Origin of the sequence: Imbroritus primus (assembly GCF_964332355.1) — a bacterium.
Taxonomy (GTDB): domain Bacteria; phylum Pseudomonadota; class Gammaproteobacteria; order Burkholderiales; family Burkholderiaceae; genus Imbroritus; species Imbroritus primus.
Genome location: NZ_OZ201293.1, coordinates 1,082,457 through 1,140,127, shown reverse-complemented (window position 1 = coordinate 1,140,127; position 57,671 = coordinate 1,082,457). Strand labels below are relative to the sequence as shown.

53 protein-coding genes (2 of these 53 cut by a window edge) are annotated in these 57,671 nt (G+C 62.5%); 31 read left to right on the top strand and 22 right to left on the bottom strand.

Annotated features, from left to right (window positions below; genetic code table 11):
• The 4 genes from ACQ3C8_RS05240 to ACQ3C8_RS05225 form a co-directional block, all read left to right on the top strand.
• Positions 1-567, top strand: the 3' end of a protein-coding gene (locus ACQ3C8_RS05240; protein ID WP_428853035.1) for an acetolactate synthase catalytic subunit. The gene continues 1,134 nt to the left of window position 1, outside the view; only the last 567 of its 1,701 coding nucleotides appear in the window; its start codon lies beyond the left edge, outside the window; it ends in the stop codon at positions 565-567.
• Entirely contained in the window at positions 564-1,316 is a 753-nt protein-coding gene (locus ACQ3C8_RS05235) for an SDR family NAD(P)-dependent oxidoreductase (RefSeq protein WP_009521311.1), read from the top strand. Before ACQ3C8_RS05240 ends, ACQ3C8_RS05235 begins: the two co-directional genes overlap by 4 nt.
• Before the next feature lie 38 nt (positions 1,317-1,354).
• A complete protein-coding gene (locus tag ACQ3C8_RS05230) occupies positions 1,355-2,305 on the top strand; it encodes a Bug family tripartite tricarboxylate transporter substrate binding protein (protein ID WP_428852709.1) in 951 nt (316 codons plus the stop codon).
• Between the two features lie 94 nt (positions 2,306-2,399).
• Positions 2,400-3,095, top strand: coding sequence for a GntR family transcriptional regulator (locus ACQ3C8_RS05225; RefSeq protein ID WP_009521313.1), 696 nt, complete (start codon positions 2,400-2,402; stop codon positions 3,093-3,095).
• Positions 3,096-3,134: 39 nt separating this feature from the next.
• On the opposite strand, the gene ACQ3C8_RS05220 is transcribed toward ACQ3C8_RS05225, so the two are convergent.
• Positions 3,135-4,031, bottom strand: a complete 897-nt coding sequence (locus ACQ3C8_RS05220; RefSeq protein WP_428852708.1) for an NAD(P)/FAD-dependent oxidoreductase — start codon at positions 4,029-4,031, stop codon at positions 3,135-3,137.
• Positions 4,021-4,482, bottom strand: coding sequence for an Rrf2 family transcriptional regulator (locus ACQ3C8_RS05215; protein WP_009521315.1), 462 nt, complete (start codon positions 4,480-4,482; stop codon positions 4,021-4,023). Before ACQ3C8_RS05215 ends, ACQ3C8_RS05220 begins: the two co-directional genes overlap by 11 nt.
• Positions 4,483-4,765: 283 nt before the next feature.
• Here ACQ3C8_RS05215 and sugE point away from each other — a divergent pair, with 283 nt between their 5' ends.
• The 8 genes from sugE to ACQ3C8_RS05175 all read left to right on the top strand — a co-directional run bounded on the left by sugE (position 4,766) and on the right by ACQ3C8_RS05175 (position 11,427).
• On the top strand, positions 4,766-5,086 hold the full coding sequence (sugE, locus tag ACQ3C8_RS05210) for a quaternary ammonium compound efflux SMR transporter SugE (protein WP_428852707.1): 321 nt from the start codon (positions 4,766-4,768) through the stop codon (positions 5,084-5,086).
• A 266-nt stretch (positions 5,087-5,352) separates the two neighbouring features.
• Positions 5,353-6,186, top strand: a complete 834-nt coding sequence (locus tag ACQ3C8_RS05205) for an IclR family transcriptional regulator (RefSeq protein ID WP_009521317.1) — start codon at positions 5,353-5,355, stop codon at positions 6,184-6,186.
• A gap of 282 nt (positions 6,187-6,468) precedes the next feature.
• Positions 6,469-7,152, top strand: a complete 684-nt coding sequence (locus tag ACQ3C8_RS05200; RefSeq protein WP_428852706.1) for a 3-oxoacid CoA-transferase subunit A — start codon at positions 6,469-6,471, stop codon at positions 7,150-7,152.
• Positions 7,149-7,793: a 3-oxoacid CoA-transferase subunit B gene (locus tag ACQ3C8_RS05195; protein ID WP_009521319.1), complete on the top strand. Its 645-nt coding sequence runs from the start codon at positions 7,149-7,151 to the stop codon at positions 7,791-7,793. Before ACQ3C8_RS05200 ends, ACQ3C8_RS05195 begins: the two co-directional genes overlap by 4 nt.
• A gap of 52 nt (positions 7,794-7,845) precedes the next feature.
• A complete protein-coding gene (gene pcaF / locus ACQ3C8_RS05190; RefSeq protein WP_009521320.1) occupies positions 7,846-9,048 on the top strand; it encodes a 3-oxoadipyl-CoA thiolase in 1,203 nt (400 codons plus the stop codon).
• 97 nt (positions 9,049-9,145) lie between these two features.
• Positions 9,146-9,874, top strand: coding sequence for an SDR family NAD(P)-dependent oxidoreductase (locus tag ACQ3C8_RS05185; protein WP_428852705.1), 729 nt, complete (start codon positions 9,146-9,148; stop codon positions 9,872-9,874).
• A gap of 40 nt (positions 9,875-9,914) precedes the next feature.
• Positions 9,915-10,916 carry a Bug family tripartite tricarboxylate transporter substrate binding protein gene (locus ACQ3C8_RS05180; protein WP_428852704.1) on the top strand — a complete coding sequence of 334 codons (1,002 nt, stop codon included), beginning with the start codon at positions 9,915-9,917 and terminating at the stop codon, positions 10,914-10,916.
• Between the two features lie 217 nt (positions 10,917-11,133).
• Positions 11,134-11,427, top strand: a complete 294-nt coding sequence (locus ACQ3C8_RS05175; protein WP_009521323.1) for a YkvA family protein — start codon at positions 11,134-11,136, stop codon at positions 11,425-11,427.
• Between the two features lie 53 nt (positions 11,428-11,480).
• Here ACQ3C8_RS05175 and ACQ3C8_RS05170 read toward each other — a convergent pair whose 3' ends face one another.
• Positions 11,481-12,413, bottom strand: coding sequence for a DMT family transporter (locus ACQ3C8_RS05170; protein ID WP_428849584.1), 933 nt, complete (start codon positions 12,411-12,413; stop codon positions 11,481-11,483).
• Positions 12,414-12,685: 272 nt separating this feature from the next.
• Between ACQ3C8_RS05170 and ACQ3C8_RS05165 the strand changes: the two genes are divergently transcribed.
• Positions 12,686-14,161 carry an NCS1 family nucleobase:cation symporter-1 gene (locus tag ACQ3C8_RS05165; protein WP_428852703.1) on the top strand — a complete coding sequence of 492 codons (1,476 nt, stop codon included), beginning with the start codon at positions 12,686-12,688 and terminating at the stop codon, positions 14,159-14,161.
• A 2-nt stretch (positions 14,162-14,163) separates the two neighbouring features.
• Positions 14,164-14,820 (top strand): uracil phosphoribosyltransferase, encoded by a 657-nt coding sequence (gene upp / locus ACQ3C8_RS05160; protein ID WP_009521326.1) that lies wholly within the window; start codon positions 14,164-14,166, stop codon positions 14,818-14,820.
• A gap of 129 nt (positions 14,821-14,949) precedes the next feature.
• Here upp and ACQ3C8_RS05155 read toward each other — a convergent pair whose 3' ends face one another.
• The 5 genes from ACQ3C8_RS05155 to ACQ3C8_RS05135 are packed head-to-tail and all read right to left on the bottom strand — an operon-like array spanning position 14,950 to position 20,846.
• Positions 14,950-15,984 (bottom strand): response regulator, encoded by a 1,035-nt coding sequence (locus ACQ3C8_RS05155; protein WP_009521327.1) that lies wholly within the window; start codon positions 15,982-15,984, stop codon positions 14,950-14,952.
• A 15-nt stretch (positions 15,985-15,999) separates the two neighbouring features.
• Positions 16,000-16,965, bottom strand: coding sequence for a response regulator (locus tag ACQ3C8_RS05150; RefSeq protein ID WP_428852702.1), 966 nt, complete (start codon positions 16,963-16,965; stop codon positions 16,000-16,002).
• A gap of 30 nt (positions 16,966-16,995) precedes the next feature.
• Positions 16,996-18,102, bottom strand: coding sequence for a hybrid sensor histidine kinase/response regulator (locus ACQ3C8_RS05145; protein ID WP_428852701.1), 1,107 nt, complete (start codon positions 18,100-18,102; stop codon positions 16,996-16,998).
• Positions 18,095-19,429, bottom strand: coding sequence for a sensor histidine kinase (locus ACQ3C8_RS05140; protein ID WP_428853034.1), 1,335 nt, complete (start codon positions 19,427-19,429; stop codon positions 18,095-18,097). The genes ACQ3C8_RS05145 and ACQ3C8_RS05140 overlap by 8 nt, the downstream gene beginning before the upstream one ends.
• 19 nt (positions 19,430-19,448) lie before the next feature.
• On the bottom strand, positions 19,449-20,846 hold the full coding sequence (locus ACQ3C8_RS05135; protein ID WP_428852700.1) for a class I SAM-dependent methyltransferase: 1,398 nt from the start codon (positions 20,844-20,846) through the stop codon (positions 19,449-19,451).
• A gap of 513 nt (positions 20,847-21,359) precedes the next feature.
• On the opposite strand from ACQ3C8_RS05135, the gene ACQ3C8_RS05130 reads away from it, so the two are divergent.
• Both ACQ3C8_RS05130 and ACQ3C8_RS05125 read left to right on the top strand, forming a co-directional pair.
• Complete coding sequence (locus tag ACQ3C8_RS05130) at positions 21,360-22,061, top strand: hypothetical protein (protein ID WP_428852699.1); 702 nt, start codon at positions 21,360-21,362, stop codon at positions 22,059-22,061.
• A 60-nt stretch (positions 22,062-22,121) separates the two neighbouring features.
• Positions 22,122-22,652, top strand: coding sequence for a PAAR domain-containing protein (locus tag ACQ3C8_RS05125; RefSeq protein ID WP_428852698.1), 531 nt, complete (start codon positions 22,122-22,124; stop codon positions 22,650-22,652).
• 118 nt (positions 22,653-22,770) lie between these two features.
• Here ACQ3C8_RS05125 and metE read toward each other — a convergent pair whose 3' ends face one another.
• Positions 22,771-25,122 carry a 5-methyltetrahydropteroyltriglutamate--homocysteine S-methyltransferase gene (gene metE, locus ACQ3C8_RS05120; RefSeq protein ID WP_428852697.1) on the bottom strand — a complete coding sequence of 784 codons (2,352 nt, stop codon included), beginning with the start codon at positions 25,120-25,122 and terminating at the stop codon, positions 22,771-22,773.
• Positions 25,123-25,230: 108 nt separating this feature from the next.
• Here metE and ACQ3C8_RS05115 point away from each other — a divergent pair, with 108 nt between their 5' ends.
• Positions 25,231-26,139, top strand: a complete 909-nt coding sequence (locus ACQ3C8_RS05115) for a LysR family transcriptional regulator (RefSeq protein ID WP_428852696.1) — start codon at positions 25,231-25,233, stop codon at positions 26,137-26,139.
• Between the two features lie 36 nt (positions 26,140-26,175).
• On the opposite strand, the gene ACQ3C8_RS05110 is transcribed toward ACQ3C8_RS05115, so the two are convergent.
• Complete coding sequence (locus tag ACQ3C8_RS05110) at positions 26,176-28,512, bottom strand: ankyrin repeat domain-containing protein (protein ID WP_428852695.1); 2,337 nt, start codon at positions 28,510-28,512, stop codon at positions 26,176-26,178.
• Positions 28,513-28,873: 361 nt separating this feature from the next.
• Here ACQ3C8_RS05110 and ACQ3C8_RS05105 point away from each other — a divergent pair, with 361 nt between their 5' ends.
• From ACQ3C8_RS05105 to ACQ3C8_RS05065, 9 genes are all read left to right on the top strand, one after another.
• Positions 28,874-29,947, top strand: a complete 1,074-nt coding sequence (locus ACQ3C8_RS05105) for an NAD(P)H-dependent flavin oxidoreductase (protein WP_428852694.1) — start codon at positions 28,874-28,876, stop codon at positions 29,945-29,947.
• Positions 29,948-30,323: 376 nt separating this feature from the next.
• Entirely contained in the window at positions 30,324-31,499 is a 1,176-nt protein-coding gene (locus ACQ3C8_RS05100) for a branched-chain amino acid ABC transporter substrate-binding protein (RefSeq protein WP_009521337.1), read from the top strand.
• Between the two features lie 60 nt (positions 31,500-31,559).
• Positions 31,560-32,489 (top strand): branched-chain amino acid ABC transporter permease, encoded by a 930-nt coding sequence (locus ACQ3C8_RS05095; protein WP_009521338.1) that lies wholly within the window; start codon positions 31,560-31,562, stop codon positions 32,487-32,489.
• A 34-nt stretch (positions 32,490-32,523) separates the two neighbouring features.
• Positions 32,524-33,654 (top strand): branched-chain amino acid ABC transporter permease, encoded by a 1,131-nt coding sequence (locus tag ACQ3C8_RS05090; protein WP_009521339.1) that lies wholly within the window; start codon positions 32,524-32,526, stop codon positions 33,652-33,654.
• On the top strand, positions 33,651-34,439 hold the full coding sequence (locus ACQ3C8_RS05085; RefSeq protein WP_009521340.1) for an ABC transporter ATP-binding protein: 789 nt from the start codon (positions 33,651-33,653) through the stop codon (positions 34,437-34,439). Before ACQ3C8_RS05090 ends, ACQ3C8_RS05085 begins: the two co-directional genes overlap by 4 nt.
• On the top strand, positions 34,436-35,143 hold the full coding sequence (locus ACQ3C8_RS05080) for an ABC transporter ATP-binding protein (RefSeq protein ID WP_009521341.1): 708 nt from the start codon (positions 34,436-34,438) through the stop codon (positions 35,141-35,143). The genes ACQ3C8_RS05085 and ACQ3C8_RS05080 overlap by 4 nt, the downstream gene beginning before the upstream one ends.
• Before the next feature lie 36 nt (positions 35,144-35,179).
• Positions 35,180-36,469, top strand: coding sequence for an amidase (locus tag ACQ3C8_RS05075; RefSeq protein ID WP_009521342.1), 1,290 nt, complete (start codon positions 35,180-35,182; stop codon positions 36,467-36,469).
• Between the two features lie 9 nt (positions 36,470-36,478).
• Positions 36,479-37,771, top strand: coding sequence for a M20 family metallo-hydrolase (locus ACQ3C8_RS05070; protein WP_428852693.1), 1,293 nt, complete (start codon positions 36,479-36,481; stop codon positions 37,769-37,771).
• A 25-nt stretch (positions 37,772-37,796) separates the two neighbouring features.
• Positions 37,797-38,393, top strand: coding sequence for a helix-turn-helix domain-containing protein (locus ACQ3C8_RS05065; protein WP_428852692.1), 597 nt, complete (start codon positions 37,797-37,799; stop codon positions 38,391-38,393).
• A 133-nt stretch (positions 38,394-38,526) separates the two neighbouring features.
• On the opposite strand, the gene ACQ3C8_RS05060 is transcribed toward ACQ3C8_RS05065, so the two are convergent.
• On the bottom strand, positions 38,527-40,587 hold the full coding sequence (locus tag ACQ3C8_RS05060; RefSeq protein WP_428852691.1) for an ankyrin repeat domain-containing protein: 2,061 nt from the start codon (positions 40,585-40,587) through the stop codon (positions 38,527-38,529).
• 144 nt (positions 40,588-40,731) lie between these two features.
• Here ACQ3C8_RS05060 and ACQ3C8_RS05055 point away from each other — a divergent pair, with 144 nt between their 5' ends.
• The gene (locus tag ACQ3C8_RS05055; protein WP_428852690.1) at positions 40,732-42,507 is read left to right on the top strand and encodes a monovalent cation:proton antiporter-2 (CPA2) family protein; all 1,776 of its coding nucleotides are present in this window, start codon (positions 40,732-40,734) and stop codon (positions 42,505-42,507) included.
• A 36-nt stretch (positions 42,508-42,543) separates the two neighbouring features.
• Here ACQ3C8_RS05055 and ACQ3C8_RS05050 read toward each other — a convergent pair whose 3' ends face one another.
• Genes ACQ3C8_RS05050 through ACQ3C8_RS05005 form a run of 10 tightly spaced genes read right to left on the bottom strand, consistent with a single transcriptional unit; the run spans position 42,544 to position 51,193 of the window.
• The gene (locus tag ACQ3C8_RS05050; protein ID WP_428852689.1) at positions 42,544-42,987 is read right to left on the bottom strand and encodes a nuclear transport factor 2 family protein; all 444 of its coding nucleotides are present in this window, start codon (positions 42,985-42,987) and stop codon (positions 42,544-42,546) included.
• Positions 42,984-43,778 carry an SDR family NAD(P)-dependent oxidoreductase gene (locus ACQ3C8_RS05045; protein ID WP_428852688.1) on the bottom strand — a complete coding sequence of 265 codons (795 nt, stop codon included), beginning with the start codon at positions 43,776-43,778 and terminating at the stop codon, positions 42,984-42,986. The genes ACQ3C8_RS05050 and ACQ3C8_RS05045 overlap by 4 nt, the downstream gene beginning before the upstream one ends.
• The gene (locus ACQ3C8_RS05040) at positions 43,775-44,338 is read right to left on the bottom strand and encodes a DUF3833 domain-containing protein (RefSeq protein WP_428852687.1); all 564 of its coding nucleotides are present in this window, start codon (positions 44,336-44,338) and stop codon (positions 43,775-43,777) included. Before ACQ3C8_RS05040 ends, ACQ3C8_RS05045 begins: the two co-directional genes overlap by 4 nt.
• Before the next feature lies 1 nt (position 44,339).
• Positions 44,340-45,617: an MFS transporter gene (locus ACQ3C8_RS05035; RefSeq protein WP_428852686.1), complete on the bottom strand. Its 1,278-nt coding sequence runs from the start codon at positions 45,615-45,617 to the stop codon at positions 44,340-44,342.
• Between the two features lie 57 nt (positions 45,618-45,674).
• The gene (locus tag ACQ3C8_RS05030; RefSeq protein ID WP_428852685.1) at positions 45,675-46,250 is read right to left on the bottom strand and encodes a chalcone isomerase family protein; all 576 of its coding nucleotides are present in this window, start codon (positions 46,248-46,250) and stop codon (positions 45,675-45,677) included.
• 7 nt (positions 46,251-46,257) lie between these two features.
• Positions 46,258-47,538, bottom strand: a complete 1,281-nt coding sequence (locus ACQ3C8_RS05025; RefSeq protein ID WP_428852684.1) for a class I SAM-dependent methyltransferase — start codon at positions 47,536-47,538, stop codon at positions 46,258-46,260.
• Positions 47,535-48,377: a DUF1365 domain-containing protein gene (locus ACQ3C8_RS05020; protein ID WP_428852683.1), complete on the bottom strand. Its 843-nt coding sequence runs from the start codon at positions 48,375-48,377 to the stop codon at positions 47,535-47,537. The genes ACQ3C8_RS05025 and ACQ3C8_RS05020 overlap by 4 nt, the downstream gene beginning before the upstream one ends.
• A 1-nt stretch (position 48,378) precedes the next feature.
• A complete protein-coding gene (locus tag ACQ3C8_RS05015; protein WP_428852682.1) occupies positions 48,379-49,740 on the bottom strand; it encodes an NAD(P)/FAD-dependent oxidoreductase in 1,362 nt (453 codons plus the stop codon).
• On the bottom strand, positions 49,737-50,549 hold the full coding sequence (folE2, locus tag ACQ3C8_RS05010) for a GTP cyclohydrolase FolE2 (RefSeq protein WP_428852681.1): 813 nt from the start codon (positions 50,547-50,549) through the stop codon (positions 49,737-49,739). Before folE2 ends, ACQ3C8_RS05015 begins: the two co-directional genes overlap by 4 nt.
• A gap of 29 nt (positions 50,550-50,578) precedes the next feature.
• Positions 50,579-51,193, bottom strand: coding sequence for a glutathione peroxidase (locus ACQ3C8_RS05005; protein ID WP_428852680.1), 615 nt, complete (start codon positions 51,191-51,193; stop codon positions 50,579-50,581).
• A 205-nt stretch (positions 51,194-51,398) separates the two neighbouring features.
• Here ACQ3C8_RS05005 and ACQ3C8_RS05000 point away from each other — a divergent pair, with 205 nt between their 5' ends.
• From ACQ3C8_RS05000 to ACQ3C8_RS04985, 4 genes are all read left to right on the top strand, one after another.
• Positions 51,399-52,352, top strand: a complete 954-nt coding sequence (locus tag ACQ3C8_RS05000; RefSeq protein WP_428852679.1) for a MerR family transcriptional regulator — start codon at positions 51,399-51,401, stop codon at positions 52,350-52,352.
• 188 nt (positions 52,353-52,540) lie between these two features.
• Positions 52,541-52,744, top strand: coding sequence for a DUF1059 domain-containing protein (locus ACQ3C8_RS04995; RefSeq protein ID WP_009521357.1), 204 nt, complete (start codon positions 52,541-52,543; stop codon positions 52,742-52,744).
• A gap of 339 nt (positions 52,745-53,083) precedes the next feature.
• On the top strand, positions 53,084-54,064 hold the full coding sequence (locus ACQ3C8_RS04990; protein WP_428852678.1) for an AAA family ATPase: 981 nt from the start codon (positions 53,084-53,086) through the stop codon (positions 54,062-54,064).
• Positions 54,061-55,791, top strand: coding sequence for a cobaltochelatase CobT-related protein (locus ACQ3C8_RS04985; protein ID WP_428852677.1), 1,731 nt, complete (start codon positions 54,061-54,063; stop codon positions 55,789-55,791). The genes ACQ3C8_RS04990 and ACQ3C8_RS04985 overlap by 4 nt, the downstream gene beginning before the upstream one ends.
• 118 nt (positions 55,792-55,909) lie before the next feature.
• On the opposite strand, the gene xsc is transcribed toward ACQ3C8_RS04985, so the two are convergent.
• On the bottom strand, positions 55,910-57,671 hold the 3' portion of the coding sequence (gene xsc / locus ACQ3C8_RS04980; protein ID WP_009521360.1) for a sulfoacetaldehyde acetyltransferase. It continues 38 nt past the right edge of the window; the window shows 1,762 of its 1,800 coding nt (coding positions 39-1,800); its start codon lies off the right edge, out of view; it ends in the stop codon at positions 55,910-55,912.

Genomic DNA, 57,671 nt, shown 5'->3' with positions numbered 1-57,671 from the left:
GAGCGGCTCATGACCGAGCTGGACGCGGTGCTCGACCCACACGACATCGTGGTGGCTGACGCCAGTTATTCGTCGTTCTGGACCGTCAACTATCTGACGTCGCAGCGTGCTGGCCAGCGTTTCCTGACGCCGCGCGGCATGGCGGGTCTTGGCTGGGGATTGCCGATGGCCATGGGCGCCAGCATCGCGGCGCCCGACAGCACGGTGTACTGCCTGAGCGGCGACGGCGGCTTCGGCCATGTGTGGTCGGAACTGGAAACCGCGCGCCGCATGAACATCAAGGTGGTGCTGATGGTGCTCAACAACAGCATCCTCGGCTTTTCCAAGCACAACGACAACGCGCGCTTCGGCATGCACAACACGGCAGTCAACTTCACGGCGGTCGATCATTGCTCGGTAGCGCGCGGCGCCGGCTGCGAGGCAATCCTCGTTTCCGACCCGTCGCAGATCGCCGATGCCCTGCGCCAGGCCAAGGCCAACGCCGTGACCACGCTGATCGAGATCCGCTGCGATCCGAATGCCTTCCCGCCGTTCACCCACTACGCCGACATGGATCTGCACGTATGAAGCCACACACTGCCCTCATCACCGGCGCCGCCAGCGGCATCGGTCTCGCACTCGCACAACGCATGGCCCAGGCAGGCCACCCCCTGTACCTCACCGATCGCAGCGAAGAGATCTTCAAGGTGGCCGATGCATTATCGGCCCACGGTACCCAGGTCTGGGCGGGCACCGCAGATCTGGCCATCGAAGCCGATCTCAAGCGCGTGGCACGCGATGCGCTCGACAAGCTGCAAGGTTGTGCCATCCTGGTGAATTGCGCCGGCATGACGCTGAAAGTGAATGGCGGCCCGATTCCGCTCGAGGATCTCGACATCGATGCATGGGAGCGGCTGCACCGCGTCAACCTCGTTGCCCCGATGGTGATGTGCCGCGAAATCGTGCCGCAGATGGCCAAGGCCGGCTACGGCCGGGTCGTCAACGTGGCATCGCGAGCCGGACGCATGCATGTGCCGCCGGCCGGGCTCGAATACCATGCGTCCAAGGCGGGGCTGATCGGCGCCAGCCGCGCGCTGGCCGGCATCTACGCCAAGCACGGCGTGACCGTCAATTGCGTTGCGCCGGGGCGCGTCGATACGCCGATGTGTGCAGCCACCAATGCCGACCTGCTGGCGCAGGCCAAGGCCGCCATTCCGGCTGGCCGGTTTGCCTCGGCGGACGAGATTGCAGCATCCATCGAGTTTCTGGTATCACCCGGCGCGTCGTACATCACGGGCAGCTGCCTGGATGTCACGGGCGGCGTCTACATGAACTGACCTGCACTACCACGACACACTATAAGAGGAGACAACGCATGAAATCCAAGCTGCTGCCCCTGAGTCTGATTGCCCTGTTTGCCGGTCCCGCCATAGCCTCCGATTTCCCCAAGAAGGAACTCACCATGACGGTCAACTATGGCGCCGGCTCCAATACCGACGTCGCGTCGCGCATCATCGCCAGTGCTATGGAAAAGGAGCTCGGCAAGTCGATCGTGGTAGAAAACCGTGCCGGTGCGCTGGGCACCATGGCGGTGTCGTGGCTGGCCAAGCAGGCGCCAGACCCGCACCGCGTAGGCGTGGTCACCTACGCAACCCAGGCCATTTCGCCGCACCTGATGAAGGTCGGCTACACCATGGATGACTTCCAGTGGGTCTGTGGTTTTGGCCGCTACCTGTACGGCGTGGCAGTGCGTTCGGATTCGCCGCACAAGACCATCAACGACCTGATTGCGGCGGCCAAGAAGGACAAGGGGGTGTCGTTCGGCGGTGCGTCCACGCCCAACCTGATCGCCCTGCTCGAACTGGGCCGCATCACCGGCGCGAAGTTCGTGCAGATCCCGTACAACTCGGGCGCCGACGTGCGCGCCGCCCTGCTGGGCGGACACATCGAATCGATGGTGCAAAACCCCGGTGATATCCTGCCGCACGTGGCCACCGGCGAAATGCGCATGCTGGCATCGGCCAGTCCGATCCGCTGGCCGATGGCACCGGATGTGCCTACCCTGAAGGACGCCGGCTACCCTGTCGAGGTCGATTCCTGGATTGGCCTGGGCGTACGCGCCGGGGCACCGGCGGATGCCGTCAAGCGCCTGGAGGATGCCTGCCTGAAAGGCGTCAAGCATCCGGATGCTGCCGAAAAGCTCACCAACATCGGCATCGTCCCCGTGGGGCTGACCGGAGCGCAATATCGCGATGCGCTAAAATCTGGCTATCAGAAGATGGGGGCGGCCATCAAGGCAGCCAACATTCCGCGTATCTCGAATTGACCGCAGCAAGGCCGTAGTGATGATGCACGCTCTGATATAGTCAGAGCGTGTATTTTTATTTGTGCCGCGCACAGCGTACCTGCAAGGTATTCCGATGAATCAACCGCTCAATCGCATCGATGGGCAACCCAGCCTGTCCGAACGGGCCTACCAGCAAATACGCGATGCGATCATGCAAGGCCGGCTGGAATCCGGACGTCGACTGGTCTACCGGACCCTTGCCGAAGAACTTGGCATCAGCCCCACGCCCGTGCGTGACGCCATCCAGCGGCTGGTCTCCGATGGCGCACTGCAGCTCGACGATCGTGGCGTGGCCTATGTGCCGGTCCTCACCGCCGAAACCTATATCGAGACGATTAACCTGCGGCTCACGCTGGAAAGCATGGCTGCCGCGGCCGTCGCCGCCATGCCCGACGGCCGCGAGGCAATCGCCGACCAGCTGGCGGAAATCCATGAGCGGGTTGCTCGTGCGCAGCGCGAAGGCCGCCCTGTGGATGCGTTGTTCGGCAACGAGCAGTTCCACTTTGTCTACCTGCGTGCAGCAGGCATGCCCATCCTCGAGGGCCTGGTCCGCTCGCTGTGGCTGCGTTGTGGCCCATCGCTACGCCTGGTCTACAACAAGGGTTTCAAACCGCTGTCCGTACATCCGCATGTGCGGCTGATCGAGGCCATCCGCAAGGGTGATGCGGCCAGTGCACGCCACGCCGTCGAAGCAGACCTCAAGTACGCCGGCAAGCATATCCTCGCCCAGCTCGACCCGCACGCACGCAGCCCCGAGAACTGGGACTGACCTGCCGACACAGCTGCCGACCCCTAACCCGCGTACATCTCAGAACACCAGCGCCCGGTGCACGGCCACGCCCGCCGTCACGCCATCGGCGCTCGCCCACGTGACGCTGTGCGCGCCGCGCGTGATGTCACCCGCGGCATAAACACCCGGGACGGTCGTCAGCTTCCAGTCATCCGTACGGATAACACTGCCAAGCGGATGCTCGTCCACCGCACATCCCAGCTCGGTAGCAATAGTGCTGTTGAAGCGCGTGCGAGGCCCCAGGAACATGGCGTCGACAGGCATGCTGCGTCCATCCTCCAGCACGACGGCTGTCAGGTCCTGGCCATCGCCCCGCACCTCCCGCAGCCGCGCCGGCTCGATTCTCACGCCACGCCGGCGCAGCTCATCGGCAACGTCCGGTTCCGGTGCGGGCGCGCCATTCAGGTAGTAGACCGTCGGCCCCCACTCGGCAATCAGCATGGCCTGATGGGCTGACATGGGCATGGTGTGCAGCACGCCGAGTTGCCGTCCGGTGAATTCGTAGCCATGGCAATACGGGCAATGCAGCACCGTACGTCCCCAGTGCTCGGCCAGCCCGTCAATCGGCGGCAGCTCATCCGACAGTCCGTAGGCCAGTACCAGCTTGCGGGCATCGACGTTGGTGCCGTCCGCCAGCGTGGCCACGAACAGGCCTGTCTCGTCGCGACTCACGTGCGACACCTGGGCGTGCATCAGATACGTACTCGGATAGGCCAGCACCTGCGCCCGCGCCGTCTCCAGCATAGCCTGCGGCGAGCTGCCGTCCTGCCCGAAGAAACCGTGTGACTGCACAGCAAACCGGTTGCGCGGCTGACCACTATCGATCACGCACACCGTGCGGCGTGCACGCGCGAGGTACATGGCAGCGGATAACCCCGCGAAACTGCCCCCAACGATGATGGCATCAAATGGCATGCATATGCTCCGGATCATGGCCGCCGCGCGCAGCAAGCCGGGTATGGAAATCGGCGCTCAGGGCAGCCAGCGTGACCTCGCCGAAACGCTTCAGCAACAGTGTTTCGGCTTCCTGCATGGACGCATCCAGCGCGGCGTTGACTGCCTGCTCGACAAGACAGGCAGGCGTTTCGGTACGATGCCCGATGGCCAGCAGGCCAGGACAGCCGATGCCGTTGTAGACATCGCGCAGGGTCACCTGCGACAGATCGCATGCAAGCGTCCAGCCGCCGCCATGCCCCTTGCCCGATTGCACGTAGCCTTGTTCGCGCAAGCCCGCCATGATGCGGCGGATCACTACGGGGTGCGTGTCCATGGCCCGTGCCAGTACGTCGGAGGTAACGGGCCCCGTGTGCTCGGCCATATGCAGCAGCACGTGCAGCACGCCGGAAAGTCGACTGTCTTTTTTCATGTAACTTATTTTGTTACGTAAACAGAGGCATGTCAAGATTGCCCTGTTACCCGGCGGGATACGGCTGTCGACCAGCGGAAATGTCCAGAGGAAGCATTGCCTCGCCGCCCTTGCGTCTGCCCTCCCGGCGGTGCAGAGCTGCCGGAATACGGGACCGGTCAATGCGCTCCGTACGCTTGACGACCCGTGTGCGCGCAGCCACAATGCCACCTTGCGAGGACGACCTCCCCCAACTCTGGGTTGCATGTCCGGGACGGCCCGGCTCTTTCACAAGGAGCCGAAAATGGCTTGGATCATGTTGTTGATTGCAGGACTGCTTGAGGTGGTGTGGGCGTTTTCCATGAAGCAGTCGCATGGCTTTACGCGCCTCGTACCCACCATCGTCACACTCGTGACAATGGTCGCCAGCTTTGCCCTCCTTTCCTTTTCCATGCGTAGCTTGCCGCTGGGTACGGCCTATACCATCTGGACCGGCATTGGCGCGGTTGGCGCATTCCTCGTCGGCATTCTCGTGCTTGATGAACAGGTCAGCGCGATGCGGGTGCTGGCAGCCATTCTCATCGTAGCGGGCCTGGCGTTGATGAAACTATCGAGCGCGCACTGAGCATAGCCCTCGATAACGCGGCGCAGCTGCATGGCGTGCGACAAGGTCTTCGTGATCGCCGTCCTGCCGACATTCGCGCCGTTTGACCTCAAGGTGCGGCGGGATATACTGGTTGCCCCGTGAGTGCTTTGCCCGGACATGACGCGATGTGCAACGTCGACCAAGGTGTCGGCCTTCGCCCCACCGCCTGATACCGGCAGACACCCGGGCAAGCTATAATCGCGCCCCGATGCGTCTGCGGCTGTCGTGCCGGGCGCGCCAACCCGATGCCTGTACCGCACTACCCTGACACTGCCGTGGCCACCAACGTCCTTCCGCTCCCCGATGCCGACCAGCCCAAGCCTGGCGACAGCTATGTGCAGTCGTTCGCGCGCGGGCTCTCGGTCATCCGCGCCTTCGGCGAGCGCCATCCGCAGATGACGCTGAGCGAGGTCGCCGCCGCAACGGGCCTGACGCGCGCCGGTGCACGCCGCATCCTGCTCACACTCGAACACCTGGGCTACGTCGATACGGACGGCCGCAAGTTTCGCCTCACCCCCAAGATCCTCGACCTCGGTTACGCCTATTTGTCGGCGAGTCCGCTGTGGGCACTGGCGCAGCCAGAAATGGAGGCACTTGCCGAACATACCGGCGAGTCCTGCTCCATCTCTGTGCTGGAAGGCACCGATATCGTCTACATCCTGCGGGTCGCCACGCACAAGATCATGCGCGTGAACCTGTCGGTGGGCAGCCGACTACCCGCCTGGGCCACCTCGATGGGACGCGTGCTGCTGGGCGGCCTGCCGCAGGCGGAGTGCGACGCCATCCTCGCTGCGAGCGACATCCAGCCGCTCGCAGCACTGACGGTGACCGACATCCCCACACTGCGGCAGATCATCGCGCGCGACCGCGTGCGCGGCTACTCGTACACCACGCAGGAACTTGAAGACAGCCTGCGCTCCATCGCCGCGCCCATCATCGACCGCAGTGGCACTGTCATCGCCGCCATCAACATCAGCGGCATGGTGAACCGCAACAGCGAAAGCCAGATGCTCGACACCTTCCTGCCTCTGCTGCTCAAGGCTGCGCAGAATATCAGCGGCATGCTGCAGCACCGCTGACACTCGCTCAAGAACTGGCGCACGAATCGCGCCATCCCTGGCATTGATCGGTCCAAAGATCGACAGCGCCCAGCACACGCGCCCAAAAGTGCTTGAGCGTTCCCTCCAATATTGCCCATCGTCTGGAAACGCACAGCCCGTGCGGATCTTCCTTTCACCGTGCACTCGAACCGGGCGCACGTGCACCATACGCGGCTTGACGCTCCCCGGTTGGGTGCCTAGAATCGTGTTCTTATAGCAAACATTTGTTCATATTAAGAACATTTTTGAGTGCATAGGCCCGTGATCAATAAAATCGTAGATTCGTATGCAGCCGCCCTGGCTGACGTTCATGATGGCGCGACCATCATGATTGGCGGCTTTGGCGCTGCCGGCATGGCATCGGAACTGATCGACGCCCTCATCGCCCAGGGCGCCCGCGACCTGACCATCGTCAACAACAACGCGGGCAATGGCGAAACCGGTCTGGCCGCGCTGCTGAAGGCCGGGCGCGTGCGCAAGATCATTTGCTCCTTCCCGCGCCAATCCGATTCCTACGTGTTCGACGGCCTGTACCGCGCCGGCAAGATCGAGCTGGAACTGGTGCCGCAGGGCAACCTCGCCGAGCGCATCCGTGCTGCCGGCGCCGGCATCGGCGGCTTCTTCACGCGCACGGGCGCGGGCACCCTGCTCGCCGAAGGCAAGGAAACACGCGTGATCGACGGCCAGACCTACGTTTTCGAAACCCCCATCCATGCTGACTTCGGCCTGATCCGGGCACACAAGGGCGACCGCTGGGGCAACCTGGTGTACCGCAAGACGGCCCGCAATTTCGGCCCGGTCATCGCCATGGCTGCCAAGTGCACCATCGCCCAGGTCAGCGAGATCGTCGAACTTGGCGAACTCGATCCCGAACATATCGTCACCCCGGGCATCTTCGTGAAGCGCGTGGTCGCCACCTCGGCCCAGCAAGGAGGTCAGCAATGAAGCGTCTTACCCGTGACCAGATGGCCGCACGCGTGGCGCAGGACATTCCCGATGGCGCCGTCGTCAATCTCGGCATCGGCATGCCGACCATGGTCGGGGCGCATCTTCCAGCCGGCCGCGAGATCGTGCTGCATACCGAAAACGGCCTGCTCGGCATGGGCCCGCCGCCCGCTGCCGGCGAAGAGGATCCTGACCTGATCAACGCCGGCAAGCAACCGGTAACCACGCTCGATGGCGCATCGTTCTTCCATCATGCAGATTCGTTCGCGATGATGCGCGGCGGCCATCTCGACTATTGCGTGCTGGGCGGCTTCCAGGTCGCGCAGAACGGCGACCTGGCGAACTGGCATACCGGCGAACCGGACGCCATCCCTGCTGTGGGCGGCGCCATGGACCTGGCCATCGGCGCGAAGAAGGTGTTCGTGATGATGGAACACCTGACCAAGGCCGGCGTCAGCAAGCTGGTGGAAAAATGTACCTATCCGCTCACCGGCCTGGCCTGCGTGAGCCGCGTCTACACCGACCTGGCGGTGGTCGACATCGGCCCGTCGGGCTTCGTGGTACGCGAGATGGTTGAAGGCCTGAGCCTCGAAGAGCTGACTCGACTATCCGGCGTACCGCTCACCTACCAAGCACTCTAATCAAAACACGGATGGCGGCGCAGACCCGCCATTCGACCAACCTGGAGACACCATGACCGAAGCCTTTATCTGCGACGCTATCCGCACTCCTATCGGCCGCTACGGCGGCAGCCTCTCGGCCGTGCGGGCAGACGATCTCGGCGCCGTGCCGCTGCGTGCCCTCATGGCGCGCAACCCGGAGCTCGACTGGAGCGCCGTAGCCGATATCATTTTCGGCTGCGCCAACCAGGCAGGTGAAGACAACCGTAACGTCGCCCGCATGTCGGCCCTGCTGGCCGGCCTGCCGGAAACGCTGCCGGGCGCGACCATCAATCGCCTGTGCGGTTCGGGCATGGATGCGACGGGCACCGCGGCACGCGCCATCAAGTCGGGCGAAACCAGCCTGATGATCGCCGGCGGCGTGGAAAGCATGAGCCGCGCTCCGTTCGTCATGGGCAAGGCGACCAGCGCGTTTTCGCGCAGCGCGGAGATCTTCGATACCACCATCGGCTGGCGTTTCGTCAATCCGCTGATGAAGGCGCAGTACGGCGTGGATTCGATGCCCGAGACCGCCGAGAATGTCGCCACCGACTACAAGGTCAGCCGCGAAGACCAGGACCTGTTTGCCGTGCGTAGCCAAGAGAAAGCCGCGCGCGCCCAGCAGGACGGCACGCTGGCGCAGGAAATCTGCCCGGTGACGATTCCGCAGCGCAAGGGTGACGCGATTGTCGTGGATCGCGACGAGCATCCGCGCGCCACCAGCATGGAAGCACTGGCCAAGCTCAAGGGCGTGGTCCGCCCGGACGGCACGGTCACTGCCGGCAACGCCTCGGGCGTGAACGACGGCGCCTGCGCGCTGATCCTCGCCAGCGAAGCCGCCGCCAAGACCCACGGCCTGACGCCGAAGGCACGCATCGTCGGCACCGCTACCGCCGGCGTGGCACCGCGCGTGATGGGCATCGGCCCTGCACCGGCCTCGCAGAAGCTACTGCAGCAACTCGGCATGACTATCGACCAGATGGATGTGATCGAACTGAACGAAGCGTTTGCCGCGCAAGGCCTGGCGGTGACACGCATGCTCGGCATCGCTGATGACGATCCCCGCGTGAACCCGAATGGTGGCGCTATCGCCCTCGGGCACCCGCTCGGCATGAGCGGCGCACGCCTGGTGACCACCGCGATGTACCAGCTGCACCGTACCGGCGGCCGCTACGCGCTGTGCACGATGTGCATCGGCGTGGGCCAGGGCATTGCCATGGTCATCGAACGCGTTTGATAGCGCAGCCTGATTGAACCCATCCTGCCGCGCCATGCGCCCTGCGCCGGGCGCGGCACCGAATGAATTGATCTGCGCGCCATGGCGCGCCACGAATATGTCCCAGACTCCAGCCTATCTCGTTACCGGCGGCAGCGCCGGCATCGGCCAAGCCATTTGCCAGCAATTGCTGCAGGCCGGCCATACGGTGATCAACATCGACTACACCGTGCCCGGCTGGAGCCACGCGAATCTCGTGTCCTTCCAGGCTGACCTGACCAATGCCGACGCCACACGTGCGGTTGCGCAACAGGTCATGGCGCAGTACGCCATCGTGGGTCTGGTCAACAATGCCGGCGCCACGCGCCCCGGTACCATCGACACCGCAACGCTGGCCGACCTCGACTATGTCGTGGCCCTGCACCTGCAAGCCAGCATGCTTCTGATTCAGGCTGTCCTGCCCTCGCTGCGCGCCTGCGGCCAAGGACGTATCGTCAATATCGCCACACGTGCCGCGCTGGGTAAACCTGAACGTGTCGTCTATTCGGCCACCAAGGCCGGAATGATCGGCATGACCCGCACGCTGGCGATGGAACTTGGCAGCGACGGCATCACCGTCAATGCCGTGGCACCCGGCCCGATTGCAACGGAACTGTTCCGCAAGAGCAATCCGGAGGGCAGCCCGCAAACCCAACGCATCATCAACAGCATTGCCGTCAAGCGCATGGGTACGGCGGACGACGTGGCGCGCAGCGTCATGTTCTTCCTGTCGCCCGACAATGGCTTCGTTACTGGCCAGGTGCTGTATGTGTGCGGAGGTACAACCCTGGGAGTGGCGCCCATTTGAGGGCCTTGCCGCATCCCGAATCTGCTGGAGCATGAAACACATGAAGACGAACAAACTGAACCCGCTGCGCCGCCAACTGGTGAGCGCCCTGATCGGCGCCGCAGCTTTCGGTGTGGCTGCCACCCCGGCCATCGCCGCCGACAAGTACCCGAACAAGCCGGTGACGATCATCGTGCCGTTCTCGGCCGGTGGCACCACTGACATCCTGGCCCGCATCGTTGGCGTTAAACTCGGTGAAACCCTGGGTGAAACCGTGATCATCGACAACCGTCCGGGCGCCGGCGGCAACATCGGTGCGGCCATGGTGGCCAAGGCCAAGCCGGATGGCTACACGCTGCTGATGGGCACGGTGGGCACGCACGCCATCAACCAGACGTTGTATCCGAAGCTGAACTTCGATCCGATCAAGGACTTCGCGCCGCTGACGCGCGTCGCCAACCTGCCGAACCTGCTGGTAGTGCACCCGAGCGTGCCGGCCAAGAACGTGCAGGAACTGATCGCCTACGCCAAGGCCAATCCGGGCAAGCTGAACTTCGGCTCTTCGGGCAACGGTAGCTCGATCCATCTGTCGGGCGAGCTGTTCAAGAACATGACCGGCATCGACATGCAGCACGTGCCATACAAGGGCAGCGCTCCCGCCGTGACCGACCTGCTGGGCGGCCAGATTTCGATGATGTTCGACAACATGCCGTCGGCCATCCAGCACGTGAAGTCAGGCAAGCTGCGCCCGCTCGCCGTGACGACCGCCAAGCGCTCGCCGGCCCTGCCGAACGTGCCGACCATCGCCGAATCGGGCGTGAAGGGCTATGAAGCCACCTCGTGGTTCGGCCTGCTGGCCCCGGCCGGCACCCCGCCCGCCATCATCAACCGCCTGAATGCGGACCTGGTGAAGATCCTCGCCATGCCGGACGTCAAGAAGCAGATGGCCGAGCAAGGTGCAGAAGCCTACAGCGAAACGCCGGCTGCGTTCGCTGGCTTCATCAAGTCGGAAACGGCCAAGTGGGCCAAGGTGGTGAAGGCTTCGGGCGCCGTGGTGGACTGATAGCCCGCGCTCCATACCGTCAGGCTGCACCCGCGCGGCGCGGCCTGGCACAAGGATTTACCCGCTGCATTTCGGCCCGGATCGTTCGGGCCGTTTTTTTTTGCAGGCCCCGCATTCATCACATGGCAAGCAGATCCCACATTGGGGAACTTGAGATCAGCCGGACCACCCTAAGATAGGTCGTGTTGATGGCTTGTTGCCTCGGGAGACCCCTGCAATGTGGAAGAAACTGGTTGCGTTCTTTACCCTGTTCCGGCATGACGCCCGGGTACTGTGGCACGCCCTGCGCCATCCCGATGCCCCAGGCTGGCTGAAACCTGCTGTCGCCGCCCTGGTCGTCTACGCGGTCTCGCCGATCGACCTGATCCCCGACGTCATTGCCGTGTTCGGGCTGGCTGACGATGTCATCCTGATCCCGCTGGCGGTTCGCCAGATCATCAAACGCCTGCCACCGCATGTGCGCCGCGCTGCTGAAATGCGCGTGGATGCGACGACCGTGCGCGCCCGCTGATTTTCCGGCAAGGCACGTACCGCCCCGAGCCCCGGGCACGCCGGCGCGGCAGATCAGGCCTGCCGCGCAGCCCGCGGCACGGACGTCAGCAAGTACATTCCCACCATCACCAGAGCGCCGCCAGCCAGTTGCCAAGTTGTGATCGGCTCGCCCAGCAGCCAGAAACCCAGCAGCAGCGTGGAGACCGGGCCGATCAGCCCGGCCTGCGAGGCCAGTGGCGCACCGATGCGCGCGACGGCCACCATGGTCATGGTCACCGGCAGCACGGTACACATCACCGCATTCAGGAATGACAGCCAGTACACCGGCAGAGGTTGCGTCAGCAATTGGCCGGCAGGCCGCAGCAGCAGGAATTGCAGCACACTCGGCACGGTCGAGACGCACATCGCATAGGCCACCAGGCGCAGCGCACCGATCCGTTTGACGGCTTCGCCACTGGCAATCAGGTAAATGGCGTAGAAGACGGCACTCGCCGTCACCAGCACCGTACCGAGCCAAACATTGCTGCCCGCGATTTCCAGATCGTGCGACAGGACCAGCACGATCCCCGCATAGGCGATCGCCAGCGACACCAGTTGCCGCCGGGAAATGGAGCGCTTGAGAAAGACGACCGACAGCAGCAGCACGAACGACGGGGTGAGATACAGGATGAGCCGCTCGAGCGCCGCGGTAATGTACTGCAGGCCGAGAAAATCCAGAAAACTCGACAGATAGTAGCCAATCATGCCAAGCACGACGATGCGCCCGCGGTCCGCCCACGACAGCGGGGCCAGTTTGCGCGCCTGCCACCAGCCAATCAGGAAAAAGAACGGGACCGACATGATCATGCGCAGGGCCATCACTAGCATGGCATCGACACCATGGCGGTACATCAGCTTGGCGAGGATTGCCTTGGCGGAAAACAGGATGGCGCCAAGCACGGCGATCGTCAGTCCGGAGACATGCGAGGACTGGGCGGAAACAGGCACTGCGGAGGATGAGTTCACAGGGACATCGCTTTGGGGTAGGAGGCATCCTGGCGCCGGCTAGGATGCATGCGCGCGGCCAATCCAGCGGTTGCGCCAGGACCGGACGATTGTAGCGAATTTTCAAGATGCGTATCTGATACGTATCACGCCTTCCGCTCCGGCACCCCACCCTTGCCGATTGGCAATCTGCCTGCTCTTCCCTACAATCGCGTGCAAGCCACCCGATGTACGCCGCAAAGCGAACGTGCGGGTATTTATCCGGGCTGTTCCTCCACCTCAACGGATCGCGCATGCACCCGTCCGCCTCACCTCATCCCATCGCAGCGACCGCCTCGCCGGACCTGTGGAACCACGATCTCGCCCCGACCCAGCCAGCCCAGCGCACCTGGACCGCGATGCACTACGCTGCCCTGTGGGTGTCGATGGTGGTTTCCGTGCCCGCCTACATGCTGGCCTCAGGCCTGATGACGGAAGGCATGAACTGGTGGCAGGCGGTGCTCACCGTCTTCCTCGGCAATGTGATCGTCCTCGTGCCGATGGTGCTGATCGGCCATGCCGGTGCCAAGCACGGCATCCCCTTCCCGGTGCTGGCACGCGCCTCCTTCGGTGTGCGCGGCGCACAGCTGCCGGCGCTGTTGCGCGCCATCGTCGCCTGCGGCTGGTTCGGCATCCAGACGTGGCTGGGCGGCATGGCGATCTACTCGATCATCAACGTCATCGGCGGGAATATGCTGGTGGGTGCGAACCTGCCGGGCCTTGGCATCAACGGCGGGCAGCTGGGCTGCTTCCTACTGTTCTGGGCGTTGCATATCTGGTTCATCACCCGCGGTACGGAATCCATCAAGTGGATGGAAACCTGGGCGGCGCCTGTATTGATTCTCTCGGGCGTCGGCCTCGTCGTGTGGGCATACCAGCAGGCGGGTGGGTTCGGCCCGATGCTGGCCGCGCCGTCAGCCTTCGCGCCAGGCGGCGCCAAGGCCGGCCAGTTCTGGGGAACATTCTGGCCCTCGCTGACGGCGATGGTCGGCTACTGGGCCACGCTGGCGCTCAATATTCCCGACTTCACGCGCTTTGCCCGCAGCCAGCGCGACCAGTTCGTCGGCCAGGCGATCGGCCTGCCGATTCCGATGGGCCTGCTGGCGCTGGTGGCGGTGCTCGTCACGTCGGCCACGGTCGCGGTATATGGCCAGGCCATCTGGGACCCGGTTGCACTCACGGGCAAAATGGGGGGCGTCGCCGTGGTACTCGCACTGGTCGCGCTGATCATCGCCACGCTCACCACCAACATTGCCGCCAACGTGGTGTCGCCGGCGTATGACTTCTCGAACATCGCCCCGCGCCGCATCTCGTTCCGAACCGGCGGCTACATCACGGCCGGTATCGGCCTCGCCATGTTTCCGTGGAAAATCCTGGAAACCACGCAAGGCTATATCTTCACGTGGTTGATCGGCTACGGCGCGCTGCTGGGCCCGCTGGCCGGCATCATGCTCGTGGACTACTTCCTCCTGCGGCGCACGCGCCTCGATGTGCCGGCGCTCTTTTCGGCCAGCGGCGAGTACGCCTACCGCAACGGCTGGAACTACGCCGCCGTGATCGCGCTGCTGCTGGGTGCGCTACCCAACCTGCCGGGCTTCTTCAAGGCTGCCGGCTTCGTTGCCAGCACAGCGCCGCTTTTCGAAACCCTGTACACCTACGCATGGTTCGTGGGCCTGGCCATCTCCTCCGTGGTCTACCTGCTGCTCATGTCCCGTCACCGCAAGGCCTGATCATGATGCACTCGACCGATTCGCGTTTTCCCAACCTGTTCATCCTCAACCACCCGCTGATCCAGCATAAGCTGACGCACATGCGGGACAAGGACACATCGACACGCACGTTCCGCGAGCTTCTGCGCGAGCTGACCCTGCTGATGGGCTACGAGATCACGCGGGACTTGCCCCTGGCCACGCGCCGCATCGAAACTCCGTTGACCACGCTCGATGCCCCGGTCATCGCCGGCAAGAAACTCGCCGTCGTGCCGGTACTGCGTGCTGGCGTCGGCATGAGCGATGGACTGGTCGAACTGATTCCCTCCGCGCGCATCGGCCATATCGGCCTGTACCGCGACGAAAACAGCCGCCCGGTCGAATACCTCGTCCGGCTGCCCGACATCGAGGACCGGACCTTCATCCTGTGCGACCCGATGGTCGCCACCGGTTACTCCGCGGCCCATGCCGTGGACGTGCTGAAGAAGCGCGGCGTAAAAAGTGAGGCGATCATTTTCCTGGCGCTGGTAGCCGCCCCCGAAGGAGTCTCGGTATTCCAGCAAGCCCATCCCGACGTGAAGCTGTACGTCGCCGCGCTCGACGAGCGGCTCGACGACGACGACTACATCGTGCCTGGGCTGGGCGATGCCGGAGACCGCCTGTTCGGCACGAAGAACTGAGGCGCATGAGAAATCGCGCCGGCCTGCGGCGCGATGTCATGCCGCAATCCCACCGCACGACAGGGATGGCAGGAACAAGGGGGATGTCGGCGACAACAGTGACATCCGCCCGGTATCAGGCGGATGCATCTACACCGAACCGACCGGATGCATCGGATCACGGTCGATCATGAAACGCTGGAAATCGTAGACTTGTGGCGGCAACGACTCCCTCGGCAGGCTGAAAAGCGCGTAGTAATAGGTATCGCGCCCTGTGAATGTACTGGCCGGCAGGCAATACGGCTCCCAGTCATAACATGCAGGCACGTACATGCCGTTACCGGGCCAGAAGAACGGCACCACCCGCAGATCCTGCAAGGCATGTACCAGGCAATCCGGCGCATCGAACATGGCAGCCGCCTCGCAATGCGCCAGCAAACCCGCCTCCGTCTCGATCACCATCAGTGTCGCCTCCCCCCTGGCAGTCAGTAGCAGGAAGCCGCCGGGATTCGGATACAGGCAGTATTCGACAAAGCCATAGCGCGCCATCAGTTGTGCCAGCACGCCCATCGTTGCCGGCTCGGACAAGAATGGAAAGGAATGCTGGCCGAGAATTTCGCGCACAGTTCCGGACAGCGCACGAAAATACGACTCCTGCAGGTCCGCGACGCAACCCGCTAGCTTGTCCAGCGCATCTGGATCACCCTTCTTGATGTACCGGTCGATCATCCTGTTGTTGAAACCGCCGACGGCCACGCCTTCATCCGCCGTACCTGTCAGCAGGATCCGGCGGCACGAAAGATCGGCAATCTCCGCACAGAACTCCAGCCCGCTCATTTCCGGCATGGAAAAATCCACGGCAACGACCGCCGGATGCAGGAAACGGTCAGCGCAGCCAGTCTGGCGATGGATCCATGCCAGATCCATCTCCACCACACGCCGCTCCATGGACAGCGATGCATCGTCATAGTGCACGGTGATCGCCGGCTCGTTGCGCTGGCACAGCACCGTGCGCGCCCGCAGCCACGCAATGGCCTTGTGCGGGTCGTTGAACGTCACGATCGGCTGCTCGATCGGCATGCCAAACTTGATGCTTTCGCAGTATGAACGGCAGTCGTCCACGATCACCAGCACGCTCGGATGGTAGAACACCGGCGGAAGTCGATCAGCATTCGGCATGACCATGAGCCGCTCCACGCATCAAAAAAGCTCGATCCAGGCCGCGAGATTGCCGGCCTGCGCGGCATGGCGCTCGCGCAGCAACCGGCATTGCATGGCGCCACCCTCGACAGCGGTCTGCAGCGTCACCCCATGTGCCGCGAGCCACAGCAAAAATGCCAGCCAGCCGGCCGCCTGCGGTCGTACCGGCGTCTGCGGCCCGCCCTCCAGGAACTCGGTTAGCAGCGTCGCATCATGGATGGTCACAACGTCGCCCGCAGGCATGGAAACGGCATCACCAAGCAGCGCCTGCAGGCGGGCCAGCGGATGGCCTTCGGCAAATGCCACGCCTTGCAGTGTTTGCAGCGCCGCACGGGTTGCCTGCCCGAAGCCGCCCGAACGCTCTGCCTCCAGCGCAATCAGATCGGTGTAATCGAGCACGTTCCAGTCCAGCTCCACATCGCGCAAGCCAACCGCGGCGGCCGTGGAGAAATAGACCCCCATGGCGTCGAAGGTTTCTGTCATGCCGGCCATCATGCCAATGGAACGCACTGCGCCAATCCGGCTCAGCAGCATATGGCGATGATTGATGCCGATCTTCTCGCGCAGCAGTTCATCGCGCTCCCCCAGCAACGTCGCCAGGTCCAACGCCTGCATGATCTCCAGCCGCAGGCCGCGCACATCCCACGGCTTGCGGATGTAGCGATGGATCTGGCCGAGGTTGATGGCCTCGACCGTGTCGTCGAGTTCGGAATACGCCGTCGTCAGGATACGCACGATATGCGGAAAGCGCTCCGCGGCGTGCGACAGCAACACATTGCCGTATTCACCAGGCATGCGCTGATCCGACACCAACACCTTGAGCGTCTCACCATGGGCCTCGAGAAGCGCACGCCCTTCCGACACCGAGCCGGCGACCAGCACAGGCGCGATAGCGCCGATGACGCGCTCGAAATACTTGACGGCAGTTGGCTCGTCGTCGACGAAGAGAATCGTCGGACTCGTCATCGTCGAACTCGTATTGGCCTCACTCATTGTTCATTTCCCGTAACTGATATCGTTGGGTGGAAAACACAGGACAACTTGCGTCCCCGCGCCAGGCCGCGCAGCAATTTCGATGCCGCCAAAGAACGACTGCATGATCCGCTTGCAGAAAATCATGCCCATGCCCTTGTGGCCCTGGCCGGATGCCGTCGTCACCGGTGTATCGAACAGCTGGTCGAGCACGTCCGGCGTCATGCCTGGACCGTTGTCCTCGATCACGATGCGCGGCACGTCGAATACCTCGATGCGGAACATGATGCGCATGTCCGCCCTGCCTTCCAGCGCGCGCAAGGCATTGCCCAGCAGTGAGGACAGCACCAGCGATGCACACACCGGCGACCCGGAGATATCGAAGTCCTGCACCACCACCGAAGACACGCCGGCACGCTGCGCCGGGGTCATCGGATAGGTATCGAGCAGGGACGTCACGACCGTGCTCGCCGGCAACGACGCCCGGCTGGCGGATGCCATGCCGGCCGCGCGCACTGAATCAATGAACGCCGTCAGCAGCGAAATGCAGTAGCGCGCGCTGTGCTCCACGCGGTCAGCCGCATGCAGCACCGCCGCGCAATCCGGTGCGCGCAACCGCCCACCTTCCATGCGCGTCTTGATGCCGCGCGCGCTCGCCACCGCCGACAGCAGCGGCGTGTTCATTTCATGCGCCAGGAACGACAATCCCTCATCCATGGCCATCAACCGCTGGCGCTTGTTCTTGCGCAACTGCGCCGCCTCGAGCGCCTTGCGCAACTGCGTGCGCAGGTTATCGGTATTCGCCGGCTTCTCCACGATACGGAAAACATCGACCGAATTGATCGTGTTCATCAGCATCACCTTGTCGGCATAGGCGCTGAGGATCATGCACACAATCTGCGGGGCACAGATCTGCACCTCCGCCAGCAACTGCCCGCCATCCTTGCCCGGCATGCGGAAATCGGTCAGCAACACATCGGGCGGCGGTCCGTTACGGATGGTTTCCAGTGCCCCTTCGGCATCCTCCGCCAACACCACATTGAACTCGTCGCCGAACAGGCGCGCGAAATACTTGCGCGCCTGCTCCTCGTCATCCACATACAACACCGTCCCCAGCGCCTTATCAGCCATGATCTTCTCCACTCGGCAGATCGAAGGACATCCGCGTCCACGCCCCTTCCTCGCTCTCCGCCACCAGCCGGCCACCGTGGTTCTCGATGACGGAGTAACTGATGCTGAGTCCCAGCCCAAGCCCCTTGCCGACATCGCGGGTCGTGAAAAACGGCTCGAAAATCCGCTCCAGGTTATGGGGCGCAATACCCCGCCCGTTATCGCACACCGAAACATGCAGACGCCCGTTGGCCCAGCGGGACTTCACCTCGATCAGGGGATCCGCATGCCCCTTTGAAACAAGCGCGAGGGCGGCGTTGGTCAACAGGTTGATCAACACGCCGATGATCAGCGCCTCATCGCCGCGCACCAGGCCATTCGGATCGAGATCCGTCGTCACGCGAACAGGCCGCAACTCATGGCTCGACAAACGCCGCGCCGAGTCGAGCGCCTTGTCGAAATAGAACGGCACGTCCATGCCTTCGGTGGGACCGCGATACGCGAAGGTCTTCAGGTCGGACACAATCTGCTGCACCCGCCGCATCCCGGTCTGCGCATCCAGCAGGCATTCCTTCAGGCTGCTGCTCCGCGCGATCAATGGATCCTCGAGCCCGACCTCGACCGCCATGAGGCAGAAATTGACCGGGTTGTTGACCTCATGCAACAGGCCGGCCGAGAGCGTGCCCAAGGCCGCCATTTTTTCTTGTTGGAGGAGTTGGCCTTTGATTTCGAGGAGATTGCGATTCACAGACTGCAGTTCAATGACTTTCCCAGCCAATGCGGCTTTCAGTCGAAACAGGCGCACCCCAACCCATTCTTTAAAAATAGTTCCGAAAATTCCTACTGAAGTAACCATCAATATAAATATCGATTGAATATAAAACCCTTGATGCAGATAAAATGTCGATTCATTCACCGCACAAGCAACAACATAAACACAGAATGAAGCAACTCCAAAAAGCATGCTTTTCATGACTCCGTATGGCAATATTATCGAGGCCGCAAAAATAGCCAGCGTCATTCCTGCCCAATAAAGAGATCTCCAACCTTCTGTCATAGCAATCATGATCGCGATCATTACTTGTGGAATGAGCAACCAGATCATTCCTACGACGGCGATATTCGGTGCTCCCCACTCACTTTTCGAGACGAAATACATCATTACTATCAGAGCACTAGCAAGCACGCGTAGAATAAAAAAAATCGCTATATTTTCCGGGTAAAGCACCAAATCAAGAGAGATGCCGGCCAGCACCATGACAACAGCAATTCCTGTAGCGAACTGATTGAGGCTTACCATAAATTCCCTCATGTGGGCTTCATATTCAGCCTTCTGAGGTAAATCCATCGACAGCACGTGTACATTTTTAGCGATATCTAACCTCAGCCTCAGCAAAGACATTAACTCCCGTGTTGTCCACATAGGTTTTAATAACTTGCATATCTGTTTGGAGGCTAACACGCTCCATATCCTCTTCATCACGATATATAAGGAACCACTCGAGCACATGCTCCATAACAAAGTACCTTTCAGGATTCTTGCTATGGACATTCGTAAAAAGGACATTACCACCCGGAACCGATTGAGATGAAAAAAAAGCAAGCAATCGATTACAGACTTTATCTGAAAGATAATCAAATAATCCTGCACAATAGACTGCATCAAATGCCTCTTCGGAGGGTACTTTTACATTACGCTTAATCAGATCATGTACAGACTGATGCACATACTTGATGTCAACTTCAAGCCCTCGATCCTTGATTACGGCATCAATCTTTTTTTCCGTATGGCTCAGCGTTTCCGCATTAAAATCAACCAGTTTGAACTCAAGCATCTCTGGGCGCTCAAATTCCCGACAGAATCTTTGTATCTCCGCAGCGGGACCGCATCCCACGTTCAGAATCTTTCTTTTTCGCCCACTGGCTATCGCCTCTCTACCCTGCTTTACTAGAAAGTCAAAAAGTATAGTTACTCTATTTCTATGAGCCTGCGCCAAATACCCGCTCAGGAAGCAAGCATTTATGATTTGAAAATAAGTATTTGGGCCTTTGCGCTTCTCTCCTAGTATTTGGTTTACCATTTCATAGTCGCCCGCATATCCAAGCGGCTTGGTTAGTGTTCTATGAACAAATGGTGACCTTAAGAGCAGAGGATGTAATGCATTTTGCGCATAGGCGCGATGAGCAGCAGACAACTCAGGTTCAACTTTTTCAGAAATAACCCCAAGGTCATGCATGTAGGAGCGTATTCTTAAGAGAATGGGTTCAGCTAGCTCGGAAAATGCATCATCATCAAGACGATTACCTTTTTCTGGCAAATCAGCAGTGAGATCAAGCTGAGCAACCCACCTCGAAACCTCAGTCAGAAATGTCCTTAGCTCATTAACAGCAAATTGGTAACTTTCTGCTATCTTTGATCGATCATCCCAATCCTTGATAAAGATCTGAGCTTCATTTCTAAATGATCCCGAATCAGTCGGGAGTGTAGACAACTCTCTCCACTCATCGGTAAGAGCAACTGACACGACAGCAGTTAACCCGGTCGAAACCATGCTAGTAACCACTGCACGGCCATGATAGACATCCGCGGTCCCAGCCTTTACCTTTAGATCACTTAATATCTCGCTCACCTGAACAATTGAGTACGGATTGTATATCTCCATTACCAGGATGCGGCGTTGCAGATTAGTGATAGTTCCGCGTACAAGCTCGCCTTGTGAGTTTCGAAAACTAACGACTGGAGCGATCTGTTTCTTTGAATGCACCATAAATCTACCGATGTTGGTGTGGGCGAGGCACTCTCTTTAACTTCAGCACAAAGCCTAGCGTGAAGATTTAAATATCGCCAGTCCAAATGGCGACCAGACACACTATTCAACATTCATACGTCAACATTTTCTGAACCACTTAAGTTTTGTTTAACTCCTTGGCCCGCGAAGCGGAATTGTTTTCGTATTGCACAGCAATTTTTCGTATATTTGCACTGAGCTCTATGTTGCAAACAACATTGACAATGCCAACCGACATTCCGGTACATACTCAAAACACATAAGCAACAGTTTTCAACCGGCACGCCGGACTGCACTGCAACACGATATTTAACAAGGATTAACACTTATACCGAGATTTCCCTTCTATTAATTCACAGAAGGTTTACCCACTATCTAACAACGACGCCGATATTCATCGACATGCGAAAGGAGAGCACCGTGCACCGGCACAGACCGTCCTCGCGGCCATGCGGGCATGTTTTACATACGCGGCCGCATCTGCATCTGGTGGTGGACGATCCGTCCCCGGTCGGCACGGAGCGTGGCGCCGTGCCCCGGTTCGATCAGGTGCGCGCCCGCCATGGGGTCATCGGGCCCGCGCCGGTGATGTACCTGTCGCCATTCGATGCCTGGCTCGACGCGACGCTGGCGAGTCGTTCCGGCATGCGCTACACCGTCTGCGTGGCACGCGAATACGATCCACGGGAGAGCATCGTGACCCACGGCGGGCGATTGCTGGTCAGCCTGCACTGTGCATGGGCGGCATGTGACGGGAAATTGCTGTCTGGCCATGTGTCGTTGACCGGGCTGCGACATGTGCAGGTGCTGGAGGTGTCGCACGACCGGATGTCGGCCATCGACCTAGTGGTGGATCGGACAGTGCTGGAGACAATTGAGCGGCTGCACGAGCATGCCGGCTTGTTCGCCTTTCGTGATACGTATCGCATGGTGTCCGCATGGAGCACTGCAGAACGGCAGCAGGCATTGTCCGTAGCGCTGCGAAAGCTCCCAAGCAGCGCACTACCGGGGAGCACAATCAATGAGGCGGCGCTGTACGACCCCGAGGCCTGCGCATGGCATTTCGTGCCGGTCGGTCTCTTTTTGAACGGTGAAGACAGCCGCGAGGATGGCAATGGATATCGCGACCACGGTAGTCGAGCAGGCGACAACGAAAGCGACCGTGGCAGCGACCACAGCGAAAACACATGAATCAGCCGTTACGGTCCCGCGCTGCGGGCCATTCTTTGTGTATAAACAAGGGGAGACACAATGACCACCTATCGACATCTGCTGCGCAGCGGTGACTCCACCAGCACCAACGGCATCCTCATCGCGTCGGGAGACCTGATCCGTGGAGACGTGCGTGTGGCCGTGGAGGGCGACTATGCAACGTGCCCCGCGTGCGATGGCGGTGGCGTGGTATTCAATACCTGCACGCCAACGTTTCGCCAGCGCGGCCGGCGTGTGCTGGTGCATGGTGCGTATGTGAACTGCCGGTGCGAGGCCAAGCCCATCGTGCTGGCCTCGCGCGGTAGCCTGGGAATCGAGGTGCAGATCCCGGAGATCGAGATTCCCTACGGGCAGCATCCGAGCGATATGGAGCTGATGGCAGCGATGCAGGCGCTATGTGTGGAGGCGCGACGCGTGCGGGAGTGGCGCACCGCCGGCTACCCCGGTGCAGCCGAGAACGATGCCCTGGATGGGCGTCTCGATACTGACCTGGGCGCGGCCTGCCGGTCAGCACGCGATGGCCTGATGCGGATCAAGGCAGTCGCGCTGGAAATTGGCGATCGGAACTGAGCTCCGCTACGGCGGGGGCTCAAGCGACAACAACAGCCCCCAGGCTGCTGTTGTCACTCTCCCGCCCTGCGCTATTCCTCCCAGAGCCAGGCCCAGTCAGCAGGCGGGAGGCGATTTCTTACGCGGTGGCCTGACGGGCGGCATCGCTTGCCCGCAAGGTCCGGGCCGCCGCAACCATATTCATCAGCGCCGGCCGCACCTCCGCCCACTGCCGCGTCTTCAGCCCGCAATCCGGATTCACCCACAGGCGTTCGGCAGGAATACGCTGTGCAGCCTTGCGCATCAGCGTTTCGATGTGAGCCTGCGTCGGAATGTTCGGTGAGTGGATGTCATAGACACCCGGTCCGATTTCATTGGGGTAGCTGAAGCTGTCGAAGGCATCGAGCAGCTCCATGTCAGAACGCGAGGTTTCGATGGTGATGACATCGGCATCCATCTCCGCAATGGAAGCGATGATGTCGTTGAACTCCGAGTAGCACATATGGGTGTGGATCTGCGTCTCATCCTGCACGCCATTGGCGGCGATCCGGAACGATTCCACCGCCCAGTCGAGATACGACTGCCACTGGGCGCGCCGCAGCGGTAGGCCTTCGCGCAACGCGGCTTCGTCGATCTGGATCACGCGCACGCCGGCACGCTCCAGGTCGAGCACTTCCTCGCGGATGGCGAGGGCAAGCTGGTAGCACGAGACCGCGCGCGGCTGGTCGTCGCGGACAAATGACCAATTGAGGATCGTCACCGGCCCGGTGAGCATGCCCTTCATGGGCTTGTCGGTAAGAGATTGCGCGTAGCGGATCCATTCGACCGTCATGGCCCTGGGCCGGCTGATGTCGCCGAACAGGATGGGCGGTTTGACGCAACGCGAGCCGTAGGACTGCACCCAGCCGTACTGGCTGAAGGCATAGCCGTCGAGCTGCTCGCCGAAGTATTCGACCATATCGTTGCGTTCCGCTTCGCCGTGGACCAGGACATCGAGCCCGAGCGCTTCCTGCTCGCACACGCTGCGCGCAATCTCGGCCTGCATGGCGGCGCGATAGGCGTCTGCGCCGATCTCGCCGCGCCTGAACTGGCTGCGTGCCTGCCGAATCTCGCCAGTCTGCGGAAAAGACCCGATGGTCGTGGTTGGAAAAGCCGGCAGGCGCAGACGCTCGGCCTGCCGCGCCGCGCGTACGGGATACGGCTGCCGGCGCTGTCCAAGCGTCGGGGTAATTCGGGCCAGCGCAGCTTGCACGGCGGGATTGTGGACCTTGGGCGAACCTCGGCGGGCGTCGATGGCGGCGCGGTTGGCGGCCAGCGTCTGCTGTACGGCGGCGCGCCCCAGGCGCAAGGCCGTTGCCAGGATGTAGAGTTCATCAAGCTTCTGCACTGCAAACGCCAGCCACGCGCAGATATCCGCATCGAGCGCCTGCTCGCTGGCGAGATCGACCGGTACATGCAGGAGCGAACACGACGGTGCAATCCACAGCCGGTCGCCGAGGCGCTGCGCCACGGGCTCGAGCCAGTCGAGCACTGCATCGAGCTCAGTCTTCCAGATATTGCGACCGTTGATCACACCAAGCGACAGGATGCGGTCGGCAGGCAAGCGGGCCAGCACGCTGTCGATCTCGTCGCGCGCGTTGATGGCATCGAGATGCAGGCCTTGCACCGGCAATTCGCAGACCAGCGGCAGGTTATCCTGCAACTGGCCGAAGTACGTGGTCAGCAGCAGATTGACCTTGCCTGTATCAAGCGCGGCATAGGCATCACGGTAGGCCTGCTGCCAGGCCGGCGACAGTTCGGTGACCAGCAGCGGCTCGTCGATCTGCACCCACTGCGCCCCGGCATCGGCCAGCGCGGCCAGCAGTTCTGTGTACACCGGCAAGAGTCGCGGCAGCAGCTCGAGCTTGTCGGAATCGTCCTTAGCCTTGCCAAGCGCGAGGTAGGTCACCGGGCCGATGATTACCGGCTTGCCGCGCACACCCGTGTGGCGCGCCTCTGCAAGCTGATCGAGCAGTCGCGTGGCATCAAGCCGGAAAGTGGTATCAGCCACGAACTCGGGCACGATGTAGTGGTAGTTGGTATCGAACCACTTCGTCATCTCGCCAGCAGCCACGTCCTGGTCCGTGCCGTCATGCGCGCCTGCGCCACGGTCGGCACCGCAGCAGGCGGCGTGGTCCTCCGTGGTTCGCGCCGAGCGGCCACGGGCGACGCGAAACATGTTGTCGAGCGCATCGCCCTGGAAATCCCGCACGCGCGCCGGCAGGTTGCCAAGCGTAAAGCTCATGTCAAGCACATGATCGTAAAAGGAGAAATCACCAACCGGCGCAAAATCGAGTCCGACCTGTTGCTGCCAGTGCCGCGCCCGCAGTTCCGCGCCGCGCGCGAGCAGTTCGCTGCGCGGCGACTCGCCCTTCCAGTACGACTCGAGGGCAAACTTCAACTCGCGCTGTGCGCCAATGCGCGGAAAACCCAGATTGTGTGTGATGGCCATGATGCGGTGCTTCCCCAGAATGAATCGATGACCCGATCGTAATCAAGGCAAATCATGAAGTAAAATGGTCTTATTTCACCAATCGATTAATTTTCTTCATACATCGTCATGCTGGAAAGAATGCACCTTGCCATCGTCCGGGAAGTCGACCGCCAAGGTTCGCTGACGGCGGCCGCACGCGTGTTGTGCCTGACGCAATCAGCGCTCAGCCACACCATGCGCAAACTGGAACAGCAGCTGGAGACCGAAATCTGGCTGCGCGAGGGCCGCAGCCTGCGACTGACGCAGGCCGGTCAGTACCTGCTGGCGGTGGCCAACCGCGTGCTGCCGCAGCTGGCCCTGGCCGAGGAGCGCATCGGCCAGTACGCGCAAGGGGAACGCGGCGCGCTCCGCATTGGCATGGAGTGCCATCCGTGCTACCAGTGGCTGCTGAAGATCGTGTCGCCATACCTCGCCGCGTGGCCGGACGTGGATGTGGACGTCAAGCAGAAATTCCAGTTCGGCGGCATCGGCGCGCTGTTCGGCTACGAGATCGACCTGCTGGTCACGCCCGATCCGCTGCTCAAGCCAGGGCTGCATTTCGAGCCAGTGTTCGATTATGAGCAGGTACTGCTGGTGGGCACCGCTCACCGGCTGGCGGGCGTGGCGTATGCCAAGCCGGCCGACCTGGCCGACGAAGTGCTGATCACCTATCCGGTGGCCATTGACCGGCTGGACATCTACACGCAGTTCCTGATGCCAGCGGGCATCATGCCGCGCCGGCACAAGACCATCGAGACAACCGACATCATGGTGCAGATGGTGGCGAGCGAACGCGGCGTGGCCGCGCTACCGCGCTGGCTGGCGGCAGAATACGCGGAACGTATGCCGGTCACGGCGGTGCGGCTCGGCAAGCAGGGTATCGCCAAGCAGATTTTTCTGGGCGCGCGCGAGGGCGAGCTGCGGATCGATTATCTGCGGGCGTTTATCGAGCTGGCGCGTGGGGGGAAAATTTGGGGGCCTGCGCCACCCATTTAAGCGGATGCCACCTCGCCCCGCCCGCTGCACGGCGTGTCAGTCGCGCCTGTCGTCCGACCGTTCCCGCCGGGCGATCTTGTTTGGCGGATACTTCAGCACCTCGAGCATGCGTTTCACGTTAGGTGGCATCACCGGATTCGCGTGTGCTTGCCATGCGGCATCTGCATCGGTGGCAATACTCATGGCGCTTTCCCCGTCGTAACTCAAGATCGATGTGTCCGCGCCTTTCTCCAACAGCATGCCTACCACTTCTACATGGCCCCCTTCTACGGCCAGATGTAGCGCGGTATCTCCGTACTTGTCGCGCTTATTAATATTCTCCATTCTACTCAGTAGCAGTCGTACAACCTCCCCATGTCCCCGAAAGCTTGCGTCATGCAGTGGCGTCCCACCCCATTTATCTATGACGTAGACGCCCGCTCCCTCCGTGAGCAGCTCCTTCACAATCTCAACATGCCCCGCCCTACTTGCAAAATGGAGTGGCGTGCTGCGACATTTAGTAAGGGCATGAATGTTGGCTCCCGCCCGAATCAAAATGCGGACGGCATCCACCAATCCGGCACTGCATGCATGGTGAAGTATCGTAAGACCCTTAGTACCGAACGCAGTATCCGCGCTCGCGCCAGCAACGAGCAGCGCCTCTGCCATTTCTATATGTCCGCTTGTAATGGCAAGCTCAAGAGCTGTTACACCAGCTGCTGTTTCCTGATTGGCATCGGCCCCCGCATCAAGCAATGCCTTCACGATTTCCGCATGTCCACAACGAACAGCCGCCACAAGGGCCGATAACCCGTCAGACGTTTTTTGATTGACATCCGCGCCCGCGTCAAGCAGTTTCCTCACGACGTCCGCATGCCCATGAATGAAGGCCGCAAGAAGGGGGGTGAGACCATTGGCGTGGCCTGGATCGACTTCCGCTCCGGCATCCAGCAGCACCGTCACCACACCTCCACGCCCAAAAGCACTCGCCATATGAAGAGGTGTGCCACCCATCCCGGTTACGCGATTGGGGTCCGCTCCAGCCCAAAGCAGTGCCCATACCATCTCCTCATTCCCTTTGCGGGCTGCCCGATAAAGCGGTGTAAAGCCATTGTGATCTACCCGATCGGGGTCTGCTCCGGCATCGAGCAACGCTTGTGCCGCGGCGATATTCCCGGCCTTGCACGCGTGGTTAAGTGCTGTTGTGCCATCCTCACGTTTCGCCGCTTTCGTCCTGAAGCGAACAAGATCCGCCACAAGATCCTGCTGTCCTTGCTCGGCAGCCCTAACCACTGCCGTAAGGCACGCCTTGTCTGCCGCATCGGCACAAGCATTTGCCGCCAGAAATACCCGGGCCACATTCATATGCCCGTTGTCGAGCGCCAGATCGAGCGCCGTCATGTTGCCGTCATTCATCCGATGGATATCGGCCCCCGCTTTGCGTCCCGCATCAAGCAGGATTTCCACGGTTTCAGCATGCCCCTGGGACGCAGCCTCATGGAGGGCTGTCCAGCCATCTACAGCATGATGCAGATTCGCCCCGTTATCGAGCAGCACACGTACGGCATCCGTTTTGCCGCAATAGCTGGCTTTACCAAGAGCATTGAATCCTTTGCTGTTCTGTCGATTGACGTCCGCATGGCGGACGAGCAGCTCTTTCACGACATCGAGCTGGCCTCTCTCGGCAGCGTCGCAGAGCGGCGTGTTCCCTTTCTTGTCAGCCAGGTCGACATCCATGCCGGCATCGAGCAGCCGGCGGACCAGACCCACCATGCCTCTGCGAGCCGCTGTATGGAGCAAGGAATTGCCCTGCCGGTCGGCTTGCCTGAGATCCCGTTTGGCATCGAGCAAGATATCAACCACCCTCTCGTGCCCTTTCAAGATCGCCTCATGCAGCGCCGTCCGGCCGATGCGGTCTACCCGGCCGGTCTCCGCCCCGGCATTGCACAGCATGGCAACGATCTTCTCGCGCCCGCTCTTGCTGGCCGCCCACAGGGGGGTATGACGATTCTTATTGGCATGATCGGGATCCGCTTTCGCGTCGAGCAATGCCTTGACGATATCCTCATGTCCCGCTCCACACGCCAGGTAGAGCGCTGTTCGGCCATGCACGTCGCCCTGCTCCAAGTCGGCACCATCTGCAATCAATTTCTGCACCGAGGCGAGGTCGCCGGCGATGCTGGCGATATGCAAGGCGGTGAAATGATTTTTCTCGCGACCAGCCAACGCTTTGGCCAGGAGTGCCGCATTTACCGTGGCAATACCCGTGACAGGCCGTGGCGAAATCCGGCCTGCCGTGGGCGGGCTTTTGGGCGCCTGCGCCACAGGCTGCCCCGACGCAACAGTTTCAGGCAATGGCAGAGCGATACGCTCGGGGGAGGAATGAATACGCATGGCAAGCCTACGATGGAGAAAGGTTGCAGAAGGTTTTCAGAATGAATCATAGGGGCTGGCCTCATGGATGACTGAAAACAAAAGCAAGCTTGGACTGGCGCATCTGTTCCCGTACACTTTTTGCGCGACGGGATCCCGATACCGTGTCGCGATGCGGACACATCCGCCACCAATAGCCAGTAGCGAAGGTAGAGCTGACCGGGTGCCAGCCGCCATCCCGCATCGCCGCGACATACGACTTCCATTGCTCGCGTTGCCCGTCACCCCGGATGCAGAACGCAGTAAACTGGAACGTACCGCGTTTCGCCTCGCGCCCGTCCATCCACCAGTCCGCGACTGGCTGCCTACCGTGAGATCTGCCATGACATCCTGGCCCGATACCCGCATCCAGCACCTGCTCGGCATCGAGCTTCCCATCCTGCAGGCGCCCATGGCCGGCGCGGCGTTCGAGGACATGGCCATTGCCGTGTCGCAGGCCGGCGGCCTGGGTGCGCTGGCGTGTGCCATGCTCAGCCCGGCACAGATCGAGGCGGCGGTCGGCCGTTTCCGTGCGGCCACGGACAAGCCCCTCAACCTGAATTTTTTCTGCCACCAGCCGCCAGCGAACGATCCGGCCCGCGAGGCCGGCTGGCGGCAACGGCTGTCGCCATACTTTGCCGAATTCGACATCGACCCGCAGGCCGTGGCGCCGGCGCCCAGCCGTGCGCCATTCGATGCTGCGACCTGTGCGCTGGTGGAAGCATTGCGCCCGGAAGTGGTGAGTTTCCATTTCGGGCTGCCCGAGCCCGGCCTGCTCGCCCGCGTCAAGGCCACGGGGGCGCGCGTGCTGTCGTCCGCGACGACCGTAGAAGAAGCGCGCTGGCTCGAAGCGGCGGGCTGCGATGCCATCATCGCGCAGGGCGCGGAGGCCGGCGGGCATCGCGGCATGTTCCTCAACGATCATGTGTATGCGCAGGTTGGCACGTTCGCACTGGTGCCGCAGGTGGCGGATGCGGTGCGAGTGCCGGTGATTGCCGCGGGCGGCATTGCCGATGGCCGGACGGTGGCTGCAGCCTTCACGCTCGGAGCAGCTGCGGTCCAGGTGGGCACGGCCTACCTGCTGTGCCCCGAAGCGCGCATTTCCGCACCGCACCGTGCGGCCTTGCTGGAAACGCGGGCACAGGAAACCGCCCTCACCAACATCTTTTCAGGACGTCCGGCCCGTGGCATCGTCAATCGCGTGATGCGCGAACTCGGACCACTGTCCGCCGTGGCGCCGGCCTTCCCGCTGGCCGGCGGTGCACTCGCGCCGCTGCGCGCGAAGACGGAGCCGACAGGCTCCGGGGACTTCATGTCATTATGGTCCGGTCAGTCGGCGGCCCTCGCCCGCCCGATGCCGGCCGGTGACCTTACCCGCCAGCTGGCCGCAGACGCACTGGCACGGATGGCCGGCTAGTTCCGGCGTCGTTGCCCTCGACGCCGCACCATCACCGGGCGCTTTCCGCACCAGAATGAAGCAGATCCGCCTGGCCTGTGGGCCGGCGACGGGGGCAATCACACTTTCTGCGATTTCCTTCCTCTCAGGCATTCAGGCATCCGGCCTGATGTCAGAACCCGCCAAAATCCCAGCAGTTCAGCCCAGTTTCACGGCAGAAACACCCATTTGAAATCCCCCTTCACACTCAGGGTTTTCGTGGATCCACGCCATCCCGGAACGCTGGCATGCTTGCTGCTCAAGAAATTCAAGTAACTTGAATGACATGCACTATCATTGCACGCTAATTCAAGAGGCTTGAATCTCTAATTCTTTGTTCACTTCGAAGGGGAAAAAAGTGCAGAAAAAACATACCGTGCTCGCGGCCGCGATGCTGTGCGCCTCCGCCAGTCTGTTGATGGTCAGCGCACCCGTGGCCGCCAAGGATGTCGTCAAGATCGCGTTTGTCGGCCCGCTCACTGGCGGCGTGTCGGCCATCGGTCTGGGTGGACGCAATTCGGCCGACCTGGCCGTGCGCCTGCGCAATGCCGATCCCAAGTCGAAGTACACCTATCAGTTGGTAACCCAGGATGACGAGTGCCGCCCGAACGTGGGCGTGCAGGTGGCCACCAAGGTCGCGGCCGACCGCAGCATCGTCGCGGGCGTAACGCACTTCTGCTCCGCCGTGGCCATGGGCACGGTCGGCGTCTACAACCGTTTCGGCATGCCGGCCGTGGTGTGGGGTGCAGTGCTGCCCGAAATCACCTATGCCAACAACTTCAAGGAAATCCATCGCGTCAACGGCACGATGATCAACCAGAGCGAAGTGGCAGCCAAGTTCGTCACCGGACTCGGCTACAAGAAGTGGGCGATCATCCACGACACCACCGACTACGGCAAGGGCCACAACAAGTACTTCAGCGAATACCTGAAGAAGAACGGCGGCACCATCGTCGGCACCTTCGGCGTCACCGCCGACCAGCAGGACTTCACCACCGAACTGACGAAGATCCGCGAGATGAAGCCGGACGTGATCTACTTCGGCGGCCTCACCCCGCTCGGCGTGCGCATCCGCACACAAATGGAAAAACTGGGCATCAAGGCACAGTTCGAAGGGACCTCGGGCATCATGTCCGACGCCTATATCCAGGGTGTGGGCAAGGACATCGCCGAAGGCTCGCTGGCCTTCCTGGAAGGCGCGCCGTGGGAAAAACTGCCGGGCGGCCTGTTCTTCTCGGGCAAGTACCAGCAGCAGAAATACAGCGAGCCGCCTGAAGCCTACGGCCCGTTCGCCTTTGCCGCGACCAACCTGATCATCGACGCCGTCGAGAAGGTCGGTCCGGACCGCAAGAAGGTGCGTGACGTGCTGAACGCCACCAAGGATGCCGACACCATCATCGGCAAGGTCACCTTCGACGATCATCGCCAGAACATCGTGCCGCTCGTTACCAAGTACGTGGTCGACAACGGCAAGTGGGTGATCTGGGAAGACAGCGCCTACGCCAAGGGCAAAAAGAAGCTGGCCGGTCTGTGATGACGCTGCCGCGGACGGTTGGCGGTGCTCCGGCCGCCCGCGGCACGACAGGGGAAATCAATGAGTGAATTGGGGCAATACATTTTCAACGGCCTGATGCTCGGCATGATCTATGCAATGGTCGCCGTTGGCTTCACGCTGTTCTTTGGCGTATTGGACGTGATCAAGTTCTCGCATGGCGATGTGCTGATGGTGGGCGCGTTCGCCGGCCTGGCTGCATCCATCGGCGTCGTCGGCCTCGGCATCGAATCGCCGTGGATCCAGCTGGCGGCCGTGGTGATCTGCGCCATCTGCGTAACCGGCCTGCTCGGCGCGGGCATCGCCAGGTTCCTGATCCTGCCGCTGCGCAAGGCGCCGCCGCTGAATACGCTGCTCGCCACGCTGATGCTCGGCACCGTCATCCGCGAGGCCGTGCGCCTGTTTTATCCGGACGGATCGAACCCGAAGCCGTTTCCGCGCCTGCTGCCGACCGACGTCATCGAATTCGGCAGCTTTGCCGTGCGCATGGACAACCTGATCCTGCTCGCCGCCGGCGTGGCCGTGATCGTCGGCGTCCATCTGCTCATCACCCGCACGCGCCTGGGCATGGCGATCCGCGCCGTGGCGCAGGATGGTGAAACCGCGCGGCTGATGGGCATCAACTTCGAAGCCGTGGTGCTGCTCACCTTCGCCCTCGGTTCCGCCATGGCGGCGCTGGCCGGCGTGATGAACGGGCTGTACTACAACGAAATCAACTTCAACGTCGGCCTGCTGCTGGGCGTGATCGGTTTCGCTGCGGCGATTCTCGGCGGCCTCGGCAACATCTATGGCGCGATCATCGGCGGCTTCCTGTTCGCCGCGCTGCAGGTGCTCGGCAGCGCCGCCCTGCCGGCCATCATCCCCAACATCCCCAGCGCCTACAAGGACGTGTTCGCATTTGCCGTGGTCATCGTGCTGATGGCCTGGAAGCCGACCGGCCTGATCGCCGAAAAATCCAGTGAGCGGGTATAACACCATGACCAGTACAACAACGCGCAAACCAGCCATGGTCCTGGCGCTCGCCAGTATCGCCCTGACCGTGTACATGTGGCTGTTCCTGCATGCCGAAACGCAGATCGGTGTGGCCGTGCTGCTCGCCGTGGCGGCCCTCGCCACGGTGGTGTCGAGCAAGGCCGGCCTCATCCGCAAGGTCGAAGCCGCCGGCGCGAGCCGCCCCGGTCTCGCCAGCCTGTGGGCGGCCGGCGCCACGCTCGCGCTGATCGCCCTGTTCTACGACCAGCACTTCGTGCTGCTGATGATCTGTGCCGTGCTGCTGTACACCACGGCCTGCCTTGGCCTAACGCTGCAGTTCGGCTTCTCCGGCGTGGCCAACTTTGCGGGCGCGGCTTTCTTCGGCATCGGCTCCTACGCCACCGCCGTGCTGGCCACGCACACCGCCATCCCGCATCTGCTGATCGTGGTGATTTCCGGCCTGCTCGCCGCCGTCATCGGCTCGGTGCTGATCACCCCGGTGCTGCGTACCCGCGGCCACTATGCGGCGCTCGTCACCATCGCCTTCGGCATCCTGTTCAAGACCTTCATCGAGGTGAATGACGTGCTCGGCGGCCCGCAGGGCCTGCAGGTTCCCGGCATGACGTTGTTCGGCTACTCGCTCAACGATGGTTTCAGCGTGTTCGGGCATGAGGCTTCGTTCTATGTCAGCTACGCGCTGCTGAGCCTCGTGGTCTGCGGCGGCATCTTCCTCGTTGTCAAGGCGCTGGAACGCTCGTGGGTCGGCCTGAGCATGGACGTGGTGCGTACCGACGAAACCGCAGCCGCGACCTTCGGCCTGCATATCGCACGCTGGAAAGTCATCGCCTTCATGATGGGCAACTTCTTTGCCGGCATTGCCGGCAGCGTGTACGGCATGATCACCGGCTTTGTCGCACCCAATAACTTCACCTTTGCCGATTCGCTGCTGATGCTGTCCATCGTCATCCTCGGCGGCCTGGGCAATGCCGTGGGCCTGATCCCGGCCGCCATCATCGTGCTGGTGCTGCCGGAAAAACTGCAGTTCATCCAGGAATACCGCTTCCTGTTCTACGCGGCGCTGGTGATCGTCATCCTGCTGTTCCGTCCGGATGGCCTGCTGCCGCGCAAGACGCGCCTGTTCTTTAGCCGGGAGACCTCGCGATGAGCCAGACAAAAACACTGGTCGAAGTCAAAGACCTGACCATGCGCTTCGGGGGCCTGACGGCGCTCGACAATCTCAACATGTCGATCCATGAAGGCGAAGTGCTCGGCCTGCTGGGCCCGAACGGCTCGGGCAAGACCACCTTCTTCAACGTGCTGACCGGCCTGTACAAGGCTAGCAGCGGGAGCATCGTCTACAAGGGTGAAGAAGTCATCGGCAAGTCGCCGCAGCAGATCTACCGCAGCGGTGTGGCGCGCACCTTCCAGCGTTCGCGCCTGTCGCTGCCGCTGACCGTGTTCGACAACATCGTCATCGGCGACTACCAGCACATGCAGCACGGGCTGATCTTCAACCTGTTCCGCCGCAAAGCCTTCCGCGCGGAATACGACGCCTACGTGGAAAAGGTCCGGGACCTACTGAACATCTTCAGCCCGCCACTGGTGGAACGCATGTTCGAGCCGGTGGAAACCTTCACCATGATCGACCGCCGCCGCATCGAGGTGTGCCGCGCTCTGCTGAGCCGCCCGCGCCTGCTGCTGCTCGACGAGCCCTCCGCCGGCATGACGCACGACGAAACGCACGCGCTGATGGGCGACATCCTCGACGTGCGCAGCAAGCTCGACAACCTGACCGTGGTGCTGATCGAGCACGAGATGAACGTGATCGAACGGATCACCGACCGCTGCGTGGTGCTGAATTACGGCAAGAAGATTGCCGAAGGAACCTATGCGGAAATCACGTCCGACCCGAACGTGCAGACCGCCTATCTTGGAGAGGAAGCAGCATGAGCGCGCTGACTGTAAAAGGCCTGACCACCGGCTACGACAAGGTGAACGTGCTGCACGATGTGTCCATCGAAGTCGCGCCCGGCAAGATCACCTGTATCCTCGGCGCCAATGGCGCCGGCAAGAGCACGCTGATCCGCGCCATCCTCGGCCTCACGCCGCCGCGCCAGGGGCAGATCCTGTGGGACGGCCGCGATCTCGCCGGCGAGAAGACGCATAAGATCATCGCCAGCGGGATCTCGTGCATTCCGGAAGGCCGCAAGATCTTTCCGCGCATGACGGTCGCGGAAAACCTGGCGCTAGGCGCCTTTCTCGAAACCAACGCGAGCCTCGTACGCGAGCGGCTCGCCAAGGTCTACGAGATCTTCCCGCGCCTAAAGGAACGCGCCACGCAGCTGGCCGGCACGATGTCGGGCGGCGAGCAGGCCATGGTTTCCATCGGCCGTGGCCTGATGGCCGAGCCCAAGCTGCTGGTAATCGACGAGCCCTCGCTGGGCCTGTCGCCGCTGTATGTGAAGGAAAACTTCAACGTCATCAAGCAGATCAATGCGCTCGGCATCACCGTGCTGCTGGTCGAGCAGAATGCCCGGCAAACGCTGGCGATCTCGCACTACGGCTATGTGCTATCGCAAGGCCGGGTGATGGCGGAAGGCACGGCCGAGGCGCTGGCGCGCAACGACGAAGTGCGCGCTGCGTACTTTGGCTAGCCTTTTCCGCGCATGACATCAGCACACGGAGATCCTATGAACGATTGCCTCGAATGGTCTGCCCGCGAACTTGCGACCCGCATGGCGCGGCGCGAGTTGCATGCTGAAACGGTGGTGCAGGCGCTGGCCGAGCGGATTGCGGCCAGCGAGCCTGCCGTACAGGCATGGCAGCATTTCGATGCCGCGCAGGCGCTGGCCCAGGCCCGCGCGCTCGACGCCAGTCCGGCGCGCGGTGTGCTGCAAGGCCTGCCGATCGGCGTGAAAGACCTGATGGATACGCACGACATGCCGACCACCTATGGCTCGCCCATCTACGCCGGCTATCGCCCGGCCGTGGATGCAGCCTGCGTGGCGGCAGCGCGTGCCGCCGGGGCCATCGTCATGGGCAAAACCGTGACGACCGAGTTCGCCACCTTCCAGCCCGGCCCCACGCGCAACCCGCGCGCACCCGCTGGTGCGCCGCGCACGCCGGGCGGCTCGTCGAGCGGCTCGGCAGCCGCCGTCGCGGCCGGCATGGTGCCGGTAGCATTCGGCACACAGACCGCCGGCTCCATCGTCCGCCCGGCAGCCTATTGCGGCATCGTCGGCTACAAGCCGACGCATGGCACACTGCCGCTGGCCGGCGTGAAGTCGCTAGCCCCCAGCCTTGACACCATCGGCGCACTTGCCCGCACGGTTGACGACGCTGCCTTCTTCATCGGCGCGCTCGCCCGCCTGCCGCTCGATGCCGCGCCGGCTGCCCGGCTGCGTGTGGGCATCTGCCATACGCCCCACTGGGCGCGCGCCAGCGACGACAGCCGTCGGGCGTTGGTCGATGCGGCACGCGCTTTCGAACGCCACGGCGCAAGCATCGTTGATGTCACCCTGCCCGCTGCCTGCAATGGCCTCAATGACGCACAGATCGACATCATGGGCTATGAGGCCGCAGCCGCCTTTGCCCCCGAACTGCAGACGTCCGCCAGCCAGTTCAGTCCGGCCTTTGCCGCCGTGCTGGCTGCCGGCCAGCAAATCGACGGCCTGCGCTACTTCAACGCACGTATGCTCGCCAACCGCATGCGCGGCGCCGTCGATGCGCTGTTCGCCGATGTCGACGTGATCCTCGCCCCAAGCACCGAGGGCGAGGCGCCGGCCGGCCTTGCAGCCACCGGCGACCCGGTGTTCAACCGCATGTGGTCGCTGCTCGGCAACCCCTGCGTCCATCTTCCGGTCGGAACCGGCGCACACGACATGCCCGTCGGCGTCACGCTGGTCGGCCCGTCTTACCAGGATGCCCAGGTCATCGCCGCCGCGCGTGCGCTTGAGCGCAGCCTCGCATCACACTCATAGGAAGCGCAAGTGAATCAGCCCCTTTCCACATCCGCCACATCTGCCGCACAGGCGCAGGATCATGTCGACAACGCCCGGCTGCAGGCCGCCATCGCCGCGCTGGCCGCCTTCGGCGGCCGGCCGGATGGCGGGGTCTCGCGCGAGACGCTCACCGAGGTAGACCTGGCCTCGCGCCGCCATCTGATCGAACAGGCCCGCGCCCTCGGCTGCGAGGTCATGGTCGACGACTGTGCCAACCTGTTCTTCCGCCGCGCCGGCCAGCGCAACGACCTGCCGCCTGTGCTTACCGGCAGCCATGGCGACACGCAACCGGTCGGCGGCAAGCTCGACGGCGCGTATGGCGTGCTGGCGGGGCTCGAAGTGATCGCGGCGCTCAACGATGCCGGCATCGAGACCGTACGCCCCATCGAGGTGGTGGCCTGGACCAACGAGGAAGGCAGCCGCTTTGGCCCGGGCACCATGGGGTCCAGCGCTTTTGTCGAGCCATCCCGCCTGGCCGGCTATCTCGACTCGGTAGACAAGAACAAGGTGCGTTTCGGCGATGCGCTGCAGGCCGCGCTGGCGAGCACACCGGATGTACCGCGCTGTGCCATGCAGCGCCCGATGTCGGCCTGCGTCGAACTGCATATCGAACAGGGTCCGGTGCTGGAACGTGCCGGCATTCCGCTCGGCGTGGTCACCGGCATCCAGGCCGTGCGCTGGTTCAGCGTGACCTGCCACGGCATGATGGCCCACGCCGGCACCACGCCGATGGACGAACGCCGCGACGCCATGGCCGCCGCTGTACCGCTGGCGCAGAAGCTGTATGACTTTGCCGCTGCCGAAGCCGCCAGCCAGCTGCGCCTGACGCTGGGCCGCTGGCAGGTTGCGCCGAACTCGGTCAACACGATTCCCGGCCGCGTGGAGTTCACGGTAGACATGCGCTGCGTGGACGACAGCGTGCTGGATCGCTTCGAAGCCTTCCTGCGCGCCGAAGTTGCCGCAGCCGGCGAGGCCATGGAGGTATCACGCTTCTTCCAGCGCGAGCCCACGCACTTCCCCGCGCCAATGCTCAAGCTGATCGAGGAAGCCGCCACCCGCGCCAGCGCCCAGGCCGGGCTGCCCGCGCCAATGGCTCTCACGTCGGGCGCGTTCCACGATGCGATGTATGTGGCGGATCATTGCCCCACGGCGATGATTTTTGTGCCCAGCAAGAATGGGATCAGCCACAATGCCGCAGAGGCCACCGATCCGCGCGACCTGTTCCTGGGTGTCCAGGCGCTCGCGTACACTGTCACGGCACTGGCCAACCAGGAACAATAATCGCAGGCAGGGACAGGGAGACCCTTTGAAGACTATCCGCGCACGCGCCCTGGCGCTCGATCCGAATGATCGCAAAGGTCCGGCCGGCACGCTTGGCGTGCGGCTCCGGCATGCCCGTCTGGTGGCGGGCTACACGCTGCTGGAACTGGCGCGCAAGGCGGAGTGCTCGGAGAGCCTGATCTCCAAGGTCGAACGAGGTCTCGCCACGCCCTCGCTCGCGACGCTCCACCGCCTCGCCGTGGCGCTCGACACCAATATCGCCGCCCTGACCACCGAGGATGCGCCAAATGCCGGCCCCATCCTGCGCGCCGGCGAACGCCCGGTCATCAAGGCCGGCGGCATTGCGCTGGAACGGCTGGTGCTGCCCAAGCGCGGCGGCCTGCTGCAGGCCAATATCCATATCGTCGAACCCGGCAAAGCCAGCGATGGCCAGATCGAGCATACCGGCGAGGAAATCGGCTACGTGCTGGAAGGTACGGTAGAACTGCAGCTCGGCGACGAGTGCTACGTGGTACAGCCCGGCGACGCCTTCACCTTTCCGAGCCATGTGCCGCACGGCTACCGCAATATCGGCGAGGACGTGGCGCGCATCCTGTGGGTGAATTCGCCGGCGACGTTCTGAACCAGCGCGTATTCCACGTGCCGCATGGCGCATTGACCCGCGCGCAATATTGCCCCGCGTACGACAGGTCGAGCTTGCGCATATCAACGGCCTCGCCAGCACACCCCCCTGCCATTGGAGGCGTCCAGCCGCCCTAGGTTTTTCTTCTCTTCGCAGGCGTTTTTCTGGGGGCCGGCTCAGAAGGCCTGGTCTTGCGGCCAGGCCCTCGCAGCAGGTCGAGGATCTGCTGATTGCGCCCAGCGTGCTGGGAATTGGGCGCGGCGGATGCCGCGCTCGCGGCCGCCACTGCGGCTGCATCCTGCTGTTTTCTGTTCAGCAGGCGCGCATCTGCATTGAATTTCAGCAGCGCCTCCACCACATCCACATGCAGGCCGGAAATAGCGTAATGGAGCGCAGTATTGCCCTCGGTATCCTGGATGTTCACCTGGCCGCGGTGTGCCAGCACTTCTTCGACGGTGGCGGCGTGACCGCCTTTGGCAGCCCAGTGCAGAGCGGTCATGCCATGCATGTCACGCGCATTGACCGAGCATTCCTGCAACTTCAACAATACGCTTGCAGCCTTGGTATGACCTTGTTTGCACGCCAGCATCAGTGGGCTCCAGTTATTCCCGCGATCGTCCGTGCGGGCATCAATCTCGGCATCAACCTCCACCAGGGCGGCCACGATGTCGGCGTGCCCTTTGCAGGCTGCATGGTGGAGCGGTATCCAGCCGTTCAGATCCCGCAGGTTTACGTTGGCGTAATGCTCAATCAGCAGGTTCACCGCATCAAGGTTGCCTATCTGGCAGAAATTGTGCAACGCCGAAAAGCCTCTACGATCCTGATGGTCAATCTCACCAACATCGATCAGACACTCTGCCACAGCCAGATGATTGGCCTGAATGGCTTTGTACAGCGCGGTGTGGCCATCGTTATTCTGCAGCGAGGTATCCGCACCGGCGCTGACAAGCATTTGCACGCCCGCCAGATCGCCGCGGCAACTTGCACGATGCAGCGGAGTCCAGCCACGGTGATCCTGATGATTGATTTCCGCTTCCGCCTCGATCAAATCGCTCATGACCTCGTGATACCCAGCCGTGCTCGCGAGGCACAGTGCGGTTGCCCCATAGACATCTGGCACGCCGACATCCGCTTTCACCTGAATCAGCATCTGCGCAACATCGAGGTTTCCCTCGTTGATGGCCTCACACAAAGCCGTTCGTCCATCTATGTTCTGTCGATCGACATCCGCGCCTGCTTCAACCAGGGCAGCAGCCACGGCAAGCTGGTTTTCCAGACTGGCGCAATGCAGCGGTGTATCGCCGTGTGAATCTCGCGCGTTAAGATGAACTCCGGCCTCGATCAGGATTTCCACAGCTTCAAGATTTCCCTTGTTGCTTGCGATATGCAGCGGCGTGTAACCAAGTTCGCCTTTCTGGTGAATATTGGCGCCCTTTGCGATCAAGGTGCTCACAATCACTGGGTTCCCATTCTGACTCGCATGGTGGAGTGCCGTGAAACGGCCCCGTTTGTCTTTCAGATCGATGTCCGCGCCCGCTTCAAGCAGCACACCCACGATCTCGGCCCACCCTTTTCGGCTTGCATAGTGCAATGCCGTGGAGCCGTTCACGCTCCTTGCATCTATTCTGACGTCGGCGTCGAGCAGGTGTTTCACGACATCAAGATGCCCCAGGAGGCAGGCGACCATCAATGGTGTGCGGCCCTTTTTGGTCTTTTGCTCGGCATCTGCCCCGGCGCTCAGCAATATGTCGACGACTGCAGTGTGCCCTGCCTCGCACGCCAGATGAAGCTCGGTTCTACCGTATTTGTCACCCTGGTTGATATCCACGCGATCATTGATCAACCGCGTTACCCGGGCGATCGCCAGAGACAACGTTGCCTCGGCATCTCCAGCGGCAGCGGCTGACGTGGTGCACACATTGCCTTCGATCGGCCTGGGAGAATATCGCTGAGGCGCCTGACCTTTGATAGGGACAATCAGCGTCGTTGTCCCTGTCGTTGTCGTCGTCGTTATCGTGGTAGTTGGCGTAACAGGCGGCGTAGCGGGCGGCGTCGTCAGGTAGTCTGTGAGATAGTAGTAATCCGAGAATGGCAAAAAAATGTTGCCGTTTTCCATGCTGTGCCCTCGTTCCGGAATATCGTCAAAGTTCGATGCAGAGCCGATCTTAGAACCTGCAAGCTGCAGCAAATGCAAACAAGCGCAAGACAGTACGGTACGCCCTGGATTTCTCAAGCGATGTTCATCTGTGGAGATGGCGGCCTCCGCACCTCATCAATCCTGGCGTACTGGTCGAAAAACCCTTCACAATATGGCACCGGATAAAACAGGAGTCGCACCATGGCCGTGGAAGGCAGTTCCGCAGAACTCATCAAGATCGTGACGCTGCTGGGTGCCGCTGTCGTCGCCGTGCCCCTGTTCAAGCGCCTGGGACTGGGCTCCGTGCTCGGCTATCTGGCTGCTGGGCTGGTAATCGGGCCCTTCGGCCTGAAGCTGGTGGACGATCCGCAGACCATCATCCACGTGGCCGAACTCGGCGTGGTGATGTTCCTGTTCGTCATCGGCCTGGAGATGAAGCCCTCGCACCTGTGGGGCATGCGCCGCCAGATCTTCGGGCTGGGCAGCCTGCAGATCGCGGTGTGCGGGACACTGCTGACCGGTGTGGGCCTTGCCTTCGGCTATCCGCTGGCGGTGTCGTTCATCTCCGCGATGGGCTTCGTGCTGACCTCGACTGCCATCGTCATGCAGCTGCTGGCAGAGCGTGGCGACATCACGCAGGCGCGCGGCCAGAAGATCGTCGGTATCTTGCTGTTCGAGGATTTGTTGATCGTGCCGCTGCTGGCTATCGTGGCGTTTCTCGCGCCTGCCGGTTCCGGCACCGCCACCGACGGCATCATGCTACGCGTGGCCGTGGCGGCAGCCTCGTTCGCCGCCTTGGTGGGCGCGGGGTTGTGGCTGCTCAATCCGCTGTTCCGTATCCTCGCCAACGCCAAGGCACGCGAGGTGATGACCGCCGCGGCCTTGCTGGTGGTGCTGGGTTCGGCGCTGCTGATGGAACTGGGCGGACTGTCGATGGCCATGGGCGCGTTCGTCGCCGGCGTGCTGTTGTCGGAGTCGTCGTTCCGGCATCAATTGGAAGCCGATATCGAGCCCTTCCGTGGCTTGCTGCTGGGCTTGTTCTTCCTGGGCGTCGGCATGGCGCTCGATCTTAATGTGGTGGGCCGCAGCTGGATGCTGATCGTGGCCGGGGTGCTGGCGATGATGGCGATCAAGGGGCTGTGCATCTATGCAGTGGCGCGCGCCACGCGCAGCTCCCATGCGGATGCCCTGGATCGCGCGCTGATCATGGCGCAGGGTGGCGAGTTTGCCTTTGTGCTGCTGACGGCGGCGATGGCGCAACGGGTCATCAGCCCCGACGTGAATGCCAATATGACGGCCATCATCGTGCTGTCGATGGCGCTGACGCCGCTGGTCGTGGCCGCGTACCGGGCCATGCGCCCTGCTCCGGCGCGCGCGCCCTCGATGGATGGCGTGGAGATGGCGGAAAACCTGCATGGCAAGGTGCTGGTCATCGGCTTCGGGCGTGTCGGGCAGATCGCGGTGCAGGGCATCCTCTCGCACGGCGGTGCGGAGATTGCCATCATCGACAACGATACCGAAGTGATCCGCGACGCGGCGGAATATGGTTTCAAGGTGTACTACGGCGATGGCGCACGCGCCGATGTGCTGCGCGCAGCTGGCGCCCAGCACGCACAGGCGATTGTCGTCTGCGTGGATGACAAGGAAGCGGCCACGCGCATTGTGGAGAATGCGCGGCGCGAATGCCTGCAGGTCAAGGTGCTGGTGCGCGCCTGGGACCGCGAGCATGCGCTCGCACTGGTCAAGGCGGATGCCGACGTGGTGGTGCGGGAAACCTTCGAGGCCGGCATGCAGCTAGGCCGCGAGGCGGTACTCGCGATCGGCGCGACCGACGAGGAAGCCGATGCGGCCATGGCGCGCATGCGCGCGCGCGATGCGGAACGCTTTACGCTCGAAACCTCCGGCGGGCTGTTTGCCGGGCGGGCGCTGGTGCTCGGCAACATGGCGCCGCGCGACCCCTCCAGGCTGAACGATTGAGGGTGGCGCGCCGCAGAGCGCGCCACGGTCCATGGCTCAGCGCGCTTGCAACCGGCTCTTGAGCGCCCGCATCCACCATCCAAGCATGGGGATGCGAGCGTATAGCTCCTCTGCCGCATCCCAGTAATCACGGTGATAGACAACACGGCCATCTGGCCCGAAGCGCAAATGGCTACTGCCACGGATGGAGAATTGGCGGCCCTTGCGGCCGCGCGAGCGGAAATGAAAAATCCAGATCAGGAACGCCTGATCTTCCTGATGCACGGCATCCGTCACGACAAAGCGAGGCGCGTCGACCTGCTCGAACATGTGCGTGAATATCCGTTCGATACCGCTTACCGAATGAACTTCGTTGAACGGGTCTTTGAAATAGGCATCGGGAGCATACAACGCCGGCAAGGCTGCCACGCTCTCTTTGGTCAGCGTTTCAAAGAACCGGACCAGCGCCTGGAGGGAATCGACATGAAGATCGCGGTTCATAGCCCTGTAATACGGCGAACGATGGCGAAGTACAAACGGTAGGGCAGCAGCCGCAGGAACTTCAGCGTACATGTGAAACGCCGGGGAAAATGGATTTCGAAGGCCCCGGCTTCCATGCCGCGCACGATGTCCCGCGCGGCCTCCTCCGGGGAAATCAGGGCAGGCATACGGAAATCATTGGCGGCCGTCATGGGTGTGCGGACAAAGCCTGGCGAGATCAGATACACCCCGATGCCACTGGCGTGCAGGTCGAAATACATCGCCTCGCAAAGATTGATGATAGCGGCCTTGGTCGGCCCGTAGACCACTGCTTTGGGGAGGCCGCCATAGCCCGCGACACTGCCGATGATGCCTATCGCGCCGCCGCCCTGCCGCAGCAGTTGCGGCACAGCTGAAGCCGCGACGTTGAGCGGCCCCTTGAGGTTGGTATCGATCAGGTGCGCGGCAACCTCGCGATCGAGGGCATCGGCCCGCATCGGGTGGTACGCGCCAGCGCTGACCAGCACGAGATCCACGCCGCCCCAATCGGCGACGAGCGAGTCAAGCGCCGCAGTCACCGCACCCGCGTTCGTCACGTCGCACGGGAGCAGGCGGGCGTGCTGAAGACCAGCCACTCCGCCCTGCACCACCGACGCCGCCAGGGCCTCGGCGCTGCGTGCCGACAGGGCAAGGCGCGCGCCCCGCTCCGCCAACGCACGTGCCAGCGCTGCGCCGATCCCGGTGGATGCGCCAATGATCCAGACGCGCTTTCCGGCCCATGACACCACCGGGGCATTCAGCGGGCGCATCATGACGGCCGCTTCCGGAAGGACAATGTCACCTCGCCGAGGCGGATGCCGAACTTGCTCATCACAGCGCGATTGAGCATGACGTCGTTATCCATCAGATACATCCAGTCATCGAAATCGACATGCCAGATACGGCCTTCCACCGGCAATGCCAGCGTGTACCGCCAGCGGAACGCATTCCCGCTGGTTTCGCCCACCGCCTCGCCCACGACATCCTCAGCGGTACCCACATACTGCTGCGCCCCCGTCTTGCGCAATGTCCAGACGCGCCGTTGCTGCGCCCCATCGGAGTAGGTGAACTGCTCATCGAGCACGCCAGTCTCCACGCCATCGACCACGGTCCAGGAACAGCGCATCACGACGGTAAAGCGTTTGACCACGCGCCCGGAGCGATCCGTGAATACGCCCCATGCATCGACCACGCCATTGAAGTAGCCGGGCAGACGCAGGACTGGCTTCTCGCTGGCGTACAACGCGGGATCAACGCTTGAACAGCCCGCCAATCCCGCCAGGGCCAAGACGAGCCCTCCAGCACGCAATAACTTCCACAACGGCTTCCACATATCAGGCTCCTGGTAGAAGAGGACGGACCCGCCACAGTGTGGCAATCGCACCTGCCTTGAGCAGACATGGCACAAGGCCATACGCGAGCATCAGCGCCGTGGTGCCGACAGGCGGCTTGTCAGGTGTGCCGGGGACATAGCCCAGCAGGGTGAGCAAGGGCAACATCAATCCTGCGGCGAGTGCGAGGTTGAGCTTCGCAGTGAGATTCCACAAGCCAAAACATGCCCCCTCGCGCAAGCGGCCCGGCGCCCCTTGAATCAGCCCGGCAGCCAGTGCGGAAGGCGCGATCAGGTCTGCGCCGAGCGCGGCGCCGGACAGTGCCGCCAGCAGCAGGAATGCTGCGAGCGCCATATCCGGATCGAGGCGCCCCATACCCACGACCCAGATGAACGCCGCGATCGAGAGCCCCATCCCTGCGAGCCAGATCGGGACCAGACCGAAACGGTAGGCACCCCGGCTCCACAGCGGCATGGAAGCCACGGCGGATACAAAATAGACCGTGAGGATCAGGCCGCTGAACGCCTCTAGCTGGAGAACATCGCGCACAAAGAACAACAGCAGCGTGGCGGGAATCGCGGCGGCAATGCCGTTCAGGGCAAAGACGCCAAGCAGCGCGCGAAAGCCGGCATGCTGTAATGGCATCATCAGGGCTCGCAGCGTCAATGTGCCTGCATCCTCCACACGCTTCGGCGCAGGGCGCGGCGCCACGCGCAACAGCATCCAGCTGGCCGCGAGCGCGGAGGCTGCCAGCAGCATGCTGGCGGTGGTCATTCCCGCCACCCCTGGCAGCGCGGCCGCGATGATCACGCCCAGGAGCCCGCTGCCCTCCCGCGCGGCAGCAATACCGGCCCGGCCGCCGGGACTGTGCGCCAGCGTCGCGCCCCACGCCTGATGGCTGATCGAACCCAGGCTGAAACCGGCATAGGTGACGAGGAGGGCAAGCGCCAGCCACCCCGTCAGTCGAGTATGGGAAAGCCCTGCGGGAGGATGGAACAGCGCCACAAACCCGGCCACCAGCAACGGCACGGCAACCACGATGGCCCGGGACAGGCGGCCGGCCTGGTTCAGGCGGTCGATCCAGATACCAAGCCACGGATCGGCAATGGCATCCATCAGCCGCGAGCACAGCAGCACGGCGCCGAGCCAGGCGAGTGGCAAGCCGAATTGTTGCGCATACCAGTCCGGCAATACGACATAGATGGGCAAGGCAGCGAAGGACAACGGAAATCCCAGGCTGCCATAGGCCAGCAACGCCTTGCCGGATAGAGGTGCCGTCATCGCTGAGGCTGTGGCTCCGGCCATCGAGTGCGTATCGGCGCGCGCCATGCTCATGACCTATGGCCGCAGTCGGCCGAGCAGCGCCTGGCGCACCTGCGGAGCCGAGGTACGCGGGTCGAGCCAGATGGCGAAGAAGGCCTCGGCGAAGGATGCTCCGGCGATATCGCCGAGATGCACACCGTTTAGCAGGAATGTCGTGCCGTAGCCCGGTCGATAGACACCCGTCAGGTGATCGTTTGCGCGGACATCCGGCAGCAGGCGCGCCAGCTGAGCCTCCCATGCGCGCCGCTCGGCGGCGCTCCCCGCATCGAGCCGCTCCATCTCTTCGCGCGTGCGGCGGGCAATATCCGCCGCGCGGAAGGCGCGTGCATAGCGGAGGTCAAGCGCAAACGGCTGGTCCGTCAGCCGCTCGCCGGCCAATCCTTGGGGAGGCAACAGCAGCCGGGCATCATAGATATGGAAGCCATACATGCGCAGACTGCCCTGCCCCGTGACCGTCAGATCCGGTTGCAGACGGCGCACGGCCTGCACGACACCAGAGGGCTCCGCGAGCGTCGATGCGGTGCCAGGCTGGACATGCAGCACCGCGGCCAGCAACGGCCCGACCAGCCAGGCACGACCAATATTGGCCAAGCTGGCTTTATGCGGGCTGCGCATGCTCTAGCGTGAACTGGATCACGTCCGTATTGCCATGCCGGAATGCTGCTTCGCAGTAGCACAGATAAAACAGCCAGGTTCGCTGGAACGGCTCATCAAAACCCTGGGCTCGCACTGCGGCCAGCTGATCAAGAAAGCGCATGCGCCACGCCCGCAAGGTCAACGCATAGTCCGGTCCGAAGGCAAGCTCATTGCACACCCGCAGCCCCGCGCGCGCCGCCTGCTGGCGGAAGACAGTCGGGCTGGGAAGCATGCCACCGGGAAAAATGTACTGCTGGATGAAATCGGTACCTTTGCGATAGCGGTCGAACAACGCGTCGTCGATCACAATGGTCTGGATGCATGCGCGTCCGCCGGGCTTGAGGTTGCGCCTGATACTGTCGAAGTAGGCCGGCCAGTAGCGCTCGCCTACGGCTTCGAACATTTCGATGGAGACGATGCCATCGAAACGACCGTAGCAGTCGCGATAATCCTGCAGACGCAGGTCGACCCGCCCCGGAGCGAGGGCCACGCAGCGGCGCTGCGCCCAGTCGAGCTGCTCCGTGGACAAGGTCAGGCCGGTGACCGACAGATCCCGGCGCAACGCAAACTCCGCAAAACCACCCCAGCCGCAGCCAACCTCCAGCAGGGATGCGCCCGGCGCGAGATCCAGTTCTTCCAGGATGCGTCGATACTTGGCCTGCTGCGCCGCTTCCAGATCGCAGGCGTCAGCCGGCATGGCGCGTGCAGCCTCTGGAAACAGCCCGCTCGAGTAGGTCATCGACGCGTCCAGCCACAGGCTGTAGAACGCGTTGCCGAGATCATAATGCGCATGAATGTTGCGTCGGCTTCCGCCCCGGCTGTTATGGTTGAGCAGATGCCGCAGGCGGTACCACAAACGTCCCCACCAAGTGCCGTAGACAAAACTGTCGATCACCTTGCGGTTCACCACGAACAGATCGAGCAAGCTGGCCAGATCGCTGGTCGTCCATCCACCATCGATGAAGGTCTCGGCGAAACCGATATCGCCCGAGCGCAGCGCCGCATCGCAGCAACGCCAGTCGCGCAACGTGATGTCGGCGTGCAGGCCATGGCCTGTACCAAAGGTGGCCTGCTGGCCGTCTGGAAAGGTGACCAGCAGCGAACCGTTCCGCAAGCGGGCGAGCAACTGCAAGGCCAGTCTTGCGCTCGTGGGAAAGGCGCGAGTGTCGAGCGTCGCGGGCGCCGCAGCGGCACGGCGGCAGGGCAACGACAAGGCATTCATGGAAACAGGTGCTTCGATCATTGGCTTACCTTGTTGGGAGAGGCATCGGGCCTTGCGATCCATGGCACACGACGCATGAGCAGGAGGAACGCCTGCCAGTGGATCCGTGCGATCACGCCCCAGGTCATGACCGGCATGCGAAAGAAAGCGGACAACACCGCGCGCGCCGTCAACGGAACGGCAACCGTACTGAGGCTCGTCAGGAGGAGCGGACCTGAGCAGTCGTGATAATCGATGCGCGCCATATAGCGGCGCGGCGCCGGCGCAGGGACGGCGCCACCTGGCAGCTCCGGGCCCGGCAGATCCATACCACCCGTCCTGACAAACCGAAAACGGTATTCCCCCTCGACCTTGCAGAACGGCGAGACATGGAAGACCTTGCGTGCATGCTCGACCCGGCCCCACGCCACGCAGCCCGTGGAATCGCCGCCCAGCAGGTAGCAGTGGCGCTCGCCAAATGTGTTGTTGACCTCGCAGACGATCGCCCGCAGCGTACCGTCCGCACGCTCACAGAACCAAAAGCTCACAGGGTTGAACACGTAGCCCAGCACGCGAGGAAAGGTATGTAGCCAGATTTCGCCATCCGCATCGTCGACACCGTGAGCCTGCAGCAGCCGTGTGACCCAGTCGAGGAGAGGCGAAACGCCATCGCCATGATCCCTGTCGAAGAAGGACAGCAGGTTCCACCGGTTGCGTGACAACACGACGCATGACAGCGGCTGGCGGGCAAGGCTGCGCAGCGGCAGGCGCAACTGGTAGACGGGATAGGAGAAAGCGCGCCGGACGGGACGCAGCCGCGCATGCCAGACCTTGCCAAGCAACAGCTCGGGCTGCTGGACTGGAGCGCTGCATGCGGTCATGTCAGGCGACTCCCTGGAGTGCATTCAAACCGGAGAGTCGCTGTACGATTTCATGGGCTGCGGTGCAGCCAGACTGAAATCCGTCTTCATGAAAACCGTAGGCCGTCCAGGCGCCACAGAACCAGGTGGCATGGCGCCCCTGCATGCGCGGCAGGTGTTCCTGCGCGGCAATCGCGGCGCGATCGAAGACGGGATGCGCATAGTCGAATTGTCCGACGATCTGGCGCTCCGCCGGCGGACTCACGGGATTCAGGCTGACGATGACAGGCCGTTCGGCCCATGCCGCCGGCAAGGGTTGCAACCGGTTCAGCAGATAGTGCACGCAGACGTCGACCCGGCCGTGCTCATCCGCGGCAGGCCGTCCCGTATAGTTCCATGCGGACCACACCTTGCGGCGCGCTGGCAACAGCGTGGCATCGGTGTGCAGCACGGCGCGGTTGGGCTGGTACCGGATGGCGCCGAGTACCGCGCGCTCCTCGGGAGTGGCGTCCTGCAGCACGGTCAGGGCCTGATCGCTGTGGCAAGCCATCACCACGATATCGAACGCTTCCGTTCCGGCATCGGTATGAACCGTGATACCCGCAGGCGCCACGCCCTGCACGGATGCCGGCGTCATCGCGCGACGCACGCCATGGACCTTGAGCAGGCGGGCGTCGCGAACCTGCGCCAGCATGCGCCGCACATATTCGCGCGACCCGCCTTGCACCGTCATCCATTGTGGCCGGTCGCTGATCTGCAGCAGGCCGTGGTTGTGGCAGAAGCGAACCATCGTGCCAATGGGGAAGTCCAGCATCTGGCGCGTGGAGCAGGACCAGATGCAGGCCGCCATGGGCAGGAAGTACCATGTCCGGAATGCCTCGCCGAAGCGATGACGCTCCAGAAATTCGCCGACGGTCTCGGTAATGAGGCTGTCCTGTTGATCCAGCGCCAGCCGGGTCGTCAGGCGGTTGAAGCGGACGATATCTCCGAGCATGGCAAGGAAGCGCCCGCGCCACAGGTTGCGGCGTTGTGCGAAAACCGTACCCAGATGACTGCCAGACCACTCGAGATCAAGGTGCGGCAAGGACACGGCAAACGACATGTCCGACCGGGCGACCGGCACATCAAGTGTTTCGAACAGCGCCACCAACCCCGGATAAGTCCGTTCATTGAATACCAGAAAACCGGTGTCGACGCCGTGCGTTACCGGCCCGTACGGGCCCGGCAGGGTGACATCCACGGTGTTGCTGTGGCCGCCAAAGTGGGAACCGCCTTCGAACAGCGTGACCTGATGGTGGGCGGCATTCGCTTCCCGCAGCAGGCGTTCCAGCGTGTAGGCACACGCCAGGCCTGCAATGCCGGCACCAACGATGGCAATCTTCATGACCGACGCGCTTTGGTCGGTCCTTCGATCCATGCATAGGCAGAGTGATTATGGATCGACTCGAAGTTCTCGGAGGAGACGCTGTAATGGTCGATCCGGGCATCATCATCCAGACGCGTGGCGATATCGCGGACCAGATCCTCAACGAATTTCGGGTTTTCGTAGGCACGCTCCGTGACGTATTTTTCGTCAGGGCGCTTGAGCAATCCCCACAGCTCACAGGAGGCGCTCTGCTCGGCCACGGCGATCAGCTCTTCTACTTCGAGGCGGGCGCCGGCTGCGAGTCTGGCCGCGATGACGATATGCGAACGCTGGTTATGCGCTCCATAGCGTGAAATATTCTTGGAACAGGGACACAGACTGGTGACCGGGACTTGCACCTGCACGGTCCGCTCCAGTCCGGCATCGCCACGCTCGACCCGCAAGGTCAGCTGATAGTCGAGCAGGCTGTGCACACCGGAGACCGGCGCGGTCTTGCGGACAAAGTACGGCAGCCGCATTTCGATGAGGCCGTACTCTGCCTCCAGGCGCGCGAGCATGACGTCCAGCATGCGATGCAGTGCGTCCGCGTCCAGCGCTTCATCATGGCCCTCGAGCACTTCGAGGAAGCGCGACATGTGCGTGCCCTTGGCATGGGCGGGTAGCCGCACCATCATGTCGACAGTGGCGACCGACGGCTGGTCGCCTTGCGCTGTCCGCACCCGGACAGGATAGACAACCGACTTTACACCCACACGCTGGATGATCAGGTTGCGATGGTCCAACGTCGCCTGTACGTCAGGCAGGCGCATGAGATCTGGGGCATTCATGGGGAATCCTTGGTAGGTTCTTGGAGAGATCAGCCCGGCTGGCTAGCCAGCAAGGCCTCGATACGCTGCCGGACTTTGCTGTCGGTCGGCGTAGTCACGCTGGTCCAGACTTCAACCGGCCGGCCCTGGCGGTCCAGCAAGTACTTGTAGAAATTCCAGCGCGGGCTCTTGCCGGTCAGGCGCGCCAACGTGGCATACAGCGGATTGGCCTGCTCGCCGCTGACCGACGACTTGACGAACATGGGAAACTTCACGCCATACGTGTTGAAACAGAAATCGGCGATCTTGCGGTTGGCGTCCGGCTCCTGGCTGAAGTCGTTCGAGGGGAAACCCAGAATGACCAGCCCGCGCTCGCGGTACTTGGCGTAGAGCGCCTCAAGCCCTTCGTACTGAGAGGTGAATCCGCAGTAGCTGGCCGTGTTGACCACCAGTACCACCTTGCCGGCGTACTGGCAGAGGTTGCGCGGCGCCTCATCCTGCAGGCGCCGGAAGGTGAAATTCAACGTCTCGGGACATGCAGCGCTGACCGTCGCCGCGCCACCCTTGCCGGTAGCCTCCGCCGCCGCCGTGCTCGTCCAGAGTGCGAACGCGCCCAGCGCGCATGCCCTCCCGATCCAGCGAGATGCCAAAATACGACCTGCCATGCGTGTCTCCCTGCGTGCACACGGCTACGCGTAGAACCTGGACAAACCATGTTTGTCATGGTCAAAACTAGATAATGAATCTATAGTACGCATAGAAATACACTTTGACAATGTTTTTGTCTTAGACAAATAGGTCTCTTCAGTGACAGAACAAGATGCTTCAGCGCCATCCGGCGCGCCCCCGGAAATGCTGGGAATCGCCGCAGTGGAACGAGATACACGCTTTTCCAAGGACACCCTGCGCGTGTGGGAGCGCCGCTATGGGTTTCCGGTCCCCCTGCGGGATGCCAACGACGAGCGGGTCTATCCTGAAGCGCAGGTAGAGAAGTTGCGGCTCCTGCGGCGCCTGGTCGACAACGGGCATCGGCCAGGAAAGATTGTGTCCAAGACATTCGAGGAATTGCTGGCGCTCGCCGAGGAAGGAAAACCTCGGCCCAAGAACGGCAAGCGCATGCAAGCGGAGGGAACCGCGCTCCCCTCCGCTGCCCTCGAAGCGCACCAGACCGTCGCCACCTTTATCGACCTGCTGCGGACGCACCAGACGGACGCTTTACGGCAAGCGATGTCGACCACGCTGATGCGCATCGGGCTCCGGGACTTCATCATTGAAATCGCGGCGCCCCTGTGTCATGAAGTCGGGGAAGCATGGGCGCGGGGCGAGATCCAGGTGTTCGAGGAGCATCTGTTCACCGAGCAGATCGCGCATCTGCTGCGCAATACGATCAGCACCATTCCCGCTCCGCCGGAAAGCGCTGCGGTTCCGCGCGTCCTGCTCACCACCTTCCCCGAAGAGCCGCACGGGCTCGGCTTGCTGATGGCGGAGGCGCTGCTGGCGCTGCAGGGCAGCGTGTGCATTTCACTGGGTGTGCAAACGCCGATCGGAGAACTGGCAATGGCTGCCAAGGCGCAGAGGATCGATATTGTCGCGCTATCGTTCTCGGCATACTGTGCTGGCCGCTCGGTGATTTCGGGGCTGCAGCTATTACGCGATAGCTTGCCTCCACATGTCGAAATCTGGGCAGGCGGCACATCTCCGGTACTGGCGCGCACATCGATTGCGGATGTCCATGTCTTCCAGACGCTCGCCGGCATCGCGCAAGCCGTCGAGCGCTGGCGCCTGCACAGCCAGGCGAACCACCTGGGGCCGGCCGGAGCATGAACCGCAGGCGTGCACTACAAGCTGGACGACGTGCATCCAGCGCTGCGCTTCGGTGGTCCTGCACATCGATGGTTCTTCGCCTCGCGTCCCTTGCGCCTGCACTATATTGAGTACAGGCCGCCTGACCAGCGGCGGGCCCGCCCCGCACGGGCGGTTCGAACCTGTCAATCGCCGCAAGGAGGTTGGCCATGTCACGTCACACCATCGACTGCCGGGGATATCCCAGCGAGGCTGGCTGTACTGTTTCCATCAGCGCCGACAGCGCGGATGAATTGCTGGAAGCAGCTGTCCAGCATGCTGTCTCCGTTCATCACCACGTCGATTCCCCGGAACTGAGGCAGCAGCTGCGCACCATGTTCAAGACCGAGGCAACCAGCGGTGCGTCGACCTGATCCGCGTACTGCATGGCACGGGCCGGCCAGACCGGCCCGTTGCATATCCGCAGCGAGCGTTACCACGTGACGCGAGGCAGGCCCGTGCCTTTCGCGCAATACCGGCTGAACGCCGGTACTCCGCTGGGGAATCCCGCAAGCGTGATGGCCGCGCCGTGGACGCTCATCAGGCGGCATAGGAATCACACCAGAAGGCTTTTCTGCGCCGGACGGGCGAGTCGTTGCGCGATTGCACAAACCTCAACACGTCGTTACAAAAAATGGTACGATTTGTTTCGTATTTTAAAATCGCGTATTCTTGAAACACGCATCCGCAGCGCCTGCCCCGAGGAGACTACCGTGACAGAATCCACACTAGCCAAGCCCGACCAGATGGTTTCGGTGCGCACCCTGTTCGGCATCGACTCCGACCTGATGGTGCCGGCATTCAGCGAACGGGACGATCACGTTCCGGAAATCGACTCGGCCTACCGTTTCAATCCGGATGTGACGCTGGCCATCCTGGCCGGCTTTTCGCGGGACCGGCGCGTGATGGTGCAGGGCCTGCACGGCACCGGCAAATCGACCCATATCGAACAGGTGGCGGCGCGCCTGAACTGGCCATGCGTACGCGTCAACCTCGACGGCCATATCAGCCGGCTTGACCTGGTGGGCAAAGACACCATCGTGATCCGCGAGGGCCTGCAGGTGACGGAATTCCAGGAAGGCATCGTGCCGTGGGCCCTGCAACGGCCCGTCGCGCTGATCTTCGACGAGTACGATGCGGGCCGGCCGGACGTGATGTTCGTGATCCAGCGTATTCTGGAACGGGACGGCAAGTTCACCTTGCTCGACCAGAACCGCGTGATCCGTCCGCACCCCTATTTCCGCCTCTTCGCCACCTCCAACACTGTGGGCCTGGGCAATGCCACCGGCATGTACCACGGCACGCAGGTGCTGAACCACGCGCAGATCGACCGCTGGAACATCGTTGCCTCGCTGAACTATCTGCCGGCCGAAGAGGAAATCGCCATCGTACTGGCGCGCGTGCCGGGCAAGGACAACGAAAAGGGCCGCAAGCTGATCGCCGCGATGGTGGCCGTGGCCGACCTCACCCGCAAGGGCTTTGCCGCTGGGGATCTGTCGACGCTGATGTCGCCGCGCACCGTGATCACCTGGGCGGAGAATTGCGAGATTTTCCGCAACCCGTCCGTGGCGTTCCGCCTGTCGTTCCTCAACAAGTGTGACGAGGCCGAGCGCCCCATCGTCGCCGAATATTTCCAGCGCTGCTTCGGCACCGAACTGGAGGAATCGTTCATCCACGGTGGAGAGACCGCGTGAACGACACGCCAGCCACGGTGCAAGCCCAGACCCGCCGCCAGCAGCAGGTCGAGGAGCTGTGCGCCGCGGCCCTGCGGGCGCTGACCGGCGACCCGGACCTGCACTACCGCGGACGGCGGCTGCACAAGGGCGTACGCGCCCTGCCCGTGCATGCACCGCACCTGCGCGTGACGCCGGAAACCCATGGTTTTGCCGCCTACCGCGCCGTCAGCGACGCCGTGGCGTTGCGGCTCGCGCATTCCAATGCGGACCTGCATGCACGCCTGAGCCCGGAGGATCCGGTCGAACGGTTGATCTTCGAACTACTCGAGCAGATCCGTGTGGAAGCCATGGTGCCGGACACCATGCCCGGCATGGCGCACAACCTGCAGGAACGCTTCGAGGACTGGTCACGCCAGTTCCACCATTCGGGCCTCACCGACAGCCATCTTGGCCTGCTGCTCTACACCATTGCCCAGATCTGCTGGGCCCGTGTGACCGGCAAGCCGGTACTCGAGGAAACCGAGGACATGATGGAGGCCACGCGCGCCGGCATCGCCGAACGCGTCGGCACGCCGCTCGCAGGCCTGCGCCGCAACCGCCTCGACCAGGCGGCATATATCCCGCATGCACTGGAGATTGCCCGCCTCGTCGCGGAGATGATGCGCGACGCCACAGCGGAATCGGGCGAGGACGACAAGCAGGAGGAAGAAGAAGCGCTAAGCGCATTTTCCCTGCTGCTCGATTTCGACAGCGAGGAAAGCGACGGCATCACCGCCGCGACCACCGGCACCAGCAAGGCATTTGAAGATGCCGAACAGGGCTACCGCGTGTACACCACCCGCTACGACGTGGAGGTCAACGCCGCCTCGCTGGTGCGGGCCGCGCTGCTGCGCGAGTATCGCGAGCGGCTCGACAAGCGCATCGGTGAACAGGGCATCAACCAGGGCCGGCTGGCGCGCATGCTGCGCACCGTGCTGGCCATTCCGCAGCGCGACGACTGGACCTTCGGCGAAGAAGAAGGCTATATCGACGGCCGGCGCCTGGCGCAGCTGATCAGTTCGCCAGCCGAGCGCCGCCTGTTTCGCCTGGAGCAGTACAAGCCGCTGGCCGACTGCGCCGTGACCTTCCTGCTCGACTGTTCGGGCTCGATGAAGGCGCATATTGAACCAGTGGCCGTGCTCGTCGATATCCTGACACGCGCACTCGAATCGATCGGCGTGACTACCGAGATCCTCGGTTTCACCACCGGGGCATGGAATGGCGGACGCGCCCGCAATGACTGGCTCAAGCATCGCCAGCCGCCCAATCCGGGCCGGCTCAACGAGGTATGCCACATGGTCTTCAAGGACGCCGACCGCAGTTGGCGGCGCGCCCGGACCGACATCGCGGCACTGTTCAAGGCAGACCTGTTCCGCGAGGGCATCGACGGCGAGGCCGTCCAGTGGGCCTGCAACCGGCTGCGCGCGCGCAGCGAGAACCGGCGCATCCTGATCGTCATTTCCGACGGGTGTCCGATGGATGGTGCGACCAACCAGGCCAACGACGTGTTCTATCTCGACAATCACCTCAAGCAGGTGGTGGCCGAGCAGGAACAGCACGGCGGCGTGGAAATCCTCGGCCTTGGCGTCGGCCTCGACCTGAGTCCGTTCTACCGGCGCAACCTGGCCATCGACCTGAGCAAGTCGCTCGACAATCCCCTGTTCTACGAGATCGTGCAGCTCATCGCCGGGCGGCACCGGCACTAAGTCCGCCTGACTGGCATCGCGCTGCCAGGAACGAGCACAAAAAAAGCAGGAAGGTTTCCCTTCCTGCTTTTTTGTTGCTGCCGACTGGCGGGCAAACCCGCCAGCCGTCTGGCCAAGATCAGACGTAGTCCTTGTACTTGTCCAGGAAGCGCACCGGCTTCGACAGTGCGTCACGGCGGAACGGGTCGCCCAGTTCGCGCGTGCACATGATTTCGATGACGCAGGTCTTGCCTTCGTTCATCTGCATGTCGATAGCCTTCTTCAGGGCCGGACCAACATCTTCCAGCGTGTCGACGGTGATACCTTCTGCGCCCATGGTGCGGGCGATTTCAGCGAAGCTCGGGTTTTCGAGTTCGCCTGCCACGAAGCGGCGGTTGTAGAAGTCCACCTGGTTCTTCTTCTCCGCACCCCACTGGCGGTTGTGGAACACCACTGCCGTCACCGGGATGTTGTGGCGCACGGCGGTCATGATTTCGACCATGCTCATGGCCCAGGCGCCGTCACCGGCGTAGGCGATGGCCGGACGGTCCGGGGAGGCGCACTTGGCACCGATGATGGTCGGCAGGGCATAGCCGCAGTTACCGAAGCTCATCGGCGCGAAGAAGCTGCGCGGCTCTTCGAAGCGCAGGTAGCTGTTGGCGACCGAGTTGATGTTACCGATGTCGGTCGACACCATGACGCGCGGCGGCATGGCTTTTTCGAGCTCGCGCAGCACCTGGCGCGGATGCAGGAACTTGCCGCCTTCCTTCTTGGCTTCTTCGATCATGTCGAGGCTGTACGGATCGCGCTCGTGCGTCCATTCCGTCAGCTCCTTCTCCCACGCGTCCTTCTCGGCCTTGATGGTCTGGGCACGCGCATCCTTGGTCGCGTCGCAGGCCAGGGTCTTGCCAGCCAGGCGCTTGCTCAGTTCAGCAGCGGTCGCCTTGGCATCACCATGGATACCGACCGAGATCTTCTTCACGAGACCCAGGTTGGTATGGTCGGCTTCGACCTGGATGATCTTGGCTTCCTTCGGCCAGTAGTCCATACCGTGCTGCGGCAACGTGCCGAACGGGCCCATGCGCGAACCCAGCGCGATCACGACGTCGGCCTGGGCGATCAGCTTCATCGCCGCCTTCGAACCCTGGTAGCCCAGCGGACCGGCCCACAGCGGATGGCTGGCGGGGAAGGCATCGTTACGCAGGTAGCCAGTCACCACCGGGGCGCCGAGGCGCTCGGCCAGGGCCTTGCACTCTTCCACGGCATTGCCCATCACCACACCGCCACCAGCCAGGATGACCGGGAACTTGGCGGTGGAAAGCAGATCGGCTGCGGCCTGCAGCGACTGCTCACCGCCAGCACCGCGCTCGACGCGCATCGGCTTCGGGATCTCGCATTCGATCTCGCCGTAGAAGTAGTCACGCGGAATGTTCAGCTGGGTCGGGCCGCACTCGGACATCGCGCGGTCGAAGCAGCGTGCCGTGTATTCGGCCATGCGCTTCGGGTTGTTGACGTGACCCTGGTACTTCGTGAATTCCTGGAACATCGGCAGCTGGTTGGCTTCCTGGAAGCCACCGAGGCCCATGCCCATGGTGCCGGTTTCTGGGGTGATGATCACCACCGGGCTGTGTGCCCAGTAAGCGGCTGCGATGGCGGTCACGCAGTTACTGATGCCGGGGCCGTTCTGGCCGATCGTCACACCATGGCGGCCGCTGGCGCGGGCATAGCCGTCAGCCATATGCGCCGCACCTTGCTCGTGCACCACCGGGATCAGACGGATGCCGGCCGGCGCAAAAATATCCATGGCGTCCATGAAGGCCGAGCCCATGATGCCGAACATTTCGGTCACGCCATTGGCGACCATCGTTTCGACGAAGGCTTCGGACGGGGTCATCTTTTGC

Coding starts and splice junctions, on each gene's coding strand:
- ACQ3C8_RS05225 (WP_009521313.1), top strand. CDS start 2,400: ATGAATCAACCGCTCAATCGCATCGATGGGCAACCCAGCCTGTCCGAA.
- sugE (WP_428852707.1), top strand. CDS start 4,766: ATGGCTTGGATCATGTTGTTGATTGCAGGACTGCTTGAGGTGGTGTGG.
- ACQ3C8_RS05005 (WP_428852680.1), bottom strand. CDS start 51,193: ATGGCAGGTCGTATTTTGGCATCTCGCTGGATCGGGAGGGCATGCGCG.
- ACQ3C8_RS05155 (WP_009521327.1), bottom strand. CDS start 15,984: ATGGTCATGCCGAATGCTGATCGACTTCCGCCGGTGTTCTACCATCCG.
- ACQ3C8_RS05175 (WP_009521323.1), top strand. CDS start 11,134: ATGTGGAAGAAACTGGTTGCGTTCTTTACCCTGTTCCGGCATGACGCC.
- ACQ3C8_RS05220 (WP_428852708.1), bottom strand. CDS start 4,031: ATGCCATTTGATGCCATCATCGTTGGGGGCAGTTTCGCGGGGTTATCC.
- ACQ3C8_RS05035 (WP_428852686.1), bottom strand. CDS start 45,617: ATGACGGCACCTCTATCCGGCAAGGCGTTGCTGGCCTATGGCAGCCTG.
- ACQ3C8_RS05115 (WP_428852696.1), top strand. CDS start 25,231: ATGCTGGAAAGAATGCACCTTGCCATCGTCCGGGAAGTCGACCGCCAA.
- ACQ3C8_RS05215 (WP_009521315.1), bottom strand. CDS start 4,482: ATGAAAAAAGACAGTCGACTTTCCGGCGTGCTGCACGTGCTGCTGCAT.
- ACQ3C8_RS05045 (WP_428852688.1), bottom strand. CDS start 43,778: ATGATGCGCCCGCTGAATGCCCCGGTGGTGTCATGGGCCGGAAAGCGC.
- ACQ3C8_RS05125 (WP_428852698.1), top strand. CDS start 22,122: ATGACCACCTATCGACATCTGCTGCGCAGCGGTGACTCCACCAGCACC.
- ACQ3C8_RS05020 (WP_428852683.1), bottom strand. CDS start 48,377: ATGACCGCATGCAGCGCTCCAGTCCAGCAGCCCGAGCTGTTGCTTGGC.
- ACQ3C8_RS05040 (WP_428852687.1), bottom strand. CDS start 44,338: ATGTGGAAGCCGTTGTGGAAGTTATTGCGTGCTGGAGGGCTCGTCTTG.
- ACQ3C8_RS05205 (WP_009521317.1), top strand. CDS start 5,353: ATGCCTGTACCGCACTACCCTGACACTGCCGTGGCCACCAACGTCCTT.
- ACQ3C8_RS05110 (WP_428852695.1), bottom strand. CDS start 28,512: ATGCGTATTCATTCCTCCCCCGAGCGTATCGCTCTGCCATTGCCTGAA.
- ACQ3C8_RS05085 (WP_009521340.1), top strand. CDS start 33,651: ATGAGCCAGACAAAAACACTGGTCGAAGTCAAAGACCTGACCATGCGC.
- upp (WP_009521326.1), top strand. CDS start 14,164: ATGATGCACTCGACCGATTCGCGTTTTCCCAACCTGTTCATCCTCAAC.
- ACQ3C8_RS05235 (WP_009521311.1), top strand. CDS start 564: ATGAAGCCACACACTGCCCTCATCACCGGCGCCGCCAGCGGCATCGGT.
- ACQ3C8_RS05195 (WP_009521319.1), top strand. CDS start 7,149: ATGAAGCGTCTTACCCGTGACCAGATGGCCGCACGCGTGGCGCAGGAC.
- ACQ3C8_RS05165 (WP_428852703.1), top strand. CDS start 12,686: ATGCACCCGTCCGCCTCACCTCATCCCATCGCAGCGACCGCCTCGCCG.
- ACQ3C8_RS05150 (WP_428852702.1), bottom strand. CDS start 16,965: ATGACGAGTCCGACGATTCTCTTCGTCGACGACGAGCCAACTGCCGTC.
- ACQ3C8_RS05185 (WP_428852705.1), top strand. CDS start 9,146: ATGTCCCAGACTCCAGCCTATCTCGTTACCGGCGGCAGCGCCGGCATC.
- ACQ3C8_RS05090 (WP_009521339.1), top strand. CDS start 32,524: ATGGTCCTGGCGCTCGCCAGTATCGCCCTGACCGTGTACATGTGGCTG.
- ACQ3C8_RS05230 (WP_428852709.1), top strand. CDS start 1,355: ATGAAATCCAAGCTGCTGCCCCTGAGTCTGATTGCCCTGTTTGCCGGT.
- ACQ3C8_RS05015 (WP_428852682.1), bottom strand. CDS start 49,740: ATGAAGATTGCCATCGTTGGTGCCGGCATTGCAGGCCTGGCGTGTGCC.
- ACQ3C8_RS05140 (WP_428853034.1), bottom strand. CDS start 19,429: ATGGATTTACCTCAGAAGGCTGAATATGAAGCCCACATGAGGGAATTT.
- pcaF (WP_009521320.1), top strand. CDS start 7,846: ATGACCGAAGCCTTTATCTGCGACGCTATCCGCACTCCTATCGGCCGC.
- ACQ3C8_RS05080 (WP_009521341.1), top strand. CDS start 34,436: ATGAGCGCGCTGACTGTAAAAGGCCTGACCACCGGCTACGACAAGGTG.
- folE2 (WP_428852681.1), bottom strand. CDS start 50,549: ATGAATGCCCCAGATCTCATGCGCCTGCCTGACGTACAGGCGACGTTG.
- ACQ3C8_RS05050 (WP_428852689.1), bottom strand. CDS start 42,987: ATGAACCGCGATCTTCATGTCGATTCCCTCCAGGCGCTGGTCCGGTTC.
- ACQ3C8_RS05075 (WP_009521342.1), top strand. CDS start 35,180: ATGAACGATTGCCTCGAATGGTCTGCCCGCGAACTTGCGACCCGCATG.
- metE (WP_428852697.1), bottom strand. CDS start 25,122: ATGGCCATCACACACAATCTGGGTTTTCCGCGCATTGGCGCACAGCGC.
- ACQ3C8_RS05180 (WP_428852704.1), top strand. CDS start 9,915: ATGAAGACGAACAAACTGAACCCGCTGCGCCGCCAACTGGTGAGCGCC.
- ACQ3C8_RS05025 (WP_428852684.1), bottom strand. CDS start 47,538: ATGATCGAAGCACCTGTTTCCATGAATGCCTTGTCGTTGCCCTGCCGC.
- ACQ3C8_RS04995 (WP_009521357.1), top strand. CDS start 52,541: ATGTCACGTCACACCATCGACTGCCGGGGATATCCCAGCGAGGCTGGC.
- ACQ3C8_RS05105 (WP_428852694.1), top strand. CDS start 28,874: ATGACATCCTGGCCCGATACCCGCATCCAGCACCTGCTCGGCATCGAG.
- ACQ3C8_RS05055 (WP_428852690.1), top strand. CDS start 40,732: ATGGCCGTGGAAGGCAGTTCCGCAGAACTCATCAAGATCGTGACGCTG.
- ACQ3C8_RS05095 (WP_009521338.1), top strand. CDS start 31,560: ATGAGTGAATTGGGGCAATACATTTTCAACGGCCTGATGCTCGGCATG.
- ACQ3C8_RS05145 (WP_428852701.1), bottom strand. CDS start 18,102: ATGGCTGATAAGGCGCTGGGGACGGTGTTGTATGTGGATGACGAGGAG.